The 55646-nt window shown below is 65.3% G+C and carries 62 protein-coding genes and 1 pseudogene (2 of these 63 only partly in view); 40 read left to right on the forward strand and 23 right to left on the reverse strand.

Annotation, left to right across the window (positions count from 1 at the left end):
- The 4 genes in view from GGC64_RS10970 to GGC64_RS10985 are tightly spaced (at most 8 nt apart) and all read left to right on the forward strand, a layout consistent with a single transcriptional unit that may run on beyond the window.
- On the forward strand, positions 1–870 hold the 3' portion of the coding sequence (locus GGC64_RS10970; RefSeq protein WP_192722554.1) for an alpha-ketoacid dehydrogenase subunit beta. 129 nt of this gene lie to the left of the window's left edge; 870 of the gene's 999 nt are visible here — the last part of the coding sequence; its start codon lies off the left edge, out of view; its stop codon occupies positions 868–870.
- Complete coding sequence (locus tag GGC64_RS10975; RefSeq protein WP_192722555.1) at positions 863–1099, forward strand: biotin/lipoyl-containing protein; 237 nt, start codon at positions 863–865, stop codon at positions 1097–1099. Before GGC64_RS10970 ends, GGC64_RS10975 begins: the two co-directional genes overlap by 8 nt.
- Before the next feature lie 8 nt (positions 1100–1107).
- Positions 1108–1971, forward strand: a complete 864-nt coding sequence (locus tag GGC64_RS10980) for an enoyl-CoA hydratase/isomerase family protein (protein ID WP_192722556.1) — start codon at positions 1108–1110, stop codon at positions 1969–1971.
- Between the two features lie 7 nt (positions 1972–1978).
- Entirely contained in the window at positions 1979–3463 is a 1485-nt protein-coding gene (locus tag GGC64_RS10985) for an acyl-CoA synthetase (RefSeq protein WP_192722557.1), read from the forward strand.
- On the opposite strand, the gene fadD1 is transcribed toward GGC64_RS10985, so the two are convergent.
- Positions 3430–5028 (reverse strand): fatty-acid--CoA ligase FadD1, encoded by a 1599-nt coding sequence (fadD1, locus tag GGC64_RS10990; protein ID WP_192722558.1) that lies wholly within the window; start codon positions 5026–5028, stop codon positions 3430–3432. The genes GGC64_RS10985 and fadD1 overlap by 34 nt on opposite strands.
- Before the next feature lie 35 nt (positions 5029–5063).
- Between fadD1 and GGC64_RS10995 the strand changes: the two genes are divergently transcribed.
- Complete coding sequence (locus GGC64_RS10995; RefSeq protein WP_192722559.1) at positions 5064–6128, forward strand: amidohydrolase family protein; 1065 nt, start codon at positions 5064–5066, stop codon at positions 6126–6128.
- 138 nt (positions 6129–6266) lie between these two features.
- Here GGC64_RS10995 and GGC64_RS11000 read toward each other — a convergent pair whose 3' ends face one another.
- Positions 6267–7424, reverse strand: a complete 1158-nt coding sequence (locus GGC64_RS11000) for a Zn-dependent alcohol dehydrogenase (protein ID WP_192722560.1) — start codon at positions 7422–7424, stop codon at positions 6267–6269.
- Complete coding sequence (locus GGC64_RS11005) at positions 7421–8620, reverse strand: cytochrome P450 (RefSeq protein ID WP_192723835.1); 1200 nt, start codon at positions 8618–8620, stop codon at positions 7421–7423. The genes GGC64_RS11000 and GGC64_RS11005 overlap by 4 nt, the downstream gene beginning before the upstream one ends.
- 88 nt (positions 8621–8708) lie before the next feature.
- Between GGC64_RS11005 and GGC64_RS11010 the strand changes: the two genes are divergently transcribed.
- Genes GGC64_RS11010 through GGC64_RS11025 form a run of 4 tightly spaced genes read left to right on the forward strand, consistent with a single transcriptional unit; the run spans position 8709 to position 11685 of the window.
- Entirely contained in the window at positions 8709–9068 is a 360-nt protein-coding gene (locus tag GGC64_RS11010) for a Rieske (2Fe-2S) protein (protein ID WP_370582068.1), read from the forward strand.
- 16 nt (positions 9069–9084) lie between these two features.
- Complete coding sequence (locus GGC64_RS11015; RefSeq protein WP_192722561.1) at positions 9085–10128, forward strand: amidohydrolase family protein; 1044 nt, start codon at positions 9085–9087, stop codon at positions 10126–10128.
- On the forward strand, positions 10125–11282 hold the full coding sequence (locus GGC64_RS11020) for an amidohydrolase family protein (RefSeq protein ID WP_192722562.1): 1158 nt from the start codon (positions 10125–10127) through the stop codon (positions 11280–11282). The genes GGC64_RS11015 and GGC64_RS11020 overlap by 4 nt, the downstream gene beginning before the upstream one ends.
- Complete coding sequence (locus GGC64_RS11025; protein ID WP_192722563.1) at positions 11260–11685, forward strand: hypothetical protein; 426 nt, start codon at positions 11260–11262, stop codon at positions 11683–11685. Before GGC64_RS11020 ends, GGC64_RS11025 begins: the two co-directional genes overlap by 23 nt.
- Here the strand turns inward: GGC64_RS11025 and GGC64_RS11030 are convergent.
- Both GGC64_RS11030 and GGC64_RS11035 read right to left on the reverse strand, forming a co-directional pair.
- The gene (locus tag GGC64_RS11030) at positions 11663–12391 is read right to left on the reverse strand and encodes an SDR family oxidoreductase (RefSeq protein WP_192722564.1); all 729 of its coding nucleotides are present in this window, start codon (positions 12389–12391) and stop codon (positions 11663–11665) included. The genes GGC64_RS11025 and GGC64_RS11030 overlap by 23 nt on opposite strands.
- A gap of 10 nt (positions 12392–12401) precedes the next feature.
- The gene (locus GGC64_RS11035; RefSeq protein ID WP_192722565.1) at positions 12402–13211 is read right to left on the reverse strand and encodes a FadR/GntR family transcriptional regulator; all 810 of its coding nucleotides are present in this window, start codon (positions 13209–13211) and stop codon (positions 12402–12404) included.
- Between the two features lie 65 nt (positions 13212–13276).
- Between GGC64_RS11035 and GGC64_RS11040 the strand changes: the two genes are divergently transcribed.
- Positions 13277–15565 (forward strand): CoA transferase, encoded by a 2289-nt coding sequence (locus tag GGC64_RS11040; protein WP_192722566.1) that lies wholly within the window; start codon positions 13277–13279, stop codon positions 15563–15565.
- The gene (locus GGC64_RS11045; protein ID WP_192722567.1) at positions 15565–16044 is read left to right on the forward strand and encodes a DinB family protein; all 480 of its coding nucleotides are present in this window, start codon (positions 15565–15567) and stop codon (positions 16042–16044) included. Before GGC64_RS11040 ends, GGC64_RS11045 begins: the two co-directional genes overlap by 1 nt.
- 17 nt (positions 16045–16061) lie before the next feature.
- Here GGC64_RS11045 and GGC64_RS11050 read toward each other — a convergent pair whose 3' ends face one another.
- Complete coding sequence (locus GGC64_RS11050; RefSeq protein ID WP_192722568.1) at positions 16062–17303, reverse strand: cytochrome P450; 1242 nt, start codon at positions 17301–17303, stop codon at positions 16062–16064.
- 104 nt (positions 17304–17407) lie between these two features.
- Here GGC64_RS11050 and GGC64_RS11055 point away from each other — a divergent pair, with 104 nt between their 5' ends.
- From GGC64_RS11055 to GGC64_RS11075, 5 genes are read left to right on the forward strand one after another with little or no spacing between them, the layout of a single operon-like run.
- Entirely contained in the window at positions 17408–18520 is a 1113-nt protein-coding gene (locus GGC64_RS11055) for an aromatic ring-hydroxylating dioxygenase subunit alpha (RefSeq protein WP_370582069.1), read from the forward strand.
- A complete protein-coding gene (locus GGC64_RS11060; RefSeq protein ID WP_192722570.1) occupies positions 18520–20079 on the forward strand; it encodes an AMP-binding protein in 1560 nt (519 codons plus the stop codon). Before GGC64_RS11055 ends, GGC64_RS11060 begins: the two co-directional genes overlap by 1 nt.
- A gap of 13 nt (positions 20080–20092) precedes the next feature.
- Entirely contained in the window at positions 20093–20506 is a 414-nt protein-coding gene (locus tag GGC64_RS11065; protein ID WP_192722571.1) for a nuclear transport factor 2 family protein, read from the forward strand.
- 53 nt (positions 20507–20559) lie between these two features.
- The gene (locus GGC64_RS11070) at positions 20560–21033 is read left to right on the forward strand and encodes a MaoC family dehydratase N-terminal domain-containing protein (protein ID WP_192723837.1); all 474 of its coding nucleotides are present in this window, start codon (positions 20560–20562) and stop codon (positions 21031–21033) included.
- Complete coding sequence (locus GGC64_RS11075) at positions 21030–21455, forward strand: MaoC/PaaZ C-terminal domain-containing protein (protein ID WP_192722572.1); 426 nt, start codon at positions 21030–21032, stop codon at positions 21453–21455. The genes GGC64_RS11070 and GGC64_RS11075 overlap by 4 nt, the downstream gene beginning before the upstream one ends.
- Positions 21456–21539: 84 nt before the next feature.
- Here the strand turns inward: GGC64_RS11075 and GGC64_RS11080 are convergent, their stop codons facing one another.
- Positions 21540–22997 (reverse strand): aldehyde dehydrogenase, encoded by a 1458-nt coding sequence (locus GGC64_RS11080; protein ID WP_192722573.1) that lies wholly within the window; start codon positions 22995–22997, stop codon positions 21540–21542.
- On the reverse strand, positions 22994–23956 hold the full coding sequence (locus GGC64_RS11085) for a Rieske 2Fe-2S domain-containing protein (protein WP_192723838.1): 963 nt from the start codon (positions 23954–23956) through the stop codon (positions 22994–22996). The genes GGC64_RS11080 and GGC64_RS11085 overlap by 4 nt, the downstream gene beginning before the upstream one ends.
- A gap of 70 nt (positions 23957–24026) precedes the next feature.
- Here GGC64_RS11085 and GGC64_RS11090 point away from each other — a divergent pair, with 70 nt between their 5' ends.
- A complete protein-coding gene (locus tag GGC64_RS11090; protein ID WP_370582070.1) occupies positions 24027–25190 on the forward strand; it encodes a lipocalin-like domain-containing protein in 1164 nt (387 codons plus the stop codon).
- On the opposite strand, the gene GGC64_RS11095 is transcribed toward GGC64_RS11090, so the two are convergent.
- Positions 25145–26296 (reverse strand): aromatic ring-hydroxylating dioxygenase subunit alpha, encoded by a 1152-nt coding sequence (locus GGC64_RS11095; RefSeq protein ID WP_192722575.1) that lies wholly within the window; start codon positions 26294–26296, stop codon positions 25145–25147. The genes GGC64_RS11090 and GGC64_RS11095 overlap by 46 nt on opposite strands.
- 118 nt (positions 26297–26414) lie before the next feature.
- Between GGC64_RS11095 and GGC64_RS11100 the strand changes: the two genes are divergently transcribed.
- Positions 26415–27398: an esterase family protein gene (locus tag GGC64_RS11100; protein ID WP_192722576.1), complete on the forward strand. Its 984-nt coding sequence runs from the start codon at positions 26415–26417 to the stop codon at positions 27396–27398.
- Positions 27395–27850: an SRPBCC family protein gene (locus GGC64_RS11105; protein ID WP_370582071.1), complete on the forward strand. Its 456-nt coding sequence runs from the start codon at positions 27395–27397 to the stop codon at positions 27848–27850. Before GGC64_RS11100 ends, GGC64_RS11105 begins: the two co-directional genes overlap by 4 nt.
- Here GGC64_RS11105 and GGC64_RS11110 read toward each other — a convergent pair whose 3' ends face one another.
- Positions 27851–28261, reverse strand: coding sequence for a hypothetical protein (locus GGC64_RS11110; RefSeq protein WP_192722578.1), 411 nt, complete (start codon positions 28259–28261; stop codon positions 27851–27853).
- A 107-nt stretch (positions 28262–28368) separates the two neighbouring features.
- Here GGC64_RS11110 and GGC64_RS11115 point away from each other — a divergent pair, with 107 nt between their 5' ends.
- Genes GGC64_RS11115 through GGC64_RS11125 form a run of 3 tightly spaced genes read left to right on the forward strand, consistent with a single transcriptional unit; the run spans position 28369 to position 30137 of the window.
- Positions 28369–29169 (forward strand): ketosteroid isomerase family protein, encoded by an 801-nt coding sequence (locus GGC64_RS11115; protein WP_192722579.1) that lies wholly within the window; start codon positions 28369–28371, stop codon positions 29167–29169.
- A 26-nt stretch (positions 29170–29195) separates the two neighbouring features.
- Complete coding sequence (locus GGC64_RS11120) at positions 29196–29759, forward strand: hypothetical protein (protein ID WP_192722580.1); 564 nt, start codon at positions 29196–29198, stop codon at positions 29757–29759.
- A 15-nt stretch (positions 29760–29774) separates the two neighbouring features.
- Positions 29775–30137, forward strand: a complete 363-nt coding sequence (locus tag GGC64_RS11125) for a DUF732 domain-containing protein (RefSeq protein WP_192722581.1) — start codon at positions 29775–29777, stop codon at positions 30135–30137.
- Between the two features lie 4 nt (positions 30138–30141).
- Here the strand turns inward: GGC64_RS11125 and GGC64_RS11130 are convergent, their stop codons facing one another.
- The 8 genes from GGC64_RS11130 to GGC64_RS11165 form a co-directional block, all read right to left on the reverse strand.
- Positions 30142–30912: an SGNH/GDSL hydrolase family protein gene (locus GGC64_RS11130; RefSeq protein ID WP_192722582.1), complete on the reverse strand. Its 771-nt coding sequence runs from the start codon at positions 30910–30912 to the stop codon at positions 30142–30144.
- 9 nt (positions 30913–30921) lie between these two features.
- Positions 30922–31872 carry an ankyrin repeat domain-containing protein gene (locus tag GGC64_RS11135; RefSeq protein WP_192722583.1) on the reverse strand — a complete coding sequence of 317 codons (951 nt, stop codon included), beginning with the start codon at positions 31870–31872 and terminating at the stop codon, positions 30922–30924.
- 66 nt (positions 31873–31938) lie between these two features.
- On the reverse strand, positions 31939–32244 hold the full coding sequence (locus GGC64_RS11140) for a hypothetical protein (protein WP_192722584.1): 306 nt from the start codon (positions 32242–32244) through the stop codon (positions 31939–31941).
- A gap of 220 nt (positions 32245–32464) precedes the next feature.
- Positions 32465–32920 (reverse strand): hypothetical protein, encoded by a 456-nt coding sequence (locus tag GGC64_RS11145; RefSeq protein ID WP_225951701.1) that lies wholly within the window; start codon positions 32918–32920, stop codon positions 32465–32467.
- 61 nt (positions 32921–32981) lie between these two features.
- Positions 32982–34286, reverse strand: coding sequence for an adenylate/guanylate cyclase domain-containing protein (locus GGC64_RS11150; RefSeq protein WP_192722585.1), 1305 nt, complete (start codon positions 34284–34286; stop codon positions 32982–32984).
- Between the two features lie 98 nt (positions 34287–34384).
- Positions 34385–34639 (reverse strand): hypothetical protein, encoded by a 255-nt coding sequence (locus tag GGC64_RS11155; RefSeq protein ID WP_192722586.1) that lies wholly within the window; start codon positions 34637–34639, stop codon positions 34385–34387.
- Positions 34640–34767: 128 nt separating this feature from the next.
- Positions 34768–35574, reverse strand: coding sequence for a hypothetical protein (locus GGC64_RS11160; RefSeq protein ID WP_192722587.1), 807 nt, complete (start codon positions 35572–35574; stop codon positions 34768–34770).
- Between the two features lie 14 nt (positions 35575–35588).
- Positions 35589–36197, reverse strand: a complete 609-nt coding sequence (locus GGC64_RS11165; RefSeq protein ID WP_192722588.1) for a TetR/AcrR family transcriptional regulator — start codon at positions 36195–36197, stop codon at positions 35589–35591.
- 68 nt (positions 36198–36265) lie between these two features.
- Here GGC64_RS11165 and GGC64_RS11170 point away from each other — a divergent pair, with 68 nt between their 5' ends.
- Genes GGC64_RS11170 through GGC64_RS11180 form a run of 3 tightly spaced genes read left to right on the forward strand, consistent with a single transcriptional unit; the run spans position 36266 to position 38678 of the window.
- The gene (locus GGC64_RS11170; RefSeq protein ID WP_192722589.1) at positions 36266–37123 is read left to right on the forward strand and encodes a maleylpyruvate isomerase N-terminal domain-containing protein; all 858 of its coding nucleotides are present in this window, start codon (positions 36266–36268) and stop codon (positions 37121–37123) included.
- A 20-nt stretch (positions 37124–37143) separates the two neighbouring features.
- Positions 37144–38454, forward strand: coding sequence for an NAD(P)/FAD-dependent oxidoreductase (locus tag GGC64_RS11175; RefSeq protein ID WP_192722590.1), 1311 nt, complete (start codon positions 37144–37146; stop codon positions 38452–38454).
- Positions 38455–38486: 32 nt separating this feature from the next.
- Positions 38487–38678 (forward strand): hypothetical protein, encoded by a 192-nt coding sequence (locus GGC64_RS11180; RefSeq protein ID WP_192722591.1) that lies wholly within the window; start codon positions 38487–38489, stop codon positions 38676–38678.
- On the opposite strand, the gene GGC64_RS11185 is transcribed toward GGC64_RS11180, so the two are convergent.
- Complete coding sequence (locus GGC64_RS11185) at positions 38675–39349, reverse strand: TetR/AcrR family transcriptional regulator (RefSeq protein WP_192722592.1); 675 nt, start codon at positions 39347–39349, stop codon at positions 38675–38677. The genes GGC64_RS11180 and GGC64_RS11185 overlap by 4 nt on opposite strands.
- Positions 39350–39518: 169 nt before the next feature.
- Between GGC64_RS11185 and GGC64_RS11190 the strand changes: the two genes are divergently transcribed.
- The 13 genes from GGC64_RS11190 to GGC64_RS11250 are packed head-to-tail and all read left to right on the forward strand — an operon-like array spanning position 39519 to position 52445.
- On the forward strand, positions 39519–41468 hold the full coding sequence (locus GGC64_RS11190; protein WP_192722593.1) for an ABC transporter ATP-binding protein: 1950 nt from the start codon (positions 39519–39521) through the stop codon (positions 41466–41468).
- Between the two features lies 1 nt (position 41469).
- Complete coding sequence (locus GGC64_RS11195; RefSeq protein WP_192722594.1) at positions 41470–42336, forward strand: ABC transporter permease; 867 nt, start codon at positions 41470–41472, stop codon at positions 42334–42336.
- Between the two features lie 9 nt (positions 42337–42345).
- Positions 42346–43350 carry an ABC transporter permease gene (locus GGC64_RS11200; protein WP_192722595.1) on the forward strand — a complete coding sequence of 335 codons (1005 nt, stop codon included), beginning with the start codon at positions 42346–42348 and terminating at the stop codon, positions 43348–43350.
- On the forward strand, positions 43351–43980 hold the full coding sequence (locus tag GGC64_RS11205; RefSeq protein ID WP_192722596.1) for a cysteine hydrolase: 630 nt from the start codon (positions 43351–43353) through the stop codon (positions 43978–43980). It begins immediately after the preceding gene.
- Positions 43977–45548 carry an ABC transporter substrate-binding protein gene (locus GGC64_RS11210; RefSeq protein WP_192722597.1) on the forward strand — a complete coding sequence of 524 codons (1572 nt, stop codon included), beginning with the start codon at positions 43977–43979 and terminating at the stop codon, positions 45546–45548. The genes GGC64_RS11205 and GGC64_RS11210 overlap by 4 nt, the downstream gene beginning before the upstream one ends.
- A 4-nt stretch (positions 45549–45552) precedes the next feature.
- A complete protein-coding gene (locus GGC64_RS11215) occupies positions 45553–46359 on the forward strand; it encodes an N-acyl homoserine lactonase family protein (protein ID WP_192722598.1) in 807 nt (268 codons plus the stop codon).
- A complete protein-coding gene (gene allB, locus GGC64_RS11220; protein ID WP_192722599.1) occupies positions 46359–47648 on the forward strand; it encodes an allantoinase AllB in 1290 nt (429 codons plus the stop codon). The genes GGC64_RS11215 and allB overlap by 1 nt, the downstream gene beginning before the upstream one ends.
- Positions 47645–48391, forward strand: a complete 747-nt coding sequence (locus GGC64_RS11225; RefSeq protein ID WP_192722600.1) for an aspartate/glutamate racemase family protein — start codon at positions 47645–47647, stop codon at positions 48389–48391. The genes allB and GGC64_RS11225 overlap by 4 nt, the downstream gene beginning before the upstream one ends.
- Positions 48392–48394: 3 nt before the next feature.
- Positions 48395–49375, forward strand: coding sequence for an allantoicase (locus GGC64_RS11230; protein WP_192722601.1), 981 nt, complete (start codon positions 48395–48397; stop codon positions 49373–49375).
- Positions 49372–49887, forward strand: coding sequence for a hypothetical protein (locus tag GGC64_RS11235; protein WP_192722602.1), 516 nt, complete (start codon positions 49372–49374; stop codon positions 49885–49887). The genes GGC64_RS11230 and GGC64_RS11235 overlap by 4 nt, the downstream gene beginning before the upstream one ends.
- A complete protein-coding gene (locus GGC64_RS11240) occupies positions 49884–50921 on the forward strand; it encodes an isopenicillin N synthase family oxygenase (RefSeq protein ID WP_192722603.1) in 1038 nt (345 codons plus the stop codon). The genes GGC64_RS11235 and GGC64_RS11240 overlap by 4 nt, the downstream gene beginning before the upstream one ends.
- A gap of 19 nt (positions 50922–50940) precedes the next feature.
- The gene (locus tag GGC64_RS11245) at positions 50941–51960 is read left to right on the forward strand and encodes an NADP-dependent oxidoreductase (protein ID WP_192722604.1); all 1020 of its coding nucleotides are present in this window, start codon (positions 50941–50943) and stop codon (positions 51958–51960) included.
- Positions 51960–52445, forward strand: a complete 486-nt coding sequence (locus GGC64_RS11250; protein ID WP_192722605.1) for an NUDIX domain-containing protein — start codon at positions 51960–51962, stop codon at positions 52443–52445. The genes GGC64_RS11245 and GGC64_RS11250 overlap by 1 nt, the downstream gene beginning before the upstream one ends.
- On the opposite strand, the gene GGC64_RS11255 is transcribed toward GGC64_RS11250, so the two are convergent.
- A complete protein-coding gene (locus GGC64_RS11255; RefSeq protein WP_192722606.1) occupies positions 52402–52869 on the reverse strand; it encodes a nuclear transport factor 2 family protein in 468 nt (155 codons plus the stop codon). The genes GGC64_RS11250 and GGC64_RS11255 overlap by 44 nt on opposite strands.
- A gap of 14 nt (positions 52870–52883) precedes the next feature.
- A pseudogene (locus GGC64_RS11260) lies at positions 52884–53021 on the reverse strand (LLM class F420-dependent oxidoreductase); the annotation flags it as partial.
- A gap of 124 nt (positions 53022–53145) precedes the next feature.
- On the opposite strand from GGC64_RS11260, the gene GGC64_RS11265 reads away from it, so the two are divergent.
- Both GGC64_RS11265 and GGC64_RS11270 read left to right on the forward strand, forming a co-directional pair.
- Positions 53146–53979, forward strand: a complete 834-nt coding sequence (locus tag GGC64_RS11265; protein ID WP_192722607.1) for a lysophospholipid acyltransferase family protein — start codon at positions 53146–53148, stop codon at positions 53977–53979.
- Positions 53979–54413, forward strand: a complete 435-nt coding sequence (locus GGC64_RS11270) for an SRPBCC family protein (protein WP_192722608.1) — start codon at positions 53979–53981, stop codon at positions 54411–54413. The genes GGC64_RS11265 and GGC64_RS11270 overlap by 1 nt, the downstream gene beginning before the upstream one ends.
- Here the strand turns inward: GGC64_RS11270 and GGC64_RS11275 are convergent.
- Both GGC64_RS11275 and malQ read right to left on the reverse strand, forming a co-directional pair.
- Positions 54410–54826, reverse strand: a complete 417-nt coding sequence (locus tag GGC64_RS11275) for a hypothetical protein (protein WP_192722609.1) — start codon at positions 54824–54826, stop codon at positions 54410–54412. The two genes, GGC64_RS11270 and GGC64_RS11275, sit on opposite strands and share 4 nt — an antisense overlap.
- Positions 54827–54905: 79 nt before the next feature.
- Positions 54906–55646 carry the end of a 4-alpha-glucanotransferase gene (gene malQ, locus GGC64_RS11280; RefSeq protein WP_192722610.1) on the reverse strand. Its footprint extends 1407 nt past the window's final position, so 741 of the gene's 2148 nt are visible here — the last part of the coding sequence; its start codon lies off the right edge, out of view; its stop codon occupies positions 54906–54908.

A 55646-nucleotide genomic window follows, 5' to 3' on the forward strand; every position in this document is an offset into this window, starting at 1 on the left:
GGTCTTTCGACGAAATACGGGCACGACCGGGTCCTGGACACCCCGATTTCCGAGGCCGCGATTCTCGGTGCGGCGGTCGGCGCCGCGATCGACGGCCTGCGTCCCGTCGCCGAGATCATGATCATGGACTTCATCGGCATCGCCGCGGATCAACTGATCAACAACGCCGCCAAGCTGCGGTTCATGACCGCGGGCAGGACGACGGCGCCGCTCACCGTCCGGACCCAGGTGTACGGCGGGTTGGCCACCGGTGCGACGCACTCGCAGAGCCTCGAGGCGTGGTTCATGCACATTCCCGGGATGAAGGTGATCGTGCCGTCGACGCCGCGCGACGGTAAGGGGCTGCTGACGTCGGCGATCTTCGACGAAGACCCCTGCCTGTTCGTCGAGACCATCCGCTTGCAGGGCCAAAAGGGCATGGTGCCAACCGATCCCGGGTTCTCGATTCCGCTCGGGCAGGCCGACGTCAAGCGGCGCGGTTCCGACGTCACGATCATCAGCTACGGGCGCAGCGTGCTCGATTCGCTGGCGGCCGCGAAGGTGTTGGAAGAAGAAGGGGTCAGCGCCGAAGTAGTGGACCTGCGCACGCTGGTGCCGCTCGATGTCGAGACGATGGTCGAGTCGGTGCGCCGCACGCGGCGCGCGGTCGTCGCACATGACGCCGTCCAATTCGCAGGCCCAGGAGCCGAAATCGTAGCGACCCTGCAGTCGGAGTGCTTCAGTGAGCTCGCCGCGCCGATCGAAAGAGTGGCGGCGCGATTCGTTCCGACGCCTGCCGCCGCCGCGCTCGAGGCGCAGCTCTACCCGTCGCCTGCCCGCATCGTCGCGGCCGCGCAGCGCACCCTCCAAGAGGCGAGAGTTCGTGGCTGACTTCATCATTCGCATTCCGCGCGTCTCGGTCGCTGTGTCGGAAGCGGAACTCATCGAATTCCTCGTCGCCGACGGCCAGCACGTCGAAGAAGGCGCACCGATCTACGTGATCGCAACGGAGAAGGTGGAGCAGGAAATCGAGGCCGGTGCATCGGGCACCGTCCAATGGACCGGCGAAGTCGGCAACGTGTACGACATCGGCGTCGAAATCGGCGTCATCAAGTCATAGGAGAGGGAATGGATCTCAACGAGACCCGCGAACGGATCATCTTCGAAAAGAACGGTCCGATAGCGACGATCACACTGAACTGGCCGGAGAAGGCCAACGCTCAGGACCAGAAACAGGTCGAGGAGATCGACGACGCTTTGCGGGACGCCGACCGCGACTACGACATCAAGGTTCTCGTGATGAAGGCCAACGGGCCAGGGTTCTGCTCGGGACACGCGATCGGCAACAACGCCGTGGACTACCCAGAGTTCGTCGAGGGCTTCAAGGCGACGGGTATGCCGTGGAAGCCGCAGACCGACTTGTTCGTCAAACCGATCCTCAACCTGTGGGAGTTCTCGAAGCCGACCATCTCACAAATCCACGGCTACTGCGTGGGCGGTGGCACTCACTACGGTCTGGTCACCGACATCGTGATCGCTTCAGAGGATGCCTACTTCTCGTATCCGCCCCTTCAGGGCTTCGGCATGCCGTCGGGCGAATGTTCGATCGAGCCATGGGTTTTCATGAACTGGCGGCGCGCATCCTATTACCTCTATACCGCCGAAACCGTCGACGCGAAAAAGGCACTCGAGTACGGCCTCATCAACGAGGTGGTCAAGCGTGAAGATCTGGACGCGCGGGTGGAGTCGATCGCCCGTCACATCGCGCAGGCGCCACTGACCACACTGCTGGCCACCAAGGCAAACATCAAGCGGGCGTGGGAGATGATGGGCATGCGGGTGCACTGGCAGAGTTCCAACGACCTCGTTGCGCTCGCCTCAGTCAGCAGGGACGTCCAGGAGTTGATCCAGCGGGTGTTCGCCGACAAGATCCTGCCGTCCGAAATGGCCAAGCGCCAGGCGGCGGCATCCACCGACGGCAAGGCGACCTAGGCGCGTCGTGCACATTGCCGACCACGCGATCAGCGCCCCGCAGTCGGTGGCGCTGATCGTCGCGGATGGTCCGACAGTTTCATACGGCGACCTGTACGCGAGGAGTCAGCGGGTCGCGGCCATGCTCCACGACGCGGGGCTGCGGCGCGGCGACGGGGTCGCGCTGGTGCTGCCGAACCGGCCGGAGTTCCTCGAAATCACCTGGGCGTGCCAGCTTTCCGGGCTGTACTACAGCGCGATCAACACCCACTTCACGCCCGACGAGGTGGCGTATGTGATCGAGGACTCCGAGGCCAAGGCGGTGTTCACCGAGGCAGACGGGGAGATACGCGTCAGCGTCGGCGGCAGGGTCAGCTCATACGAGGATGCCCTCGCCACCGCGGGCGACCCGCCGCCCATATCGGACGGTTCGGAGATGCTGTATTCGTCGGGCACCACCGGCCGGCCGAAGGCCGTGCGAAGGCCACTGCCGGAGGACGGCAACGGGTCATGGGCGCAAAAGGTGCTGGAGTACACGCTGATTCACCGTTACGGCATGAGCCCGTCCAGTGTGTACCTGTCGCCTGCGCCGCTGTATCACGCCGCTGGGGTCAACTACACGATGGCGGTGCACCGCGTCGGCGCGGGGGCGCTCATCATGCCGCGGTTCGACGCCGAGGCGGTGCTGCGGCTGATCGAAACCCACCGGGTCACCCATGCCCAGTTCGTACCCACCATGTTCGTGCGGATGCTGAAGCTCCCCGACAAGGTCCGTGAGTCCTATGACGTGTCGAGCCTGCAGTGCGTGATCCATGCGGCGGCGCCGTGCCCAGTGGACGTCAAACACCGGATGATGAAGTGGTTCGGCCCCATCATCCACGAGTACTACGGCGGCACAGAGGGATTCGCCGGCACCACGATCGATCCGCAGGAGTGGCTGGCGCACCCGGGTTCGGTCGGCAAACCCTTCACCGCGGTGCACGTCGTCGGCGAGGACGGATCGGAATGCGCCGTCGGCGAATCGGGGGAGTTGTACTTCGAGGGCGGACCGGCGTTCGAGTACTTCAAGGATCCGGAGAAGACGGCGTCGGTGTCCAATGAACAGGGTTGGCGGTCGCTCGGGGACATGGGATATGTCGACGAGGACGGCTACCTGTATCTGACCGACCGGTCGACGTTCATGATCGTCTCGGGCGGGGTCAACATCTACCCGCAGGAGGCGGAGAACCTTCTGGTGATGCATCCGAAGCTGGTCGACGCGGCGGTGTTCGGGGTGCCCAACGAGGAGTTCGGCGAAGAGGTCAAGGCCGTCGTGCAACCGGCCGCAGGTGTGGTGGCCGGTCCCGAACTGGAGGCCGAACTGATCGCGTACTGCAAGGCACACCTCGCGTCGTACAAATGCCCTCGCACAGTCGAATTCGACCCCGATCTGCCGCGTGACCCGAACGGCAAACTCTACAAGCGGCGAATCAGGGAGCGCTATTGGGTAGGGCGATCGTCACGGATTCTCTGATACCGCGTGCCTCGTGGTTCGCGCACCCACAGTTCGCCATCACCGGCGGTCGGGCCTTGCGCGGCAAGCTCACGCTTGAGCACCTTGTGCGTCGCGGTGGTCGGCAGATCGGCGGTGATGCGCACGTACCGCGGCCACCCCTTCGGAGACAGGTCCGGCTGCTCGGCCAGGAACGCTTCGAAACCCTCAGGCGTCAAGGAAGATCCGTCGTGCAGCACCAGCGCGGCCATGATCTGGTCGCCGACGTTCTCATCGGGCACCGCATACACGGCCACTCGGCTGATGTCGGCCAGCCGTATCAGGATCCGTTCGATCGGGGCGGCCGCGAGGTTTTCGCCGTCGACGCGCATCCAGTCAGCGGTGCGGCCGGCCAGGTAAATCCAGCCGTCGGCGTCGCGATACGCCAGATCGCCCGACCAGTACATGCCGCCGCGCATGCGTTCGGCCGTCGCGTCCTCGCTGTTGTAATAGCCGGTGAAGAACCCGGCGCCCGACGTGTTGACCAGTTCACCGACCGCCTCGTCGGCGTTGATCAACGCACCATCCGCATCGAAGCGGGCGACCGGGCATTCGGTGAGGGTGTCCGGGTTGTAGATCGCGACGCCCGGAAAGCCTTTGCCGAGCGAGCCTTTCGGGGTGCCTTCCTCACGGGTGATGATCACGGCGTTCTCGCTGGAGCCGAAGCCGTCCCACACCAGCGTGCCGAACCGGCGGCCGAACTCTTCGATGTCGCGGTCGCTCGCCTCGTTTCCGAACGCGACGCGCAGCGGATTGTCGGCGTCGTCGGGCTGCTCGGGCGTGGCCAGAATGTAGGCCAGCGGCTTGCCGACGTAGTTCATGTAGGTGGCGCCGTAGCGTCTGATGTCGGACAGGAACTGCGACGCGCTGAACTTCGCGGGCGCCATCGCAGCACCGGTCGCGATCGCCACCCCCCAACCCGCAACCAGCGCGTTGGAATGAAACAGCGGCATCGACAGGTAGCACGTGTCGTGGGCGGTGACGTCGAACCTCTGCACCAGGTTCGCCCCGGACATCAGCACCATGAAGTGCGACACCTTCACCGCCTTCGGATCACCGCTGGTGCCGGAGGTGAAGATCAGCATGTAGGGGTCGAGCGCGTCGACCTCGCGGTACGGAGACAACTCGCCTGCGGCGTCGAGCAAGCGCGCCCACTCGTCGCTGGAGGAGTCCAACACCGTGACGTCGTCGAGGTCGACACCGTCCAGCAGCGCCCGATGCTCCGCATCCGTCACGACTATCTGGCAGTCGGAGCGGCGAATGTCGGCGGCCAGCGCGGCTCCGCGTCTGGTGGTGTTGAGCCCGCACAGCACGTACCCACCGAGGCCAGCGGCCGCCATCTGATGGAGGAACTCGGGCGTATTGCCGAGCAGCACGCCGATGTGGACCGGCCTGTCACGGTCGACGAGCGCCAGCAGCGCAGCGGCCCGTGCGGACGCCTCGCTCAGGTGCTCCCGCCACGTCCACTGCCGGTCGCTGTACTTCACCGCAATCGCGTCGGACGCAGCACGTTCTCGAAGCAATTGCTGGATGGTGTCGCTCGGCACCAGTTAGTTTTAGCAAACAGTCAGTGAGGTGGGATATGCGGATCATCGATGCCGACGGGCATGTCGCGGAGGGGCCATCGCTGGCCATCGAGGCGATGAAGCGCTGGCCCGAACACATCACGCCACGCCAAGACGGCAAGGCCTTGATGATCGAGGGCCGCAACTACCCTGAAGCCGACGGCCCCGGCGCCGGCTGTCCGCGCGAGCACGGCTTGTCCACCGCAGACGGCATCGACTACTCGTCGGCGCAGGGCGTGCTCGGCGATGCCGACCGCGATCACATCGACACCATGGTGTTGTATCCCAGCCTGGGTCTGTGCGCACCGAGTCTCGAAGACCCCGAATTCGCAGCAGGATTCGCGCGGCTCTACAACCAGTGGATCGCCGACTACTGTGCCGAGTCCAACGGACGGTTGCGCGGCATCGCGGTCACCCCGATCGAGCACGGTGAGGTGGCTGTCGAGATCATGCGCGAGGCCAAGGACCTCGGCCTGGTTGCCACCCACATCCCGCCCGCACTGAAGACCCGCAACCTCGATCACCCCGATCTCGACCGGTTCTACGCGGCCGCCGAGGAAATGGACATGCCGCTGGGCGTTCACGGCGCACCGGGCATGCACCTACCGAAGGTCGGGGTCGACCGCTTCACCAATTACATTCAGGTGCACTGCGTCAGCTTCCCGTTCGACCAGATGACCGCGATGACCGCGATGATCTCCGGCGGGGTTTTCGACCGGCATCCGAGGCTGCGCGTCGCGTTCCTGGAGGCCGGTGTCGGCTGGGTGCCGTTCTTCATCGACCGCCTCCACGAGCACTTCGAAAAACGCGGCGACTGGATCGAGAACGGGTGGAAGCGCGATCCGCAGGAATACCTTCAGGCGGGCAACATCTGGACCACCTGCGAGCCGGAGGAGCCGATCCTGCCGGGCGTCATCGACGTTCTCGGTGACGACTTCATCATGTTCGCCAGCGACTACCCGCACTGGGACGGCGAATGGCCGGAGAGCACCAAGCATCTGCGGTCGCGACCTGACATCAGCGAGCAGACGCGGGAAAAGATCGGCGGCACCAACGCCAAACGCTTCTACAGCTTGAACTGATGTCGCCGAGCGGCCCACTCGGCCTCAATAGGCCCCTCAGTGGGCTGCCGTTCGCCGAAACTGCAGTTATCGTGCATCGTAGTCGCACTATTTCGCGATAACTGCAATCTCGCGACACGGTGGACGGGTGATGGTCAACTAGTCCAGGCTGAAATCGATGACGCCGCGGATGATTTCGCCGTTCAGCAGATCGCGGTAACCGTCGTTGATGTCGTCGAGTCGATAGCGTCTGGTGATCATCTCGTCGAGCTGCAACTGGCCTGCTTCGTAGAGCCGGGCGAACCGTGCGACGTCGACCCGCGGATTGCACGAGCCGTACACGGTGCCCTTGAGGCTCTTGTTCCACAGGATGAACTCCTGCAGGTTGATCGCGATGGAACTGGTCGTCTGCTTGGTCATCCCGGTCAGCACGCACGTGCCGCCCTTGCGCGTAAGGCTCAGCGCCGCTTGCACGTCCTGCTCTGAAATCAGCGAGGGCGAGACGATGACGGCATCGGCCATCACGCCATGGCTCAGCTCCCGAACCACCGCTGCCGCTTCATCGGTGCTGCCTGCGCTATGAGTAGCGCCGAACCGCAATGCGGACTTCTGTTTGAACTCAACAGGATCGACCGCGACGATGTGCGCGGCGCCGTTGATGCGTGCTCCCTGGATGGCTCCAGTGCCGATGCCACCCACGCCCACGACGACGACGGTGTCGCCGGACCGGACCTCGGCGCGGTTCTCTGCCGAACCGTATCCCGTCGGAACCCCGCACGACAGCAGGGCCATCGGGAGCAACGGCAGGTGCGGATCGATCTTGACGATCGAATCCGTCGACACCACAGTGTGTTTGGAGAACGCGCCGACCTTCGATAGATGGCCGAGCTGACGGCCGTCCGCGGTGTGATGGCGGAACGTGCCGTCGGTCGGCATGCCTGGAATCATCACCTGCGCGCCCATGTCGCAGATGTATTCCATGCCCGAGTTGCACCACCTGCACCGGCCGCACACCGCGACGAACGACGTCACCACGTGATCACCCGGCGCGAACTCCGTCACCCTCTCGCCGATGTCGACAACGACAGCCGAACCTTCGTGACCGCCGATCATCGGGAACATCGAGGGCAGGCCGAACGACTGCATCACCTCGTTGCTCGCGGACATGTCGCCGTTGAGGATGTGCTCATCGGAGTGGCACAAACCGGCGGCCACCATCTCGATCAGCACTTCGCCGGCGCGTGGGGGATCCAGCTCGAATTCCTCGACCGACCACGGGCCGCCCACATCGTGCAGGATCGCGGCGCGACTCTTCATGCGATACGACGGAATGTCACCGGCAGATGCTTCGGCGAGCGGAACGGCATACCGGTGATGTTGGTGTCGTCGTCCTCCAAGAGCTGCAGGTCGGTCACCCGGTCGAACAGGCTCGTCAGCATCGCCTTCGTTTCCACCCGGGCCAAATGCATGCCGAGGCAGCTGTGAATGCCGCCCGCGAACGAAATGTGTGCCCGCCGCGGCCGGTGAATGTCGAACACGTCGGGGTTTTCCCATCGCTTGTCGTCGCGGTTGGCCGCACCCATGCACAGATTGACCTGGGCACCTTCCGGGATCGTGATGCCGTGCATCTCGACATCGCGGGTGGTGTTGCGGGTCACCAGAACAAGCGGCGTCTCATACCGGATGCCCTCTTCGATCGCAGCCGGAATCAGGTCGCGGTCCTGCTGTACCGCCGCGAGTTGGCCGGGGTGGGTCAGTAGCAGCTGCAGCAGGTTTCCCGACGACCGATAGGTGGTTTCAAGCCCTGCGGGCAACAGCAACCGCAGGAACGAGATGATGGCTTCGTCGGTAAGCTTTTCGCCGTCGATCTCCGCGCCGACGAGGTCGCCGATGACGTCGTCGGTGAGTTTTCGGCGCCTCTGGTCTACCTGTTCCTGGAAGTAGGTACCGAGTTCGACCGACGCGTTGAGGCCAGCCTCGATGTCCTCAGTGATCGAGATCAGTTGCAGCGACAGCCGCCGGAACATCTCCAAGTCCTGCTGCGGCAGGCCCAGCAGCGCCGCGGTCACCCGGGTCGGGAACTCGAATGTGACGGCCTTGACCAAATCGACTTCGCCTTGGTCGAGGAACTCATCGACCAGTTGATCGCAGATCGGGTCGATCACCTCGGGTTCCCACTGCGTCAGTGCGCTCTGCTTGAACGCCTTGCTGACCAGGCTGCGATGGTCGTGGTGCTGCTTGCCCGCCATGCCGAGAATCGTCGGGCCGAAGACGAGCCCGATGGTCTGGTTGTACATCTCCGAGGCGAACACCGTGTCCTCACGGAACGCGGTGAATACGCTCTCGAAGTCAAACAGGGTCCAGTTCTCGGGGTTCTTGAGCTCTTCGGGCATCAGGTCGCTCTCCATGAGCGTGCCTCGCCACACCGGCGCCGTATTGCGCATGTGGTTGAAGAATCCGTAGGGATCGGTCGCAAGATCTGGCGCGCTCTGCGAATCGGTGCTGATCGTCACCAGTGCCTCCCGGGGCAGCAGCATCTAGCGGCTGTGTCGCCCTATCTTTACTATTTTAGGTATTCTAGGTCAAGGAAACCGAAGGGACATGATGCAGCGGCGACCGGTGTGTGCCATCGAGGATCTGCCTCCGGGGAGCATGAAGCTGGTGCAGGCTGGCAAGTTCGGGGTGGGCGTATACAACATCGAAGGCGCGGTGTACGCGATCGCCAACTACTGCTCGCATGAGGGTGCACCGCTGTGCGCGGGATACGTCGTCGGCACCAATGAGTACGCGCCGGAGATGCCCGACCAGCTGCGCCGCGTCCGCGAAGGCCGCATCGCGCGCTGCCCATGGCACAACTGGGAGTTCGACATCACGACGGGTGTGAACCTCGCCGATCCGCAGAAGCGCGTTCGCACCTATGAAGTCGACGTGAGCGACGGGCAGGTGTATCTCACCGCATGAGCGAAGCTGTCGGCCCATGATCATCGATGCCAATGTGCAACCGCATTTCCGCTACAACGCGGAGATCCGGAAGTTCCTTGGGCCCGCGCACAAGTTGCGCTCGATCCCCGACGTCGAGCAGCAGTGGTACCAGGCGCCAGGCGGCGATTACCGCCAGGACCTGTACGGCAATGGCTACCCGGGATCCGACCCAGACATCGTGGCAAGCCACCTGTTCACCGACGGGGGCGCAAGCCACGCGATCCTGAATCCACTCACCCGCGGCAACATCGCCGACTATCTGCTCAACAGCCGGATCTGTGCGGCCGTGAACGACTGGCTGCTGACGCGCTGGCTCGACTCCGATGACAGCGGCCGGTTCCTCGGCACCATTCGGGTCAACCCCGAGGACGTCAAGGGCGCGGTCGCGGAGATCGAGCGACTGGCCGGTCATCCGAAGATGGTGCAGGTCGGCGTTCCTCTGCAGTCGCGCGAACCGTACGGCAAGCCGATGTTCGAGCCGATATGGGAGGCCGCGGCCGCCCACAATCTGCCGGTGGCCGTGCACATCAACGGCGGCAACGGCGTCGACCATGCGCCGACGTTCGCCGGACACGCCTACACCTATCCCGGATACGCCGCCTTCATGCCGCTGAACTCGTTCGTGCACCTGGCCACGCTGATCATCGAGGGCACGTTCGGGCGAATCCCCGGTCTGCGGTTCGTCTTCGCCGACGGCGGCTACGACATCCTCACGCCGTTGATCTGGCGCTTGGACACGTTCTGGATGTCGATGCGCGACCAAACCCCTTGGGTGGACCGGTATCCCAGTGAATACTTGCGTGATCACGTGCGGTTCTGCTCGTCAGCGTTCGACGGACCGACGGATGCCGGGCTGGCCGAGCGATGGCTCGATTTCAGCGACAAGGCAGACCTGCTGATGTACGGGTCGGGCTACCCGCACTGGTCGACCTCGCAGCCCGACGACGTGGTAGCCGGGCTCAACGCTGAGCAACGGGAAAAAGTGTTGTGGCGCAACGCAAGTGACCTATACGGCGTCACAGAGGGGAGTCTCACATGACGACCGTGGAACAACGCGCAGACGACTTCGTAACCCAGGACATCGCCGTGACCATCGTCGACACCGACGTGCACCCGCTGCCGGTGTCGGGTGAAGTGCTCAAGTCGTACGCGCCGGCGGAGTGGAAAGACAAGCTGTGGCCGACGGGTAACGCCGTCTCGCCGGTGCCGCATTTCTACGACACCCCGGACTCGTACAAGACGATGTCGCTTCGGGTCGATGCCGCACCCCCGCGTGGCGGAGTCGCGGGCAGCGACCCCGAGTTCGCCGCCAAGCAGCTGCTGGTCGACGCCGGAGTCAGCATCGCGATGCTGGAGCCGATGTGCGATGCCCAGTTGCCGCACGCCGAGCACGTCCTCAAGGCCACTCACAACGACTGGCTGGCCGACGTGTGGCTCGGCGACAACAACTGGCACGGCCGCTGGCGTGGCGCGATCAGCGTCACCGCACAGGACCCGCACGCAGCCGCTCGCGAGATCGAGCGGTGGGCCGGGCACCCGTACATGGCCGAGGTGTTGATGACGCCGCAGACCCGCGGAATCCCGTTCGGCAGCCCGCATTTCGACCCGTTGTACGAAGCGGCCGCTCGCAACAACCTTCCGGTCGCGACGCACCTGATGGGTCAGACGCCGTTCGAGTTGATCCCGATCTACCCGGTGGGCAACCCCGCGCATTGGCACGACTTTTTCGCTTCGTGGCCGCTGCTGTATGTGTCGCATCTGATGAGCCTGGTGTTCGACGGCGCCTTCGACCGGCATCCCGACCTGCGGATCGTGTTCGTCGAGGGCGGCTTCACCTGGGCGATGCCGGTGATGTGGCGGATGGACCGGATCTGGCAACAGCGCAAGGGCGACCTGCCACACGTGCGCCGCAAGCCGTCGGACTATGTGCGCGAACACGTCCGGTTCACCACGCAGCCGCTGGAGGACGTCAACGTCGCGACGTACCGCGAGTACCTCGAGATGATGGATCTCGGTGACTGTTTGATGTTCTCGACGGACTACCCGCACTGGAGTTATGACTCGCCCGAGTGGGCCGTGCGGCGGTTCCCCGCCGATCAGCGTGAGCGGATCATGCGCGGCAACGCCACCGCGCTCTACGGCCTGCCCTCCACGGTCAAGGCGCTGCCGGGTGAACAGCCGCCCGCTACCTGACGTCCCTGACTTGGTCCGGGAGTACGACAAGTGTTGGTCGAGCCTGGATTTCGTCGGTCTTGCCGACCTTTGGGAGCGAGTCGATCCGCAGCCGATCTACGTCGGTGACGAGTACGCCGCCCCATTGATCGGGGCCGACGAGCTGGACCGGCATTGGGCTCGCGTCGCCAGCAGGCTCAAGGCGGCAATCGTGTCGTCGACGCTGCACGAGTGTGACGTGGTCGACGACACAGTGGTGCGGGCCTTGCTGCTCAGCCGTTGGACATTGACGGGCAGGGAGTCCGACGTCGCGCGGACCGGTGCCAGCTGGGTCACGTGGTTGCTGGTCCGGCGCGGCGAGCGGCTGCGCATCTTTCACCAGATGGAGTCCGAGGTGTTTCTCAGTGACGGCGCAGGGGAGTAGGCCCGCGGCGCTCAACTTCCAACGGCACCACGGGTTCCCGGGCCGACGGGCCGCGGGTGATAGCGTGCAACCGGATCTCGGGCACGTCCACCGATGGGTCGACGGTGTCCAGCCACGCGACGGCCTCGGCGACGTCCGCAGCCCGGATCGCGTACATCTCGAACGGAACGTCCTGCAGCATCTCGGTTTCCACCGGCCCCGGTGTGACGATGTGGACGTTGATACCGTCGCGGTCGACCTCCTGCGCCAACGCCAGCGCGAACGCGTTCATGCCCGCCTTCGACGCCGAGTACGCGGTGCGTGCAGGCATCGGCTCGTGCGCGGCCGATGACGAGACGAACACGAACCGCGAACCTGCCTTCATATGGGGCAGGGCAGCCGACGTGACGACGAAACACGAGTCGAGGTTCGCCGACATCGTCGCGCGCCACTGCTCGAAAGTCTGCTTGCGCGCGTACGTTCCGCCGAGAATGCCCGCCGCGTGTACGACGAGGTCGATGTCACCTGCCGCCTGAACCGCAGGCTGGAATTTGTCCGGATCCGTGGCATCGGCGACGACGTAGCGCGCACCCATCTCCTCCGCCGCGGCCCGCAGCGGCTCCTCGCGGCGTGCGGTCAGCACGACGTCGTAGCCGAGCTCCGCCAGCCTACGGCCGCAGGCTTTGCCGATGCCGCCGCTGCCTCCGGTGATCAAGGCCGTTCGCACGCAACACCTTTCAGCGTTGACGCCGCGCAAGCGCCTGCGGGGAGAGTGCGACGATGCGCCGTTCGGGATCTTCTGCCATGAAATAGGCCTGGGTGTCCGCCAGATGGCGCGCGGATAGCTTGCGTGCGCGTTCGGCGTCGCCTGCCTCGATCGCCTCGGCGATCTTCGTGTGAATGCTCAACGCGATGCGGCGCTTGCTCAGCGCCGGGTACTCGCCTTTGGCAGCGGTCTCCTCGGCCCACCACTGCAGGTGACTGCTCCACAGCGTCTCCAGACTGCCGACCACGGCGATCATCGTGTGATTGCCGCAGCCCCGGACGATCTCGTCGTGGAACTTCCCGCCGATCTCGGTGAAGCGGGCACCGTCCTCGATGTGCTCGGCCATCGCGTCGTTGAGTTCCTTGAGCTTCGGAATCAACGTCTCGCCGCGGTCCGGACGCTTGGCCGCCAGGGCCGCACACATCGGATCGAGTTCCTGTAATGCGGTGCCGAGATCGGCCAACGGCACAGTGTCGCTTTGCAGCAACAGCCCGATCATGTAGGCCGCGCTGGCCTTGGCGGGGGCATGTACGACGGCGCCACCTCGATTGCCGCGACGCACGGACACCAGCCCCTCGGTCTCGAGGATTCGCAAGGCTTCGCGCAACGAGACAAGGCTGACGTTGAACTGTTCGACAAGCACCTCCTGGCGCGGCAGCAGGTCACCGTCGGAAAGCTCGCCGTCGATGATTTGCCGCCGAAGCTCGTCGGCCACGATCTCGGCTGTACGGCGCGCCGACAGCCTGCGGCGTGCCTCGGGGCCGATTCCCAGTGTTGTCATGTCTTGGCAATATTAACAGCGATTCGCCTGCTCGCAGGCACCGCTATCCGACAAAAGTTACTAAGATGATAAAGAAACCACGGGAGGATGTGCGGTTGACCGGCGATTCGCCAACCCCGCTGCATGATCTTCGCGTCGTCGAGATCAGCGACCGGATCGCCGGCGCTTACTGCGGCAAGTTGCTCGTCGACGCGGGGGCCGATGTGGTGAAGGTCGAGCCTGTCGCCGGAGATGCGTTGCGCCGCTTCACCACAACCGGCGCCGTGCCTGCTGAGGGCATCGATTCGCCACTGTTCAGTTATCTCAATGCTGGGAAGCGAAGCGTAACAGCCGCATCCGAGGAACTGCTGGGCAGCGCGGACGTGTTGATCACCACCCAGAGGAGCGAGCTCGGCTCCACGTCCCCGCAGTGCGTAGTGGTGTCAATCTCCGACTTCGGCTTGACGGGACCATGGTCGGACCGCCCGGCCACTGAGTTCACGCTGCAGGCCGTCTCGGGGCTGACCGGATTCCGCGGTGATCCTGCTGGCCCACCGATCTCGATCGGCGGGGACCTGGGGGAATACATGGGCGGAGCCTGTGCCGCCTATGGGGCGTTGGCTCTGCGGCGCCGGGTCCGTCGCGGCGGGCGGGGCGGGCACCTGGACATGTCGATGCTCGAGGCGATCACGCTGATGCAGAGCAGCGAGTGGTTGCATTCGCAGCTACTGCAGGTACCGCCGATCAAGCGTTCGATCGAAGTCCCGTCGATCGAGGAAGCCGCCGATGGCTACGTCGGCATCAGCATGGTCACCGGCCAGCAGTGGCTCGATTTCGCCGCGATGGTGGATTGTCAGGAGCTGACTGAGATCCCGGAGCTTCGCTTCCAGATCGGTCGCTGGGATTACCGGGACTGGATTCGCGAACGCATCGGACCATGGATGCGCGAGCGCACTGTCGACGAGATCGTCGAACTCGGCCAGTTGTTCCGGCTGCCCATCGCCCCGCTCGGCAACGGCGCGACCATTCCCCAGATGGACCACCTGCGCGAGCGCGGTGTCTATCTCGACAACCCGACGGGCTTCCGCCAGCCGCGCGCCCCCTGGCTGATGTCGGCCGCAGCACCCGCCCCCGTGCGGCCGGCGCCGACCGTAGGCGAAGCGGATGGCGAAACACTTTGGCAGCCAAGAGAATCCGTTGACGTGACCGCCTCCGACCTGCCGCTGGCCGGAGTTCGCATCGTCGATCTGACCGCGTTCTGGGCCGGTCCGGCCGCAACTCATGCACTGGCCGCGCTGGGCGCTGACGTCATCAAGATCGAGTCGATCCAGCGGCCCGACGGCATCCGCTATTCGGGTGGCATGCGCACTGACGTCGACGACTGGTGGGAGTACGGCTGGCTCTTTCAGGCGATGAACACCAACAAGCGGTCCGTGACACTGGATCTGGAGTCACAGGACGGCATCCGACTCCTCAAGCAGTTGGTCAGTCAATCCCACGCCGTGATCGAGAACTTCTCGCCCCGGGTGATGGACCAATTCGGCCTTGGCGCTGACGCGTTGCTTGCCATCAAGGCGGACCTGGTCGTGGTGCGGATGCCAGCCTTCGGCCTGTCTGGACCGTGGCGTGACCGCGTCGGTTTCGCGCCGACGATGGAGCAGATAGCGGGGTTGGCGTGGGTCACCGGCCTGCCCGAAGGGCCGCCGGTGCCACCGCGGGGCGCCTGCGACCCGTTGGCTGGTGTGCATGCGGCGTTCGCATTGCTGTGCGCACTGGAGTTCGCCGAGCGGACCGGCCGCGGCCAGTTGGTCGAGGTGCCGATGATCGAGACCGTACTGAACGTGACCGCCGCGCAGACAATCGAATACGAGATGTTCGGCGAGATATTGGAGCGGCGGGGCAACCGAGGCCATGCCGGCGCGATTCAGGATCTCTACCGGTGCACGGGCGACGACAATTGGATCGCGATCTGCGCGCAAACCGATGCGCACAAGACGGCGTTGTCGGAATTGACGGGCGGCATCGAGCTGAGTGACTGGTTGGCCGATCAGGACCTCGACGCGGCCGTTGATGCGCTTGCCCACAAGGGGATTCCGGCGGCCGCCGTCGTCTCCCCGTCGCTGGTGACGGAGAACCCGCAACTTCGGCATCGCGGATTCTTCGAGCGGCTCGACCATTCACGGACAGGCGAGGGTTGGTATCCGACACCACCGTTCACACTGCTCGACGGCAACGAAAGGTGGCTGCATCGCCCACCGCCGACGCTCGGGCAGCACAATGGTGAGGTGTTGACCGAACTATGCGGGCTGACCGGCGAGGATCTCGAGCGGCTGGCCGCCCAGGGTGTGATCGGCACCCGCCCGAAGGGCCTGTGATGGGAGCGTACGACGTGCTTCTGAATGACGAACGCACCCAACTCGAATCGTTTGTTGAGGAGTACCGCGGCGCCATCGAGAACACACTTGATGGCCTCACCGAGGAGCAGGCTCGTCGCCGGCTCGTGCCCTCAGCGACGACGCTGCTCGGCCTGCTCAAACACGTCACATGGATGCAGCGAGTGTGGTTCGAGGAGTGCATCGGGGGGAGGTCTCGTCGGGAACTCGGCCTGGTGAACACTCCAGAAGAGTCATTCCAACTCGCCGACCACGACACCATTGCCGCAGTCAAGGCGGCCCACATGCAGGCCTGCGCGACGGCCAGGGCTGCGGTGGCCAACCTCTCGCTGGACGCCGTCGTGACGGGTCATCGTGCGGGGCCCCGCACAGTGCACTGGGTGTACCTGCAGGTGCTGCGCGAGCTGGCGCACCACTGCGGCCACGCCGACATTCTGCGCGAACAGATTCTCGCCGGCTGACTTCTCCAGATCTGGTTCTACCGCGCTCGCAACGAGATCGGCATCGCGTCGAAGATCGACATGTTGTTGGTCAGGTTCGGGTAGGACACGGTCGGCTGGCCGAGTTCGATATCGTCTGCGCGACAGAGCAACTCGTCGAGCACAGCGCGAATCTCGGCTCGCGCGAGCATCGCGCCGAGGCAGTGGTGCGGTCCGCCACCGCCGAACGTCACGTGCTGGTTTTCCGTACGGCTGATGTCGAATGTGAACGGGTCGTTGAAGACTTCCTCGTCGCGGTTGGCCGAGCGCAGCATCGAGACCACTCGCTCGCCCTTCGGGATGGTGATGCCATCCATCTCGACGTCGATCTTGGTGCTGCGTGTCCAGAACGCGACCGGCGTCGCCCACCGCAGCACCTCTTCGACCGCACTGGACCGGATCGCCTCGTCGGCGCGGTACCGTTCAATCTCACCTGGATTGGCCACAAATGCCTGCAGTCCGAAGGCCAAGGCATTCTTCGTGGTGTCGCTGCCGGCGAAAGTGAGTACGTAGAAGAAGATCTCGAGCTCGTTGGCCGGAATGGACAGCTGCTCGCCGTTCTCGTCGGTGACGACTGCGGTGGCCAGGGTGCTCCAGATGTCATCGGTCGGGTTGCGCCGCTTTTCCGCGGTGAGTTCGAGCGCGTAGGTGAAGACCTTGCCGAACAGCTCGAGCTGCTCCTGTTCGGTCGCCGTCGCGTTTTGACCATTGGCCGACTTCAGGATCCGGTCCAACGTCTCGAAGATCTCCGGCCGGTCGCTGTCGGGGATTCCGATGATGTCGCCGATGACCGACATCGGCAGCACATCGGCGACGTCCTCGATCCAGTCACCACTGCCCGCCGCAAGCAACCGGTCGACCAACGACTTGGCCCGCGTCCGGATACCTTCCTCGAGCCTGGCGATGGCCTTCGGAGTGAACGCATGCGACATCACCCTGCGCCGCTTCGTCAGCTCGGGTGGATCCATGTGAATGATCGTTGGAATGTCGGCCATCACGCCGATGGTCTGGATGAGCGGGCCGTCCGCCGCGGTGAACGAGTCGGTATCGCGATGAATCCGCTGGGCGTGCCGGTGCTTGGTCGTCATCCAGAAGTCGCGGTGGACGGATTTGGCGACGCCATCGGTGCGCTCGTGGTGGAAGATCGGGCGTTCGCGACGCAACTCTGCGAACAGATCATCGGGAAAACCGTTCTGCCACAACGCAGCATCGGAAAGATCGACCGGAGTCGTCGTTGGCATGGGAGCTCCTCGTTGGGTGACCTTGACCTAGAATGCCTAAAATAGTAAAAATAGGCAATGGACAGGCCCTGACCTGCCCGGTTGGCGTGCGGACGGAGAGAGCAGTGGCGGACACGGTTGCGGACACCACAGACCCGTCGGAACGCGAGTTCGGGCCCAGTGGCATCAGCCTCTCGAAGTACCGGTTCCCAACGGGATGGTTCATCGTCGGGTTCGCGTCCGAGCTGGCCGCCGGCCAGGTCAAGCGGGCGCACTACTTCGGTGAAGAGTTGGTCATCTTCCGCACCGAAGCCGGCCAGATCAACGTCCTCGACGCCTATTGCCAACATCTCGGCGCGAACATGGGCGTCGGCGGCACCGTGGAGGGTGAGCGGATTGTCTGCCCATGGCACGGCTGGCGCTGGAACGGCGACGGCACGAACGCGCTGATCCCGTACAGCAAGATCGGCTGCAAGCAGAACGTTCGGATCAAGGCCTATCCGGTGGCCGAGTGGTACGGCTTCATTCTCGTCTGGCACGAGCGCCATGGCCGCGCCCCGTATTGGCAGCCGCCGGTGCTGCCCGAGTTGGAGACCGACGAGTATTACCCGCTGCACCCGCACACCCGGATGGTCAACCGGGTCAAGGTGCATGCACAGATGATCATCGAGAACGCCGCCGATCCATACCACGTGCAATATGTGCACAAGGCGGCCAACCCGGCCAACACCGCCTCGTTCGAAGTCAGCGGTTACCACCTGCACGCCACGGTCAACGCCGATTTCGGTGGCGGACGGGCCAAGACCTGGCTGACACCTAACGGGCCCGTCGAAGCCAAGATCATCTACGACAACTACTCGTTGGGGCTGGGTGTCGTGCGCTTCCCGTCGGATCTGGTGGCGACCGTTCAGGTGACCGGCCAGACGCCGGTCGACGAGGACTACACCGACTACTTCTACACCCAGGCCTCGATCCGCGAACCCGGCGACACCGGGGACAAGCCCACCGGTCGCGCGGCAAGGTTCCTGCAACTGCAGCAGGAAGTCATCAAGCAGGACTTCTTCACGTGGGAGAACATGAAATACCTGGAGAAGCCCAACCTCGCTCCGGAGGAGGCGCACGACTACGCCGCGTTGCGGCGCTGGGCACACCGGTTCTATCCCGGTGAACAGCCGGCGGCGGGAGATTTCGGTTATACCGCTGAGGGCGAGCCCGACCCGGCTGCAGCGAGGGTGTAATGCCCGACGCGGGCTTCACCGTCCCCGCAGTGCTGGATCTGCGTGCACAGCAATTCGGCGACCGCGTGATGATGTCGATCGCCGGAACACCGATCACCTTCGCGCAGATGCGGGACAGGTCCTGCTCCGCTGCCAATGTGCTCATGGATCTCGGCGTCAAGCGGGGTGAGACCGTGGCGCTCTTCACCGGAACGTGCCCGGAATGGGTGTACTTCTGGCTCGGGGCTGCCCGCATCGGCGCGGTCCCCGCGGCGGTCAACGCGGCGAGCAAAGGCGAGTTCCTGTCCCACACGCTGCGGCTGTCGCGCGCAGCGGTGGCCGTCACGGATGCTGATCGACAGGGTCGGCTTGCCGAGGTGGCCGGTGACGTGGACACCTTGAGATCGGTACTGGTGCAAGGTGATTCGCTCGCTGATGCGCTGAGCGCCGCGTCGACCGAGCCGCCGTCGGGAGCTACCGCCGAACCCGACGACATCGCGCTGTTCTTCACGTCCGGCACCACCGGGCCGTCGAAGGCGGTGGTCACCACATGGCAATACCTGTTCACCGCGGCGGCCACCGTCGCGTCGACGTGGGAATTCGAGGCGGGTGACGTGCTGTGGACCGCCATGCCGCTCTTCCATCTCAGCGCGGCGCCGACTGTGCTGGCCCCGATGCTGGTCGGCGGGACGAGCGTGCTGGCAAGCGCCTTTCATCCGCGTGAGGTGTGGGACGAGATACGGGCGTGCGGCGCCGTGGGCTTCGCCGGTGCGGGCGCGATGGTGTCGATGCTGTGGAACCTGCCGCCCGATCCGCGAGACGCCGAGATCGGGCTTCGGTTCATCTCGGCGGCTCCCATTGCCGCCGACATGTATCGCGCCATCGAGGAGCGGTATCGCTGCCGCATCGTGACGATGTACGGCATGACCGAGGCGTTTCCGATCGCCTACAAGGCAGTGTCCGACGAAGGAAAGCCAGGCACCTCCGGTCAGATCAATCCGGATTTCGACGTACGGATCGTCGATTTGCTCGGCGAACCCGTACCCGAGGGTATGGTAGGGGAGATTGCCTGCCGGGCGCGGAAGCCACATGCGATCAGCGAGGGGTATGTGGCGTCGGCGTCCGGCGGGCCCCCACTGCAGGTCGAATCCCATCCCGAGTGGTTCCGGACGGGTGATCTCGGGTATCTGGACAGCGACAACAATCTGACATACGTCGACCGGGTGAAGGACTCTTTGCGGCGGCGCGGCGAGAACATCTCCTCGGTCGAAGTCGAACAGGCAGTGATGCGTCATCCGGCCGTGTTGGAGGCCGCAGCGGTTGGCATCCCGAGTGATCTCGGCGAGGACGACATTCTCGTCGTGGTGACGCTGCGGCCCGGCGCGGTCCTGGAGTACGCCGAGTTGCTCGACTTCTGCTCGGCGCGGATGCCGTACTTCTGCGTGCCGCGGTATCTGGAAGTGCTCGACGAGATTCCGAAGAACGTGATCGGGCGCGTGCGCAAAGACGTGCTCCGGGACAGGGGACTGGGCCAAGGCGCCTGGGACCGTGAGGCACACGGCTACGTGTTGAGCCGGTAGGACGGGAGACGACATGACGTTGACGTACCAACAGCAATTCGTGCTGGACGGGCTGGCGGGCCGGGCGGCAATCCTCAATCTGAATGCCCGCTATAACCGCGCGTATTCGGCGGGCGACCTGGAAAGTTGGATCACGACGTTCCGCCACGCGGGTGCCACGGTCGTGCGCGGCGGGGAGAGGTTCACCGACCTGCGCGCGGCCTTCAATGGCGGCGAAGGTAAGCGCCTCGTCACCGTCGACCACGAAATAACGGTCGACGGGGTGGAAGCGACGCAGCGGTGCGTCGGCTTGGTGTTCGTCGGCGCCGAACTTCGAGCCACCGGCACATATACCGATCAGCTCATCTACGAGCGCGGTGGTTGGTACTTCACGTCGCGCGAACTCGAGTGGGATCTCGCGCCGCGGGAGAGCGCGCTGCCGGTGTGACCGCAGACCTGTCCTACGAATTCGCGTTCGGCACATACGAGGACGCACTTCGGATGGTCGGCACGCGAACGCAGCCGAGATTCGCAGGCACCGCCGTGAGTGGCGCGCGCATACAGCATTTCGCGTCGATGGTGCGCGACCCCAACCCGTCGTATTGGGATGTCGACTTTGCGAAATCGGCGTGGGGTGGGCTCGTCGCGCCACCCGCGTTGCTCATCGGTCTGCTGATGCCGCCGCCGTGGGTGCCCACCGGCCAGGCGCCGACGGCGTCGATTGCCGTCCGGGTCCCGTTGCCAGGCACGGCGATCATCAATGCGTCCAACGATGCCGAGTTTTTGTTGCCGGTGGTGGAAGGCGACATGCTCAGCGTGGTCGAGGAGGTCGTGTCGGTGTCGCCGGAGAAGAAGACCCGTGTCGGCACAGGGCATTTCATCGAGACGTTGGAGACCTACTACCGGGGCGACGGTGCGGTCGTCGCCAGGTGCACGAACTCGTTGTTTCGTTTCAGCCCCGCAGGTGACCGATGACGTGGGACGAGGTCACCGTGCAGGCGCAGCTGCCAGAGGTGGCCGACGCGATCAGCTACGAACGCGTGGTGATGAACGCGGGTACGACGTGGGACTACGTGCCGTGGCACTTCGACCCGGAGTACGCCAAAGAGCATGGGCACCCAACGATTTTCGTCAACACGATGCACCTCGCGGGGTTCATCGACCGGATCGCCACCGACTTCGGTGGGCCGTACAGCAGGGTGGTCAGGCGCAAGGTGTCACTGCTCGGTTCGATCTATGCGGGCGATTCGATGGTGGCGCGTGGCCGAGTGACCGGCAAGCGCATCGATACGTCCGGCGACGCGCCGCGGCACCTGGTCGACCTCGAGATCGGCATCTTCAATCAGCGCGACGAATTGTGCTGTCCCGCAGAGGTTACGCTCGAACTCCGGGATTAGCTGCGTCTCGAGCGGCCACTTATGACACGTTTTTCGTCGCGGAGCGTGACATAACTGGCCACTCGGCGAGATTGAGCATCGCGCTCAGCGCAACTCTGGCAGCTTGTCCGCACTGACCGTCGATTGCAGTTCGACGTATTCGGACAGACCCTCAGAACCGAATTCACGTCCGATGCCGGACTGTTTGAACCCGCCGAACGGAGCGCTGGTGTCGAGTGTGTACATGTTGATGCCGTACGTGCCCGCCCGAATCTTGGCAGCGATCTCCAGTCCGTGGGCGGTGTCGGCGGTCCACACCGATCCGGCCAGCCCGTAGTCGCTGTCGTTGGCGATGCGGACCGCGTCGCGCTCGTCAGTGTACTTCAGCACCGTCAGCACCGGGCCGAATATCTCCTCACGAGCGATCCGCATTTCGTTATTCGCATCCGCGAACAGCGTCGGCTGGACATACCAGCCACGATCGCGCGGTTTACCGCTGCCGCCCAACACGATTCGTGCACCTTCATCGACGCCGGTCTTGATGTAGCCCTGCACGCGCTCCTGCTGCCGCTGCGCGACGAGCGGACCGATGTCGGTGTCGTCGTCGGCGGGATCGCCGACCTGCAGCCCCGTCATCATCGCCGCGAGAGCGTCGACAACGTCATCATGGCGGCGCTCGCTGACCAGAATCCGAGTCTGCGCAACACACGCCTGCCCGTTGTTCATCAGGCTGGCCATCTTCAGATGCTTGACGGTGCGGTCGATGTCGGCGTCGTCGAGGATGATCGCCGCGGATTTGCCCCCAAGCTCAAGGCTCACCCGCTTGAGCTGTTCACCGCACAGCGCGGCGATCCGCCTGCCGGTGGCCGAGGAGCCCGTGAACGAGATCTTGTCCACCCCGGGATGGCGGACCAGGGCTTCACCGGTTTCGCGTCCGCCGGGAACGATCGAAACCACGCCCTGCGGCAGGTCGATCTCATCGAGCATCTCGGCCAACCACATTGCGTCCAGCGGTGTTTCGGGCGCCGGTTTGACGACAACCGTGCAGCCGGCGATCAGTGCAGGGATGAGCTTGGGCATGATCAGGAACTGTGGCACGTTCCACGGCACGATCGCGCCGACGACACCGACGGGCGCCCGACGCACATGCACCTCGCCGAACAAGCCCTGCCGCCGCTCGGCCCAAGGGAATTCGCGTGCCGTTGCGAGGTTGAGATGTATCTGGGCCACCGCGCCTGCGGCCTGCCCCAGCCTGCTGAAGCTGCGCGGGGATCCCATCTCGGCGGTGATCAGGTCGGCCATTGCGTCGGTATGGGCGCTGTACACCGCCGCCAGCTTCTCGATCTTCTCCATCCGCTCGGCCGGCGTCATCCGCGGCCACGGTCCCTCGTCGAACGCGGTCCTGGCGGCGGTCACCGCCTTGTCGACGTCTTCGGGAGACGCTTCGGGCGTCTCACCGATCGGCTCTTCACTGTGTGGCGAGATCACCGAGAGTCGCTGTCCGGTGGCCGGTAGCTGCCAACTGCCACCGATGTAGAGCTTGTCGTAGACAAGGGATCTCACGGATACGCCTCCTCGTAGGATTGCCGCACCCACGCGCGGAATTCGGTGATCGCGCCTTCGCCGCGGGCCAGCTGCGGACGGTCTCGATAGATCTTGTTCTCCCAGATCGGGATGTCCTGTTCGATCTGCCTGCAAAAGTCTCTGGCGAAGCCGAGGCCCATCCGCGTCATCTCACCCGTCTCCGGTTCGGTCTGCACGAAGAACGTGTAGCGGGCATCGACGAACTCACCGTCGATCGGGGTGACGGTCAGTAGCGTGCATGATCGCCCGAGGCCGCGGTGTCGGACCACGTCGAGCCCCATGCCGAACAGTTCGGAGTCCACCGCACCCGAAACCGGACCGCGCGGCGTCTGAAACGTCACCTCGGCGACTGCCCGCAGCCGGTGCGCGTCCGTCTCCAGATCGAGGTTGCCGAACCCGGAAACGCCATGCACGGTCGCGAAATGCGCTATGTCAACGGTGTTTTCGAACACCTCTTGCGGATGGGACCGGAAGCGCCAGCGCGCTTCCTCAGGTGCGTGGAACGTGAACGCCGCATCTTCGCTCTCGGGGATCTTCGGCAGTTCCCAATCCGGTTGGGTCGATGCTTCGGAGTGCCAAACGAAGATCGCACCTGCCCGCTCGACGGTCGGCCATGCCCGCAACCGGGCGGTGCGATTGACCGTCTTCGCGTACGGAATCTCGACATTCGATCCGGCGCCGTCGAATCGCCAACCGTGAAACGGACACGTGATGCAGTCGTCTGTCACTGTGCCGCCGACGGCGATGTCTGCGCCGAGGTGCGGGCAGTACGCATCGAGCACGTACGGACTTCCGGATTCGCCGCGGTAGCAGATCAATCGTCGACCGAAATAATGCAGGCCGACGACCTGTCCGGCATCGACGTCCCTGCTGTAGGCGACTTGAAACCAACCCTTGGGGTAGGCGTCGAACGGAAAGCGCTTGCCGATGTCACTCATCACGGCGTCACCGCCCGTCTGGACCGCTAAAGTTGCTATTGCTGTAAACATAGCAAAAAAGGCAGGTGCAGTGGACAACCGTGATTGGCGTGCGTATCCGTTCGAGCTGGTGCCGACGGACCCACAGCTCAACTTCCCAGCCGCCGAAGGCAATCACCCCGATTTCGAGTCGGACACCTGGTTCATCGCGGGCGAACTGACCGCTGACACTGGCCGTCGGTTCGCCTTCCTGACGATCTTCAACAAGAACCGGCCAGGCCAGTCGATCGTCGCCGACTTTCACACCTTCGCGCTGTTCGACCTCGACAACGGCGAGTACGGCACCTACACCGATTACGACATGCCACCCGCCAACATGGCGCCGGGAGCGAGACCCAAGATGACGCTCGAGGATGGCCACCTCGGGTTGACGTATGACAGCGATGCGGGCCAGGCCGTGTGGCGAACGTGTCGTGACCCGCATGGTGACTTGGTGCCGTACACCTACGACGTCACCTTGGTCGGCACGGATGCACGGGGCGACGCGATGCGACTGGACCTACATGTCACGCCGACGCGCGCCCCCGTCCCGCTGGGCGGCGCGGCGTACAACGGCAAGGTCGAGTGTTTCGGCCAGGCCGAGACGTATTCCTACTTCCAGACGCGGATGGCCATGACCGGCGCACTGCGCTGGGGAGCGGTGCAGGAACAGGTTTCCGGAAGCACGGGTCACGTCGACCGGCAGTGGTTTCCGCTGGTCGCCAACAGCGGCGGACCGACTGGCGATATCCGCTCACGGGCGCACGAGTGGCGCACGATCAACCTCGACAACGGCCTCGACCTATCCATCTGGCGTCAGTTCGACCGCACCGATCACAATGCGCTGCAACCATTCTCGGGCGCGACCACATGTGCACCCGACAGTGACCCCGAATATGCCGACGACATCGAGGTCACCATCGACAGCTACGTGCGGTGGCCCGATGAGGTCAAGACGTTGGTCCCCCCACCATCGGCGGTGCGGTACATGCCCGACCGACACCGGCTGACGTCACGGCAACTCGACCTCGAGCTCACGGGTGAGCCGTTGGTGCCTGCGCCCGCACATGGGCTTCCGCTGGAGTACATGGAAGGCCCCTATCGATACCGCGGCACGTTCCGCGGAAAGCCGGTGAGCGGCTTCGCTTTCTACGAGCGGTCGCTGGCGCTCTACCGGGACTGGGAACTGGCCGAGATCGCCTCTTCCCACGTCTGATGGCGGTGTTGTAGCCCGGGTTCGTTACGCCCGAACACCAGGTGCTCGCGGGCGCCGGACTCGAGGTTGGCCTGAAGACCTGCCACAAGCGCGTAGTCCTCGTCGCGGACCGTGGCGTGCGCGTAATCGAAAACCGCTGCGGCACCGGCGGCCGTCGACTCGTCGGACAAGTCCAACGGCGTTGAGTTCTGGTGCACGGTGATCGACCGGCCCGGCACGTCGGTTGGGTAGACGCGGAACAGCTCGCCGTTGGCGATCGTGCAACTGAGGACCACATTGGGAAACAGCGCGTAGATGACGACCATGGCATGCAGCGGATCCCACTGCTCCTCGGGAACGTTCTCGAGATCGAGAATTCCGTTGAGAGGAAAGACAAGTCGGTGGTGCGGGCCGAACGAATCGAACACCGTGCAGTTGCTGCGCGCGATCGTCGCGAACGTGTTCTTGTGCACGGTCGCGAAGTGGTAGTTCTCGGCGAAAGTGTCAATCGCGAGCTTCCAGTTGATCGGGCAGTCGAGCACCTTCTCGCCCAACGGCGCCCATCGCCCGATACCCCAGGATTCCAGTTCGTCAGCCAGCGGCCCGAGGAATGCCGGGATGTCCAGCGTCGCGTCGCGATCCAGTGAGATCCACAGGAAGCCCGCACATTCGGCGGCCGGCAACTCCGTGAGTTTTCCAGGGCCCGAACCTGTTTCGGGGAATCCTTCTTTTCCCGGGATGCCGACGAGGTTGCCGTCGAGGTCGTAGGTCCATGAGTGGTAGGGACAGGCAAGCCGTCGCGCGGCCCCGCAACCCTCGGCGATGCGCGACTGGCGGTGTAGGCAGACGTTGTCGAACGCGCGCACGGTGCCGTCGGCGCCGCGAGTGAGCAGAACCGACCGCCCCATCACGGTCTTGGTGCAATAGGTGCCTGGCCGAGGGAGTTCGGAGACATAGCCGACGAGTTGGGGGCTGGCCAGCAGCATCGCGATGTCCCGCGCGTGGCGCTGCGGCGAGGTGTAGGTATCCGCGGCGACGATGTGCTCCGTCGGCGTGAGGTCAGTGGTCTTGTCGCGTGCGAGCTTGACCGCGCGACGCGTGAGATCGATGAGCTGGTCGCGATCCATACCGCCATTGTTGTTGTTTTTATAACAATTGCCAACCGTCGCCGAAAAGTGACTGGTGATGCTCCTGTTGCGCGTATCGTCCGCTCATCGGGGTCGGGGCCTGAACGAAGGGGCAGCCATGGCGTTCACGGGGTGGGTGCATCGATTCACGATCGCGGCGTTCGCGACTGCGCTGGTGCCGGGGTTGGTCAACGTCGCGGGGGACACCGCTTCGGCGCACGCGTTCTCGAACCCAGCGCTGCCGATCGAGTACCTCGAGGTCCCGTCGCAGGGCATGGGCCGCAACGTCAAGGTCGAATTCCTGAGCGGCGGTGCAACCGCCCACGCGGTGTACCTGCTGGACAGCATGGAGGCCGGCGATGACCTCAACGGCTGGGACATCAACACCCAGGCCTTCGACTGGTTCAACGGATCGGGCCTGTCGCTTGTGATGCCCGTCGGCGGCAAGTCGAGTTTCTACAGCGACTGGTACGGGCCCGCGGTCGGTAACAACGGCACCTACACCTACAAGTGGGAAACCTTTCTGACCCAGGAACTGCCGGCCTGGCTTGCCGCGAACAAGGGCACGCCGCAGACCGGCAACGCGATCGTGGGGTTCTCGATGGGCGGCTCCTCGGCACTGGTGCTCGCCGCCTATCACCCCCAGCAGTTCAGCTACGCCGGATCGTTGTCGGGCTTCCTGAACCTCTCGGCAGATCCCGGCCAGGTCGGCATCGCGATGACGTGGAACGGCGGCTTCGGCCGCGACGCGATGTGGGGTCCACCCGGTGATCCGGCCTGGGCCCGCAACGACCCCACGCTCCAGGCGGGCAGGCTGGCCGCCAACGGCACCAGGTTGTGGATCTACTGCGGCAACGGCACCCCGACAGACCCCGCGTTGGCCAGTCCGGACGCACCCATCGGTGGCCTCGGCTTCCTCGAGGGCATGGCCACCGACTCCAACCATGCCTTCGCCGACGCCTACGTCGCCGCGGGCGGGAACAACGCCGTGTTCAACTTCCCCGAAGGCATCCACGCATGGGGTTACGCCGGCCAGCAGTTGCAGCAGATGAAGCCCGACATCCAGCGAGTGCTGGGCGCAACACCGGCCGCGCAGGCGTGAGTTGGTGGGTTGCGCACGCGGAGCGCACAGTGTCCGAGGAGATCCCGGCACCTCCCGATGCGGTCCGTGAGTTCTACGTCGACCTGGAGAACATCAGACGGGTGCACCCCCTTGTGGTGGCGGTGCGCGTGACCGGTCAGCACCAAACCGCGAACGGATACCTCACGAGCTACCGCGTGCAGGACCGGATTCCGTTGGGGCCGTTGATTTTACGGATAAACTACGTGGCACGGCTGCACGTTTCCGACGCCGGCGAAGTACTGGCCGAGGCGGATCAGTTTCCGCGGGTTCGGTTGCGTACGAAGGTGACATTCGAACCGATCGACGTGGGAACGCGAATCACCGAATGCATGCACATCGAGGCGCCGCGCGTGTTGGCGGCGATGACGGTGCGTGAGGCCGTCAAGGCGCACTCCACCATGCTGGCGGGGATGCGCCACTGTTTCGAATGACTACTCGGTGGCCTCAGGTGACGCGCTTTGGTTATCGCCTGCGTCGAGCACACTGACCGCTATGCCGTACGGCAGGAAGCGCACCTTACGGGACGGGTCGGTGTTGTTCTTGTTCGCTCTGAGCGCATCCAGCTCTGTCGGATACACCTCTTCGATGTGGGCGCTGCCTTCGTCGTCGACGGAGTAAATCGCCCAGACGCCGTCGCCGGTCTCGCCCGTGGTTTCGGGCTCGCTTCTGGGCCGCGTGTGCCGCGAGAACTCGTCGAAGATGGTCGCCCACCCGGCCCGCTCACCGGACGTGGTGAAGAACCTGCTGACTCCGTCGAGCGCGTCGCGCAGGCCCTCACCGGCCTCGCGGACCACCCGATCAAATTCATCGGGGTCGAACCCGAACGGCCCGTTGCTGCTCATTGCGGTTCCTCCTGCTAGCCATGCCCCGCGACATTGCGGTAATCACAGTGTGCCTGCGCATCGTCAAGTAGTCGACTGAGGCCGGTGGCGAGTGGTAGGCAACCCATATGACCTTCACGCGTGCCGACATGCTGGCGACTGCCGAGCGTTCGCCGGCGGCCGCGGGCGCGCGCGATCGCATGGCTTGGGTGGGACTGTTCACCTCCGATGGCCGCGTCGAGGACCCGGTCGGGTCCACGCCGCACAGGGGAGTGGGAGCGATCGGCGCCTTCTACGACACATTCATCGGCCCACGGGTGATCCGGTATCACCCTGATGTCGACATCGTCGTCGGCCCGACCGTCATCCGCGACGGCGAGCTCGAGGTGACGATGGCCTCGACGCTGACGATGCGGGTGCCGGTATACATCCGCTACGACCTAGCCGACGAAGCGGGTCAGCTGAAAATTGCTGCGCTGTCGGCATTTTGGGAATTGCCGGCAATGGTCGGCCAATTCCTGCGCGCCGGAATCCGGGCAGTGCCGGCCGGCCTTCAGCTGTCAAACCTGCTGCTGCGCAACCAGGGTCTGGTCGGCACGCTCGGATTCCTCGGCGGGTTGCGCGGAATCGGCGGCGGGGCCAAAGGGTGCGTCGCGCGTTTCCTCGACGCGGCATGCGCGGGCGACGAGGTCGGCATTCGAAGGCGGCTCGCAGCCCAGGTGCACATCTCCAGCGGTGACGATGTCGTGCTGAGCGCAGGCGACCTTTTGAAACACCTCTCAGGGGCGCGCTGGCGCAAGCTCATCGGATCGGGCCACGCCGTCGTCGCGGCCACCGAGCGCGCCGGGCAGCGCAGCGTGATCTTTGCGGAAGTGGGTACTGAACCCGTAGCGATCACACGGATTCGCGTGTTCAGCGAGGCGGCTTGAGTAGGACGTGAGACGGTTAGGTCAACATGGACGCCGAAAACTACATGACCTATGAGCAGTTCGGGCGAAGGTTCTTCGAGGTCGCCGTCAGCGAGGAGCGGGTCTGCAACGCGATCGCCGCGATCGCCGGGGACGCCTTCGAGATGGGCCCCATGGGTCAAGGGCCGGGCAAAATCGCCAAAGTGACCGCCAAGGTCAGGATCATGGACCCCAGGGTGACCCGCACAGTGGCCGAAGAGATCACCTTCGACATCCGAATCCCGCTCGAGATCGACATGGTCGTCGACCTGCGCATCGACAAGCCGAAGTTCATGGTGTTCGGCGAGATCACACTGAGCGCTACGGCACGGGCAGCCGAACCGCTTCTGCTGATCCTCGATGTTGAGAAACCGCGGCCGTCCGACATCTCCATCCACGTGACGTCCAAGTCGTTGCGCGCGGAGGTGGTGCGAGTGCTCGGCAACATCGACGCCGAGGTCAGGCGGTTCATCTCGGCGCATGTCTCGGGCGAAATTGACAGCCCAGCTTCGCAAAAAGCCAAGGTCATCGATGTGGCGACCAGTATCGATGCGGCCTGGAGCGGGGTCTGACGCTAGGCTTGCGCTGTGTCGCGCAAACGAATCGCCCTCGTCCTGTCCGCCGGTGTGCTGGCTTCCGGCCTGGTGTGGGCCGCTCCCGCGCAGGCCGACACCACCGATGACGCGTTCCTCTCTGCCCTGACCGACGCGGGGATCGGCGCCGTGGACCCGACGAACGCGGCCGCGCTGGGTCAGCAGGTGTGCCCGATGCTGGCCGAGCCCGGTCAGAATGCCGCCGACGTCGCGGCCAAGGTCGCGGACGCGGGCGGGATGTCACTGGGCCCGGCGACCATGTTCACCGGCATCGCGATTTCTCTGTTCTGCCCGACCGCCGTGTCGTCGATCGCCAACGGCGAGTCGCCGATTCCGTTGGGGCTTCTCGGCTTCTAGTTGCTCAGGCGCCGACGGACTGCAGCTGCGGCCGCCTGGGACCGCGACCGTCACCGGCCGACCGTCCGCGAACGTGCCGCCACAACCACGGCATCAACATGTTCTGGGTCCACAGGGCCTGGGAGTACGCCTTCGAGCGCAGCGTCTGTCTGGACTGTGCGGAGCCAAGCTCAGCCCAATCATGGTTGCTCCCAGGCAGATTCAACGCCTCGGCGGCCGCCGCGGCGAACAACGTATGGCCACGGGGTGAGCCGTGCACACGATCGGCGCTCCAGGTGGCCGGGTCTGTCATCGACGGGGCGCTGTAGAGGTCGACAAGCCGGAAGTCGTACCAGTCCGCCGCGCGTCTGATCTCGGCGTTGATCCGCAACACCCGGGCCTCGAGGACGCGCCCGATCGGGACGATCGCAGCGATGTCGGGGAAGGTGGTGGTGACCACGGTTGCCCCGGACACGGCGAGTTGAGCGTAGAGGTCCGCGAGTTCGGCGAGTGCGTCGTCGAAGTAGAGCCCCGGCCGCGTCACGTCGTTCATGCCGATGCAGACGGTGACGAGGTCAGGCCGCATCTCGAGCGCCTTGGGCAACTGATCGTCGAGGAGATCGCATATCCGCTTGCCGCGCACGGCGAGGTTGGCATACCTAAGCCCGGGGTGGTGCGTGTCGACCATCTCTGCCAGCCGGTCGGCGAATCCGCGTAGCCCGACGGAGTCGTCGCCGTCCCAGAGTCCCTCGGTCTGGCTATCACCTATCGCGACGTATCGGGTGTACCCGGTCACACCGTGACTCTAGCGGCGAAGCGCGGCTTCTACCTGCGCCGCTCCTGCGGTGGCGGCGAATTCGCGGTGCCGGTCCGTGACGGTGGCGCCACCCGCACGCAGGATGTCGATGACGTCTGCGACCTCTTTCGCCCGGTAGCCGGAATAGCGCACGCCGACCGTGGCCCACCACGGCAACAGTGCATCGAGTCCCCGAGCGGCGTCGGCGCCCAGTTCGACCATCGCCGCGACCGTCGCGGGCAGAATTTGGCGGACCGCCTGCTCGATGGGCTGGGTGCCGCCAGGCGATGCGGCGTCGATCGCCGCGCCGGCTCGTACGAGCGCGCGGACGATTTCGGGGTTCACGTTGTCGTTGGTGCCGTCGACGACGTGTAGCGGCGTGGCGCCGTCGGAGTCGGTCGCGTCTGGCCGCGTTCCCTTGGCGAGTGCGTGGGCGAGGGCGACAGGGCGGCCGAGTCGGACGATCTCGTGCACGATCGTCGTGTATTTCTCGCCTTGTGCGGACAGCTCGATGCGACGGCCTGCGTCGGCGCCTGCGTCGATCAGCGCGACGACGATGTCCGCCGACAGCGAGCGCACCCCGTACCAAAGCGGTGTCGCTCCACAGGGATCCACGGGATCGGGTTCGGCGCCCCACGCGAGCAGTTCGATGACTTCGGTGCTTCCGGCGCGGGCGCGATCGAAAAGGTCGAGGACTTCGTCGGGCAACGGGTTCGTCCAGTCCGGCCAGGCGACGCCGAGCGCATCGAGAACCATGAGGGCGCCCTCGCGCTTGTCGCCGAGGTCATACCACGGCCACGGGCCTTCGCCCTTGGCGACGAAGTCGGCCACCGCCATGCGGGATTCCTCGGTGATCGTTCTGCCGTAGTCGTCGTATGACGACGAGAACCGGAGTTCGTCGCCATCGCGGGACACGACGACACTCGACGGGCCCTCCTGATAGCGCGCCAGTTCGATCACGGCTACAGCATCACCCAAACACGAAGGCGGGACACCCAATTGGATGCCCCGCCTTGGCGGTGAGACTTACTTCACGTCTACGAAGACCGTCTTGCCGGTGACGGTGGTGTAGATGTCGTTGCCGGCACCGGGAACGCCGGTGTCCGTGCGCGAATATGTCTGGCCCGGCCGAACGGCGACGACAGCCGCCTGGTCGAGCGGTGCCGCGCCGAGTCGGTTGACGATCACGGTGTAACCCTGGGCCTGCAGCTCGTTGATCGTCTGTTGAGCGTTGCCGGGACCGCTCGGCGCAGCGGCTGCCGGAGCCGCCAGCCCGATGATCGCCGCCCCCGCGCCAGCGATCAGTGCTGTTGCGAGTCCGAACTTCTTCATGCGATTTCCTCTCGTAATGTCTAGACCTTTAAACGGGCTGGTCAGCCAATAAATTCCGGCTGCGCACACGTCGGTGACGACCATCACGTCCCGGGGTGGCGCGGCGCGGTTCGGCGGCCGGCTGTTTCCAGGCGCTACTTGATCCACACACTGAGATAGGAGCCGAGGTTTCGTCGGGCCGGCGTCGGTGGGGGATTCGCGGTCGCAGCCGCCACTGCGGTCAGTCTTGCTTTCGGGCGAGTTCCTTTTGCGGCGTCCCTGCAACGGCCGCTTCAGCGATCTCGTGGATGCGCCGCTGAGACTTACGCCAGCCGCGCACCCGCACCTCGCCCACTTCTCTTCCGTTGCGCTCGACCAGGATGATCCACCGCACTCCGAACCACTTGGCAATGAACCAGGGGGGCCATACCACCGCCAGGAAGAACGTGTCGAGGTCACCGCCGCGGTCGGTATCGGGGAGGAAGGAGAGGTTCCAGTTGGGGAACCACCGGCGATACACCGTCCACTGCACCCCATTCGGTCCGGTTACCTTCACCATGCCGCGCGCGAGTCGCCAGCGCTGGCGTAAGCCGGCTTCGGGGGCGCCCACTACTTGGGCCTGCTGACCTCGCGGCTCCTGCTCGGCGAACTGGCGGCCCAGCCCGGCGATGCGCTTCTCGGGGTCATCGTCGCCCACCAGCAAATGATCCCACGCCGCGGGCTTCGGGTGCAGCAAACAGCGCAGGTCCGCCAGTGGGCTATCGAGAGGCGACGGCAAAGAGGCGCCACTCGCCGGGCACGCCCTTGAGCTCATGAATGCCACGGTCTTCGAACTCGAGCCCAGACCCGATCACCAGGTCGCGCAGCGTGCTGGACACCAGCACGTCATTTGGCCCGGATAGTGCCGACACTCGCGCGCCGATGTGCACGGCGATCCCGCCGATATCGTCGCCGCGGATCTCGCACTCACCGGTGTGCAGCCCCGCACGCACCTGGATGCCGAGCGCCTGCACCGAATCGCGAATTGCCATGGCGCAGCGGATCGCTCGCTGCGGGCCGTCGAACATCGCGAGGAACCCGTCACCCGCCGTGCTGACTTCGCGGCCTCGAAACCGGGCGAGCTGCGACCGTACGACGGCGTCGTGCGCATCGAGCAGGGCGTGCCAGTCACGGTCGCCCATCTTGGCGGCACGCTGCGTCGAGCCGACAATGTCAGTGAACAACACCGTGGCGAGCACCCGATCCTCGGCTACGTCGGCCTGCTCGCCGGTGACGAACTTGGCGATCTCCTGGAAAGACTCGCGCCACGGTTCCACGAAGTGATACAGGTTGCGTCCAGGCAGCTCAACGTATTTCGCGCCTGAAATCTGGTCGGCGACGTACTTGCCGTGCGCGGGCAGGATAAATGGGTCGTCTCTGTGATGGAGCGCGAGGGTCGGCACGCGGACTGCCGGAAGCACGGCCCGCACGTCGACTTCGGTCACCAGCGGTAGTACCAGCGCGAAAGCCGCTGGACTTGCTGCCAGGCGTTCCTCTCGCGCCCAGGCGGCCCGAATCTCCTCGTTCCATGGCATGTCGGGATTGATCACGTGCTGGAATTCGCCTGTGCCCCACATGGCGGTCATGGCCGCAGCGGCCTCGTGCGTGCTTTGACTCACCGGATCCGCATACCCCTCCAACACAACGAGCGCGGTAGTGCGAGATGGGTGGGTGGCGGCGAAGAGCGCCGCTGGGGGCAACGCGCCCACCGACGCGAGCAGAACCGCCTCGGGACTTCCTAGGTCGTCGAGCACCGCGGTGATGCTGTCAGCCCATTGCTCCAACGTCGGCAGCGCGCCCGGGGCGACGGAATCAGACGCTCCCGTTCCCGGCTGATCAAAGAAGATGAGCCGCCCAAGAGAAGCCATCGCCTCAACCCACTCCCGGAACGAGGCTAGCTCTGGCAAGAGTTCGCAACAGGTGAACCAGTTCGGGACGAACACAATGTCCCTCGCACCCTCGGGCGAGGCGCGATAGGCGACGCGCAAGTCCCCGTTCAACGCGTAGCGCGTCTCCGAGAACATTGCGGAAGTCTAAGCCGCGCACCGAGGCATCGCCGCCAAAAAAGGGCCGCAGAGATGCGGCCCTTTTGCGTTTTTGCGGTCGACGCTTCGTTCGGACTTCAGGGGTGCTTGGCGTAGCGCTGCAGGAAGGCGACGGCAAGGAAGGCCCCGAAGGCAATGCCCGCAACCCATTTCACAAAGCTGACAATGAGCGTGCCCGTGGGCACCTCGACGATGGAGAACGGCGAAGCCGCGTACAGCACCACGCTGAGCATGACAACGGACCACAGCGCGATGACGATGCCTGCGATTCCCTGCCAGAGGGCAATGTTGCGGGGGATGCGTTTGGTGTAGTTCTCGATGGGTGCGGGCACGATGTTCATTGTTGGGTTTCCTTTCAGATGCGCTGGCGGGCGCCTCTTGTAGTCGACGATCATGAATTGGTGAGGAAAGGATGAACCTGCCCGCTTGGGAAATTCTTGGAAGGACAAAGAGCCCGTACCTAGAAGAACCGGCCCACCCTGGCAAGATTCAGCGGAACGCCGACGACACTGAGCTGATTGATGATGTCCTCCAAGCGTTTTCGCGGGAGATCCATCCGCCACTCCGGCAGGGTGCCTTCCAGGCGCACCACCCCTGGCGCGAAGCTGATACCGGTCATGGTCAGGCCGTGCGGAAGCTCCGGCAACCGCACCGGATATGCGGGCGTCCGCCCAGGCAGCTTCCACTGCGACTGCCGAACCGCGACCCCGCGCGGCTTGAGCCACAGCGTCGACCCGTCGAGATGCGCCTCGACCTCCACGTGCCCCAGCAGCGGCCTGCGCGCCAGCCGCAGTCGCGCGATCCCGTCGGCACCCACCTCACCGGACAACCGTGGCACCGCCCACCGGAACAGGTCGTCGAGCACCGGCGCAGGGATTTCCAGCGTCAGCTCGACCGGAGCGGCCACCAGCACCGGCGGTGCCGTCGGCTTCATGTGGACGTTGTGCAGCACCGCAGTCGCCCGGTCGAATCGATGCCCGTTCCAATAGATGTCACGTGCCGCGAGCCGGACATCGTTGAGCTGGCCCACTGACAACCCACGTACGTCGAGCCGCGAGTCGAACTCGGTGACCGTCAGCATCAGGTCGCCGTCGTCCAACCGAACCGTCAGCCGACGCCCCACGACCAGCCGGCGCAGCGTCATGAACAACGTCCGATAAGCCGCCGCCGCCCCGGTACTGACCGGCGCGACCGCCGCCGTCGACCACAGCGACGTCAGCATGTCGAGCGGCCGGAAAGGGTCGAACCGGCGCAGCGGACGCGTCATGCGTCCACCATCCCTCATCCGCGGGGCGGAGTGAAGCTCGATAACAGTGTCCGCATCGACTTGGCGACTGCATGTCGGGTCTCCACCGGATCGGCCGAGTTGGCAATCAGCATGGCGCCGCGGGTAAGCGCGCCGAGCAGCAACCGAGTCACGGTTTCGGGGTCCTCGATCGTGATGGTGCCCGCGGCGGCGGCGGCCGTCAGCGAATGCACGATCGCCGCGTGCGCGTACCGCTCGTCGAGTTCGGTGTAGCGGGCGAGACCGAGCACGGCGGGCCCGTCGACGATCAGGATGCGTTGCATGTCCGGCTGCAGCACGCCGTCGAGGAACGCCTCGAAGGCACGGGCCAGCTCATCGACGCCGTCCGTCGCTCCATGCGCCGCCTTCGCGGAAACCTTCATCAAGTCGGTGTGAGCCTGCACGAATACGGACTCGAAAAGCGCTGTCTTGGTGGGGAAGTGGTGATAGAGCGCTCCGGTTGTGACGCGGGCCTCGCGCGCAAGGTCGTCGACCGATGTCGCCCGGAAGCCGTGCTCACCGAACAGCCTGCGGCCCGCCGCGATCAGTGCCGCTCGCGTCTGCGCGACCTGTTCGGCGCGCAGCGTAGCGGGCTGATCCGACATCTGGTTTTCCTCCTCGTAGACCGAGAATACCCTATTGACATAGTGACGTTATGTGAAATAGTTGCCCTATGACATCAGCCCCCGTGCATCTCAGCGCCCCGGGCGAGGACACCCGGCGCGCCTACAGCCCGACCCTGGCGGCGCTGCGCGGCGCCGTCGCACGCAGCGCCGACCTCTGGCGCAGCATCGACAAACCGGACGCGCCCGCGCCCGGCCTGATCTGGACCGCCGCGGAAACCGCCGCACACGTCGTCGGTGATCTTCGTGACTACACCCAGGCACTGACACGTCACGCAGGTGGCTATATGACTCACCTCAACCGGCCGACGGAATCGCCTTCTGCGCTCAGCGCGAAGGTCAACGCCCGTCACCTCGAGGAGGTGCGCGAGCGCAACCTGCACACGCTGGCCGACATGCTCGAGGTCGCCGCCGACGCCTACCTGACCGTGGCCGCCAACGCCGATCCGAGCGTCGAGATCCAGACTCCCAACGGGTTGGTGATCGGGCCCGCGACGATGGCCTCACTGCTGCTCGGCGAGCAGCTGATCCACGGGCTCGACATCTCGCGCACGGCCAAGCTCGAATGGCCGATCGACAAGGCCGACGCGTTTCTGGTGATTCCCGGCGTGTTGGCCGTTGCGCCGCAATACCTGCGGCCGCAGCGCGCAGCAGGCGCACAAATCAGCTTCGAGTTGCGAATGCGCGGTGGCCCCAGCTACCGGCTGGCCGTCGCCGACGGCACGGCGGTCGTCACTGCGGCCGGCGAGAGGGCCGACTGTGTGATCACCGCGGACCCCGTCGCTTTCCTGTTGCTCGGCTACGGCAGGATCCGGCAACTGTCACCCGTGCTGCGCGGCCAGCTACGCCCCGGCGGCCGCAAGCCCTGGCTGGCAATGAGGTTCGGCACGCTGCTCTACAGCCCGTAGCGCGTATACAGTTGTAGGCGATGGCCTCTGTGGTAATCGTCGGCAGCGGATTCACTGGCTTCGAGTGCGCTCGGCACCTGGCGAGGAAGCTGCGCAGACATGATGCGTCGGTCGACATCTCGATCATTTCCCCTGTCGATTACATGTTGTATACGCCGCTGCTGCCCGATGTGGCCGGCGGCGTGGTCGACGCCCGCTTCGTCGCGATACCACTGGCCAATGCGTTGCGCGGAGTGCAGCACCTCCGCGGCAGGGTCGACGGCGTTGACTTCGACGGGCATACCGTCACCTACACCGACCCCGAAGAGCGGGCACGCGTCCTGCCATGGGATCGGCTCGTGCTCACACCGGGTTCGGTGACCAAGCTCTTCGATGTGCCCGGTCTCGCCGAACATGCGCGCGGTCTGAAGTCGACGGCTGAGGCGTTGTACCTGCGCGACCACGTGCTCGAGCAACTCGAACTCGCCGATGTCGACGATGACGCCGGTCGGGCCGCCGCGCGCAGGACGATCGTCGTCGTCGGCGCGTCCTATTCGGGCACCGAACTCGTCCTGCAACTGCGCGCCCTCGCCGACTCTGCGGCCCGACAGATGGACTTCGATCGGGCCGAGGTCAGATTCGTGTTGCTCGACATGGCCGAACAAGTGATGCCAGAGGTGGGGGAGAAGCTGGGCGCCGCGGCGATGCGAGTGCTGAAATCGCGTGGCGTCGACGTCCGGCTCGGCGTCACGCTGAAGGAAGTGCACGCGGAACACGTTGTGCTCATCGATGATTCACTGATCCGCACCCACACCGTCGCATGGGTGACCGGCGTGACCGGCGCTCCGCTGATCGAGAAACTGGGCCTGCCGACAGAGAAGGGCAGGCTGACGGTCGGGACGAATCTCCAAGTCCCCGACCATCCCGACGTGTTCTCCGCGGGCGACGCGGCAGCCGTACCCGACGTCACGCAGCCGGGCAAGATCACCCCGCCGACCGCGCAACACGCCATCCGGCAGGGAAAGGTGTTGGCGCGCAACGTCGCCGCGAGCCTCGGCTACGGAAAGCCGAAGAACTACAAGCACCGCAACATGGGTTTGGTAGTCGACCTCGGACCGCGCTATGCCGTGGCCAACCCGCTCAACATTCAGTTGTCCGGGCTGCCGGCCAAAGCCGTCACCCGCGCCTACCACCTCTATGCAATGCCGCGCTTCGTCAACCGCTGGGCGGTGGCCCTGGCCTACCTCACCGACGTGTTCTTCGACCGATCGGTGGTGTCGATGGGGTTGGCGTCGGAGGAGGACGCGCAATTCCAGGCGAGCGAGGGCATCCCTATGCCGAAAGCAGACTGATTCAAGTCCGTCGAAGCGGGAACGCTACGGGCATGGCTACGTATCGAGTGTTGAACCCCAAGGGTGAGGTTGTCGACACCAAGGACATCGAAAGCGCCGACGACGCGCATGCCTGGTTCGTCGACCAGAAGGCCGACCCAGAACTCGGGTGGCGCATGGAGGTCAAGGCCGACGACGGCGACTGGGCGTTCTTCGACAGCAGCGAGGGCGACCGCAAGTACTAGGCAGCAGCGTATCGGCTCAGTTCGAGGTGGCTGCGGGCCCGCAATGGCTGGGTCGCGCTCTGCGGCAGACCCAGCACCCGAACGCAGGCATCCGCAACGTGTTCCGGTAGACCGGCCCGCTCCGGACCCGGCTGTTTGGTCCACATGTTGACCAATGACTCCACCAACCGGAACGGCAGATCGGCAGCGGCTTCATCCACGCCGGTGTCCGCGACGATCGCCTTGCTCACCGCCAGGTAGTGCAGGCGCAGCCGCTCGCGGTCCGACCAGAACGGCTCGAGGCGCGCCCACCGCAATTCAGGCTGCAGATACAGCGCTCCGAGATTCCAGCGACCCTCCAACAACTGACGACCGTCGAACAGTGCCAACGCGTGCAAGTGCTCCGCCGCGCTCAGGGCAGGCTCCGCCGCCGAGAGGCTGTCGATGATCGTCAGCGTCGGCGTGACGGTCTGGCTGAGCAGGGCGCACAGAATGTCGTCCTTGGTCTTGAAGTAGTGATAAAGCGACGCCTGCCGGATACCGACGGCCTCGGCGATGGTGCGGGTCGACGTACCCGTATAGCCCAGCGTGGTGAAGAGTTCGCCTGCGGCATCGAGGATCTCGTCACGGGCCGTGCTGCCAGGCCTTCGCTGCGTCGTCAGCCGTGGGCGGCCCGCACGAGTGATCGACATGGCCCCATCGTGGCCTACTGAACAGCAGATATGCGTTTCTGTCACACGACAGAAACGCGGGACACGAATCGGTTACGCAGCACCGTCGATTGGTTACGCCAGCGACACCCACCGCCTTCGCCCGCGCTGAAAACTGTCAAGTGACAGGCGGGGGTGGCAGGAGCGGTGCATGAGTAGTGCAGTGTCCGAGGTCGACGCGGATGCGTCGGCAGACCTTGCGCGGGTGGCGGCGATCACCGATCTGCACGTCACGTTCCGCCGCAACGGCAAGGACGTACATGCCTTGCGCGGCGTGTCCCTGGACATCGCTCCCGGTGAGATTCTCGGCCTGGTCGGTGAATCGGGATCGGGCAAGAGCGTCCTCGGCTTCACGCTGCTCGGCTTGTTGCCGAAGGCCAAGGTGCAGGGCTCGGTGACGGTGACTGGCACCGACATGGTCACCGGTGATGCGAAAACGCTGCGCAAGGTCCGCCGCCTCGACCTCGGCGCCATCTTTCAGGACCCGATGACGTCGCTGAACCCGACGATGAGAATCGGCAAGCAGGTTGCCGAGGCGGCGGGCAGCGACGAGGAAGCGCTCAAGCTGCTCACCGCGGTCGGGATCCCGGAGCCCAAGCGGCGATTCAGGGCCTACCCGCACGAGCTCTCCGGAGGGCTGCGGCAGCGCGTGATGATCGCGATCGCGATCTCAGGCAACCCTGAGCTGATCATCGCCGACGAACCGACCACGGCGCTCGACGTCACTGTGCAGGCGCAGGTACTGCGGCTGTTGCTGCAACTACGCGAAGAAATCGGCTGCAGCATTGTTTTCATCACCCACGACCTCGGTGTAGCCGCGCAGATCTCGGACCGTATCGCGGTGCTGTATGCCGGCCGGATCGCCGAAATCGGCCCCACCGCAGACGTTCTCGATAACCCTGCGCACCCCTATACGCACGGCCTGCTGCGCTCGCGGCTTACGCTGGACACCGCAAGGCACCGCAAGCTGGCAGCGCTGGCCGGGTCGGTGCCCAGTCCGGTGGCGCCACTGCCGGGATGCGCGTTTGCGCCACGTTGTGTGCTCGCCACCCCGTCGTGTGAGGCGGCGCCGCCCGACCCGATCACGATAGCCCCAGGCAGGGTCAGCGCCTGCATCCTGCCGTTCGATGCGGTGTCGACGGAACTCGGCTCGCGCCTGACGACCACCACCGAGGACATCGAGCCGGAAACGGCGGCCGCAGAATCCTCCGAGCCGCCGGCAGTGGTGCTGCGCGAGGTGGTCAAGTCGTTCGGCAAATTGCAAGCGCTGCGGGGCATTTCGCTGACCGTCGGGCACGGCGAATCCGTCGCGTTGGTCGGTGAGAGCGGATCGGGCAAGTCCACGCTGCTGCGGGTCGTCGCAGGCTTGGAGAAAGCCACGTCGGGAACCGTCGATCTGCAAGGCGACCAGGGGCCGCAGATGGTTTTCCAGGATGCAGGCGCATCACTGACGCCGTGGCTGTCGGTAGGCGAGCTGATCACCGAACGCCTGCGGGGAAACGGCTTGTCCCGCAGCCAAAGACAAGACGCGGTCGCCGAGGTGCTGCAGCGTGTCGGACTGCCCCTGGACATCGCGAAGTCACGGGCGGGCCAGCTGTCCGGCGGTCAGCGCCAGCGGGTGTCGCTTGCGCGCGCGACGGTCGTGCCGCCCGCGGTCTTGTTGTGCGACGAGCCGACCAGCGCCCTCGACGTTTCGCTGGCGGCCTCGGTTCTCAATCTCATCGGCGACCTTCGCCGCACGCTGGACATGTCGGTGGTGTTCGTGACGCACGACCTGTCGGTCGCGCGTGTGGTCGCCGACCGGATTGCGGTGATGTACCTCGGGCGCATCGTCGAGATCGGTCCAGCCGATGACGTCATCAACAATCCCGTCCACCCCTACACCCAAGCGCTCGTGGACTCCATCCCCGACCTCGGCCGCGAATCACGCGTGCTCCCAGGTGAACCCGCGAGTCCGCTGTCGCCGCCGTCGGGCTGCGCCTTCCATCCACGCTGTCCGATCGCCATCGACACCTGCTCAGAGAGTGAACTCGACGTCCGGCTCGAAGGGGCGCCGGGAAGCCCGCACCAAATCGCCTGTATCGAGCGGAAGGCGAGCTGAGATGGCCATCGCAATACCCGCGGGCACGTTGACACGAGGCCGGCTACGCGGCCTCTCACTGCCCAAATCCTCACCGATGCTGATGAATTGGGCGGCCGTGAGCCTGGTCCTGATCGTGACCATCGTCGCGGTCGCGGTGCCGATCATCTCGCCGCACGATCCGCTTGTGCCCGCGGGCATGCCGCTGCAGGCGCCCGGTAAGCCCGGCTTCTTACTTGGCAGCGACTCGATCGGCCGCGACATCTTGAGCCGCGTGTTGTACGGCGTGCGCGCCAGTTGGTTCGCGGCATTGGTGGTCGTCGCCGTCGGGCTCCTGATCGGAGGCCTGGTAGGACTGATCGCTGGGGCAGCGGGCGGATGGCTCGACAGTCTGTTGATGCGCATCACCGACGCGTTTCTCTCCCTGCCCGCCCCCGTGCTGGCGATCGCCGTCGTGGCCGCGCTCGGTCCCGGCTTCATCCACACGCTGATCGCAGTGTCGATCGTGTGGTGGCCGTTCTACGCGAGACTGGTGCGCGGCGAGGTGGCACGCCTCGCCGCCCGCCCGCATATCGAGGCGGCCCGGCTCGCCGGTGTCGGACCAATTCGACTGGCCAGCAGACATCTTCTTCCCGGCGCGGTGCCCAACGCATTGGTGGCGGCCAGTCTCGACATCGGCAACCTGATCCTCACCCTGGCCGCGCTGTCGTTCCTCGGCCTCGGCCAGGCCGCGCCGGCGCCAGAACTCGGTGCGGACACCGCGCGCAACCTGACGTACTTCCTTCAGCAGTGGTGGGTTCCGGTGATGCCGGGTATCGCGGTACTCGTCCTCGCCCTCGCCGCCAACATCGCAGGCGACGGCCTACGCAACCTGATGAAGACAAGCTAGGTATCGGACATGCAGAAGTTCATCCTCTACCGGGTGGCGGCGATGGTGGCCATCCTCGTCGCGCTGATCGCGGTGATGTTTGTGCTGCAGCATATTTCGCCGATGGATCCGGTGAAGGCGCAACTCGGTGCGAACGCCTCTGCCGAAGCGGTTGCCGCCCGCAGACACACTCTCGGCCTGGATCAGCCGATTATCAACCAGTTCTGGCACTACCTCACCGGAGCGGTTCAGGGCGACCTCGGCCAGTCGTTTCGCACCAGACACGCCGTCAGCAGCGACCTGGGCGACTTCTTTCCCGCGACACTGGAGCTGGCGCTGTACGGGTTGGGGCTGGCACTGATCCTGGCTGGCCTGTTGGCCTTCGGCACGACGCTGAAATGGCCAGGAGCGAGCATATTGCGTGCGGTGCTGTTCACCGGCGCGTCCGCACCGATGTTCCTGCTCGGCATCCTCGGGCTGATCGTGTTCTACCAGAAACTGGGGTGGGTGCCCGCCAACGGACGGATCAGTGTGCCGAATCCGCCGGCCGGACCGACCGGACTGCTGACTGTCGACGGACTACTCGCCGGGCGGTTCGACGTCGTGACGAACGCGCTGCACCACCTGATCCTTCCTGCCGTGGTGATCGCGCTTGGCCCCGCGGTGGCGATCGGCCGCGTGCTGCGATCCAGCCTGTTGACCGAAGCCGACAGCGACTACGCGAGAACTGCTCGGGCCAAAGGCCTTTCGGAGGGCCGGATCATGGCCGGGCACGTACTGCGCAACTCCGTCGGCGGAGCGCTGTCGATGACCGGGCTCCAGGTCGGCCTGATGTTCTCCGGCGTGCTGGTGATCGAGCAGGTGTTCGGCTGGCCGGGCATCGGCCAATACATCGCACAAAGTATTCCGGTCGCGGACTTTCCCGCGATCGCAGGCGTGACATTGATGCTCGGCGTGCTGTACGTCGCCATCAACACCGCGGTCGACTTCTTGCAGGCGGCGGCCGATCCACGAATAGCGGTAGGAGGAGGTTAAGTGCCAACACAGCCACTGATCGTGGGCAACCCCGTGCTGGTTGTCGTCGACATTCAACAGGGCGGCGCAATGCCCGTGGCGGACGTGGGAATTCCGCACATGCCCGGGCATGCCGAGCGCGTCGAGCGAGCCGAGAAGCTGGTGGCCGCGGCGCGCGCTGCCGGCGTCCCGGTGGTGTTCTTTCAGGAGGTGCACCGGCCCAGCGGTGTGGACTTCGGCCGCGAACTCGACGGCACCGAGGGTGTGCACTGCGTCGAAGGACAGCCGGGCACCGACCTCGAACCGTCGCTGCGGCCCCTACCGGATGAGTTTCACATCGTGAAGCGGCGCTATTCGGGCTTCATAGGAACGGATTTCGAGATCGTGCTGCGCGGACTGCGTGCGTCGACGCTGATTCTGATCGGCGGTCTGACCGACGTGTGCGTGCACTACACCTTCGCCGACGCGCATCAGCGCGACTATTACGCGCGCGTCGTCACCGACTGCGTCGGCGGGTCGTCTCAGTACCTGCATGACGCGGCGCTGGCCGCCATGGAGTACCTGCAGACCGGTGCCATGCGTACCACCGAGGAGATCCTCGCCGCATTCAAACAGCTCGAACAGCCCGTCCTCGAAGGAGCAGCACCATGAACAAACGACTACTCGCAGTGGCGGCAGCCGCGATGCTGACCCTATCGGCATGCGGCGGTTCGGATTCCGGTTCGAGCACTCCCAACGCGGCGCCAACCGACAAGGTGTTGCACCTGTCGTTCCTCCAGGACCCCGGCCAGCCGCCCGACCCGGACATCTACTACGCCGGACAGGGACTGCTGCTGACCACGAACCTGTATGAGGGTCTGCTGCAGTTCAAGGGCGGTCAGGCCAAGGCCGAACTCGAGCCGCTGCTGGCCTCGGAGTACACCGCGTCACCCGACAACAAGGTCTTCACCCTCAAGCTGCGCGAGGGCGTGAAGTTCCATGACGGGACGCCGTTCAAGTCGGACGCTGTCAAAGCGTCGTTCGACCGCCGGCTTGCCGTCAACGGTGGGCCCGCCTACATGGTCAAGGACATCGAATCGATCACCACACAAGGCGATTACGGCGTCACGATCACCCTGAAGAATCCGAACTCGGAGTTCCTCGATTACCTTGCGTCGCCGTACGGTCCGCGGATGATGAGCCCGACCGGTCTGCAGAAGAACGGCGGCACCGACTTCGCTCAGAACTACCTCACCACACACGATCTCGGCACCGGGCCGTACACACTGACCGACGCGCAGGTCGGTTCGCACTACGCGGTGGCATCGTTCCCGGATTACTGGGGCGCCAAGCCGTATTTCGAGAAGGTCGAGATGCCCGTCATCACCGACACCTCGGCGCAGCAACTGCAGTTCAACAACGGTCAGCTGTCGGCGATCCTGCATGACCTGCCGTCGTCAGCGGTCGAGCAGTACCTGAACAACCCGAAGTACTCGCACTACTCGCTGCCGACCATGATGTCGAACTTCCTCTACGTCAACCCGAACAAGGGCATTACGAAGGACCAGGCCACCCGGACTGCGGTGATCGACACCATCGACGTCGATCAGGTGGTCAAGCAGACCTTCTTCGGTCGCGGCAAAGTCGGCGCGCAGATGTACCCGCCTTACGTGCTGGCCGCCGAATACGGGAAACAGAATCTGACCCATGACCCCGCGGCGCTGACGAAGATCGTCGCCGGTCTGCCCGCCGATCAGAAGACGATCACGATCGGGTACGACACCAGCAACCCCGACATGCAGTTGGTCAGCAACCTGGTTCAGACGCAGCTGGCCGCGGCGGGCGTCACCGCGAAGGTGCAGGGCTATCCCACCTCGGAGATCTACGGCTGGATCGGCACGGACATGCAGGCGGCCCCGGAGATCCTGGCCAACACGGTGTGGCCTGATGCGCCGTCTCCGTACACCTGGGGCCACATCTCCTGGGACAAGGACGGCGGGATCAACTACCTGGGTTGCTCGTCGCCGCGGGTCACCGACGCGTTGGCGAAGGGGCTACCGACCGGTGCGCCGCAACCGTATTCGGACGCAGGCGCCGCTGCCGAGGAGACGGGCTGCTGGTTGAACGTCGCCGACATCGACGACTTCGTGGTCGCCCAGCCGTGGCTGAAGGGGGTCGAGCAGGCGCACGCGGTGTCTAATCCGAACTCGCTTCGAATCGCCGCGCTGTCCGTAGGTTAGGCCGATGGGCAAAGTACATCGAATCGTTCTGCTGACACTGGGCTGGGAAGAGCTGCCGAAGGCGGTGTCGGTCTACGGCACTCCACCCGAAGAGCGGCTGCGTGAACCGGTGCCGGGGGTGCTGCTGCAGACCGACGGTGGCTGGGTGCTGCTGGACACCGGGTTCAACACCGCGCTGATCCGGGATCCCGCGCTGTACCGGCGGTTCTACCCCACGGTGGAATACATCCCGGTGCTGCCCGGACCAGGAGAGCCGATCGAGCAGTCGCTGCACGACATCGGTGTCGACATCGACGATATCCACACGGTCGCGGTCAGCCACCTGCACCACGACCACGCAGGCGGGCTGAAGTTGTTCGCGGGGAAGGTACCGGTTCACGCGCAGCGACGCGAGCTCGAATACGGGCTGTCGAACCATCCCGAACCCGAACACCACGCGATCGCCAGGATCGACTTCGACGACCCCCGCATCGAGTGGCGGCTGGCCGACGGCGAAGCGGAGATCGCCCCGGGAATCACCGCGGTGCCGACGTACGGGCACACGCCCGGGCACCAGAGTTTCGTGGTGGAACTCGACGAATCGGTCGGTGGCGACGGCTTCGTTTTCGCGTTCGACGCCGCCGACCTCACGGAGAACATCGAGCACGAGTTGGCCATCGGCGGCTTCATCGGGGTGGAACCTGAGGAGACCATCGAGCCGATCCGCAAACTGAAGAAGCTGGCCAAAGAGAAGGGCTACCAACTGATTCCAGGGCACGATCCACACGTGTGGCCGGAGCTGACTCGTCACTTTCACGACAGATTCGCGTAGTGGATCTGGTCATCCGCGCCGAGAAGGCGGTGATCGACGGCCAGATCCGGACAGCCACCGTCGCCGTATCCGACGGCATGATCCGCTCGGTCGATGTGGATTCTCCGGGCGCGGAGGATGTGGTCCTCGACGGCTCGACGGTGCTGATGCCGGGATTCGTCGACACCCACGTGCACATCAACGATCCCGGCACCGAGTGGGAGGGCTTCGCAACGGCAACCGCGGCAGCGGCGGCGGCGGGCATCACCACATTGGTCGACATGCCTTTGGACAGCTACCCGGTGACCACCAACGTGGCCGCTCTGCAGCTCAAACAGCAAGCGGCGCAGGGCAACTGCGCGGTCGATGTCGGGTTCTGGGGCGGCGTGATCCCTGGCAATCTCGATGAGCTCGCCGACCTCGCCAACGTGGGCGTGCGCGGCTTCAAGTGCTTTCTGAGCGACTCGGGCAACCCGAGCTTCCCACCCATGGACGGCGATGAGTTCCGTCGCGCCGCCTTGCGGATCGCCGAAATGGATGCGGTGCTGCTGGTGCACGCGGAAAGCGATCACGTGATCGCGGACAGTCCCGCGCCATCCGGCCGAAGCTACGCGTCGTTTCTGCGTTCACGGCCCGACGCATGCGAGGAGGATGCCGTCGCCCTCGTCGTCAACACAGCCAGGGAGACCGGCGCACGGATGCACATTGTGCATGTCTCCAGCGGCCGGGTATTGCCGATGCTGGCCGAGGCCAAGCGTTCCGGTGTACGCGTCACCGCCGAAACATGCCCGCACTACCTGACGTTTGCCGCCGAGGACATCCCCGACGGTGCAACGCAGTTCGCGGCATGCCCGCCGATACGCAGCGACGACAACCGCGGACTGCTGTGGGATGGGCTGGCCGACGGCACGCTGGACATGATCGTCTCGGATCACTCGCCGTGTGCGCCGCCGTTGAAGGCAGGCGGTGACTTCGGCAGTGCGTTCGGCGGCATCAGTTCGCTCGAGGTTGGGCCACGCGCCGTGTGGACGCAGGCCGCCGCGCGTGGTTTCGAGCTCGCGCAACTGTGTGCCTGGATGGCGGAACGCCCTGCCGCGCTTGCCGGTTTCGCCGATCGCGGACGGATCGCGGTCGGTCAACGTGCGGATCTGTGCGCATTCGAGCCCGACGTCGAGCAGACGGTGCACGCGGCCGCGCTTCGGCACCGCCACGCCGTCACACCCTACGAGGGTGCCGTACTGCGCGGCTCTGTCGCGCAGACCTGGCTGGCAGGCAGGCAGATCTACGAACGAGTGAGCCAGCCGGCATGAAAATTCTTGTCCTCAACCCGAATACCTCGGCAACGATGACCGCAGAGATCGCCGCGGCGGCGGCGTCGGCAGCCGGCGCCGGCACCGAAATCGTCGCGCTCAACCCGCGCTTCGGCGCTGCGGCCATCGACTCCGCCGCCGAAAGCTACCTGTCCGCCGTTGGGGTGATGGATCTGGTGGCGACGATGCTAACCGCAGGCGAATTCGAGTATGACGCGGTGGTGCTTGCTGGTTTCGGTGAACACGGCAAGGACGCACTGCAGGAGATGCTGACCGTGCCCGTGCTGGACATCGCAGAAGCTGCCGCACATGTCGCACATCTGATCGGCAGGCGCTTCTCGGTGGTGACCACACTGGGTCGGTCGATACCACCGATCGAGGACAGGCTGGCACTCGCGGGCCTCGATGGCCACTGCGCGTCGGTGCGGGCCTGCGGGCTCAGTACGGCGGAGGTGGACGCCGATCCCGCGGGCGCGATCCAGGCGATCGTCGAGGAAGCGGCGAAGGCGGTCGCCGAGGACGGCGCCGACGTGATCTGCCTCGGCTGCGCCGGAATGGCCGGTGCCACCGCGGCGGTCACGGCCAAGCTCGGCGTGCCCGCCGTCGACGGGGTGGCTGCCGCGGTCGGCTTGGCGCAGGCGCTGGTCGGTTTGCGGCTGAGCACCAGCAAGGCCGGTGCGTATGCGGCGGGCCCAGACAACCCACGCAGTCACTGGCCGCTGTCGACGTCATTGGGCCTGTGACGCATGAGTGTGGATCTGGCTTCGCGTTCCGTCGGCGGCAGTGTGGTGGCCGCCAGCGACGAATCGTTCGGCTTCAAGGAGTATTTGATCGAACCGAGCGAACCGGCCTTCGTGCCGGGCACTTATGACTTGCGCGGTGAGGTGGTCGACGGCTGGGAGACCCGGCGACACACCGGAAGCGACTGGGCAATCGTGCGGCTCGGGGTCGGTGGCAGGCTGCACGCGATCGACGTCGACACGCGCTTCTTCACAGGCAACCACCCGACCGGTTGCCGCATCGACGCATGCGTGCTCGACCCGGTCGCAGACCCCACCGCCGCAACCGTGCCGTGGACGACGGTCGTCGAGTCCGCCGCTCTGAAGTCCGACTCCCACAACGTCTTTGCCGTCGACGATCCCCGCCGCTACACGCACGTCCGGCTGCATCTTGAATCAGACGGGGGAGTCGCGCGCCTGCGGGTGTACGGCGAGGTCATTGCCGACCCCGTGCTGTGGGCGGGCGTCACCGTCGAGGTGTCGGGCGTCGAGCAGGGCGGTCGCGTCGAATGGTCGTCTGACGATTTCTATTCCAATGCATCGGCGCTGATTGCACCGGACCGGCCACGCACCATGGGCGACGGCTGGGAGACCCGCCGCCGCCGTGACATCGGTCCAGACACCCACGACGCGGCCGTCATCTCGTTCGCGGTGCCCGCCGATCTGGCGCGACTCGAGATCGACACGAGCCGTTTCGTGTTCAACGCCTCGCGAGAAGTGGCGGTGCTGGGCAGCCATCGGGTTGATGCGCCGTTCGACGTCGACGTGCTGTCCCGCACCCGTCTCGCGGCCGACGCCCGGCAGGTGTTCGTGGTGAACGCCGACGACATCGCCGCGCTGCGGGTGCAGGCGTATCCGGACGGCGGTCTTGCCAGGGTCCGGGCGTTCGGCACAGCCACCGTCGACGGAATGGCCCAGCTGCAAACCAGATGGGAGGCATCGGCATGACCGTGCTGATGGCCGAATGCACCGGCTTGTGGCGACGCACTCTGCTGATCACGGCCGACGGCGCGCGCGATACCGGCACCGAAGTCGTTTGGTTGCAAGGCATCACCGGCTACGTCGACACCCGCGGTTTCGCAGGCCGACTCGGCCAGGCCGACGACGTGTTCGAATGGCAACGCCTCATCGACGTCGAGCCGCCTGGGCCGTTCCCCGATGCGGGGCGAATGCATTGGGAGGCAGGTGTATTGATCGAAGTCGGCGTGCACGAGGACTACGTCGAACACTGGGTCCGCCAGGACGGTCCGGCAGAGCCGTGCTGGGCACTGTTCGCGACGGAGGCGATCCTGCTGCGCGCGGGCGCGCGGTTCGGCTGGGCGGATCGGCGTGGTGTGGTCGTCGGCACAATCGGCGACTCACAGTGGACGGCGCTCGATCCGCAGTTCGACGGAAGTGATCTGACGGCCAACGGTGTCCGGTGGTGCATTGAGGATAGCGAAGGAGAAGTGGATCTATGAGTGGCGCAACGTCATTCACGTCCGTGCCGATTGTCGACATCAGCGGACTGAGCTCGCCTGAGCAGGGTGAGCGCGAGCGGGTGGCCAGGGAGATCGGCAAGGCGGCGGCCGAAGTCGGATTCCTCTACATCAGCGGCGCCGGCGTCGACGACGCGGTGTTCGAGCGCATGCTCGCAGCGACAAAGCAGTTCTTCGCATTGCCGCTCGAGGAGAAGATGCGGCACTACATCGGGCTGTCGAAATGTCATCGCGGTTATGTGCCCGCCGGCGAAGAGGGCCTCGCGACCGGAATGCCGGAGATGAAAGAGGCATTCGACACCGCGCTGGATCTGCCGGCCGACGACCCCGACTATCTCGCGGGCAACCCGATGCTCGGCCCCAACACCTGGCCGGACCTGCCGGGGTTCGCCGACGCGGTCACCGCGTACTACCAAGCCGTGCTCGATGTCGGGCACCGATTGTTGTGGGCATTCGCGGTGGCGCTCGGTGAGGACCCCGACACGTTCGCCAAGCACGCGACCAAGACGCCGAGCCAACTGCGGCTGATTCACTACCCGTACAACCCCGAGGCCGTGGACGGCGAGGGGATCGGCGCGCACACCGACTACGAATGCTTCACGCTGCTCAAGCCCACCGCGCCGGGCCTGGAGGTGCTCAATGGCGCCGGCGAGTGGATCGACGTGCCACCGGTGCCCGGCACGTTCGTCGTGAACATCGGCGACATGCTCGAATTGTGGACCAACGGTGCGTACGTGGCGACCAGCCACCGCGTCCGCAAGGTGGCCGAGGAGCGCTACTCGTTCCCGCTGTTCTTCAACGTCGACTACCACACCGAAGTGAAACCGTTGCCCCAGTTCGCTTCTCGTGACGGCAAGGCCCGGCCCACCCTGCGCGCCGGTGAGCACCTGTTCGCGCAGACCGCGCAGACGTTCGCTTATCTGCGCAACCGCGTCGAGGCGGGCGAACTGGTGTTGCCCGACGGCTCGCTGACAGTCGGCCAGTTTGGTCAGGAAGCGCTGCAGAAACGGGCCTAGCGTTCGGTAGGTTCGCCATGTGCCTGAGCTGACGAACCGCCAGATTCTGCTGCGCCGCCGCCCGTCCGGTCTGGTACAGCCCGACGACACCGAGTTGGTCGCCACACCCGCACCCGAGCCTGGCGACGGCGAGGCGCTGCTGCGCACCACGTACGTCGGGATCGACGCGGCCGCGCGTACCTGGCTCGACGGGCAGCCGGGCTACCTGCCCGCGCTGCAACTCGGCGACGTGATCCGCGCGGCAGGCATCGGCGAGGTGGTGGCGTCACGCTGCGACGCGTTCGCCGTCGGCGACGTCGTCACCACCCTGACCGGTTTCCAGGAATACGCGATCATCCGCGACGACGTCTTCGCCACCCCTATCCCCGGCGAGACCGACCAACTCGCGATCATGTCTGTCTATGGCCCGACGGGCGCCACGGCCTACTTCGGCATGACCGACATCGGCAGGCCCCAGCCGGGGGAGACCGTGGTGGTGTCGGCGGCCGCGGGGGCCACGGGGTCGGTGGCCGGGCAGATCGCCAAGGTCGCAGGCGCCCGGGTGGTTGGCATCGCTGGCGGACCGCACAAGTGCAAGGCAGTTGTCGAGGACTTCGGGTTCGACGCGTGCATCGACTACAAGGCTGGCGATGTCGCGGCCGCGCTCAAGGAGCACTGCCCTAAAGGCGTCAACGTGTATTTCGACAACGTCGGCGGGCCGATCCTCGACGCAGTGCTTGGCCGGCTGGCGCCCAAGGCGCGGGTCGTGCTGTGCGGCGTCATCTCGAGCTATCTGACCGGAGAACACCCCGGTCCGGCCAACTACGTCAACCTGCTGTCGAGGACCGCGACCATGCAGGGGTTCAACGCGCTCGACGAGTGGGGCCGCTTCGACGAGGCGTTCGCCGCGCTGCGCCAGTGGGAGGCCGACGGCAAGCTCGTGCACCGCCAGACCATCTTCGACGGCATCGAGTCGTGTGTGGACGCGTTGAACGGGTTGTTCACCGGCGCCAACATCGGCAAGACACTGGTCAAGATCAGCGAACCGACGCCTGCCTGATGCCGAAGCTGAGCGCGGGATTGCTGCTGTACCGAATCACCGACGATCAGGTCGAGGTGCTGATCGGCCATCCGGGCGGGCCGTTCTGGGCACGCAAAGACGAAGGGGCATGGTCGATTCCGAAGGGGGAGTACGTCGAAGGCGAGGATCCATGGACCGTCGCGCAACGGGAGTTCGAGGAGGAACTCGGCAAGACCCCGCCCGACGGTGAGCGCATCGAGTTCGCACCGCTGAAGCAGCCGAGCGGCAAGGTGATCACCGCGTTCGCGGTGCGCGGCGACCTCGACCTCGACGGCACCTTCAGCAACACGTTCGAACTCGAGTGGCCGAAGGGGTCGGGCAACCTCCGCGAATTCCCCGAAATCGACCGTGTCGGTTGGTTTTCCATTGCCGAGGCCCACGTGAAGTTGTTGAAGGGTCAGCGGCCGCTGCTCGACCGCCTCACGGCTGCCCTCGAAGGCGGCGCACCGGGCGCGTCTCGATAGCGTTGATGGTCAGCGCGCGGCCGTGGATGCGCCACCCCGCGCGCGTGCGCAGATACTCGTCGTCGTAGCGCAGATGCCAGACCAGGTCGGTGATCTGCTCCCCGCTGACTGACCAATGGTGAGCGATGCACGTGATCCGCCCCAGCGCGTAGTCGCTGTCGTCATCCCTCGCGGCATAGACCTCGCCAACGATGGCATGCTCCGTTCGGTTCACCGCCGCAAGTGCGGCCATCGCTGCGCGCACACCGTCGCGCCCGTGCTGACGGCGCACCGGCTCGAGCGATCGGGGTGGGTCGGGCAGCCGTAGTTCCGCGGTGTCGGTGAACAGTTCGACGACATCGTCGAAGCGCCGGTCGTCGACGGCCGACGCGTACAGGTGCACGAGATCGGCCAGTGCAAGGCGGTCGGAAGCGTTGAGGCTCAAGGGATCAGCCCCAGCCGCTGCGCGCATGCCGTGTGCCCGACCACGACGATCGACTCGAAACCGCACACTTCGACGTGCCGGGCGAAGGCGAACATCCATTCCGGATCGGCGGTGACGCCCGCTGCGACTGGCGCTATCACGGCGAACTTCACGGCACCGGCCAATGACATGGGCGAATAGTACAGAGGCGGCTGGAGATCCAGCGTCGGATGCGACCGGTGAACGAGGTGTCTGGTAGTGGTTGCCCGGCGCGATGGGTGGGTATACGTCAGCTTCATGGCGGGGATCACAGACGTGCTCGGTTGGGCCAAGCAGCAGGTCGCGTCGCGGGTGCCGAGGGCCGACCTGGATCAACGCGACCCGGATTACATTCGCGAGCAGCTACCGGGCCTCTGGCTGCTGGCATCGCTGTATTTCCGCGCCGACGTGCGCGGTCTTGACCGCATTCCACGCGAGGGACCGGTGTTGCTGGTCGGCAATCACAGCGGAGGCAACCTTCCGCCCGATACGTTCGTCTTCACGCTGGCGTTCTGTTCGTACTTCGGTGTCGAGAGGCCCTTCTACCAACTCGCACACAATCTGGTCGTATCGATGCCAGGCCTCGGTTCGCTGCGCAAGTTCGGCACCGTGGCCGCCAATCATGAAAACGCCATGCTGGCATTGGAATCCGGCGCTGCGTTGCTGGTGTACCCGGGCGGTGACTACGAGGTCTTCCGGCCGTCGTGGGAGCGGCACGAGGTCGACTTCGGTGGTCGCAAGGGCTATGTGCGGTTGGCCCGCGACGCCGGCGTCCCGATCGTGCCGATCGCCAGCGTCGGCGGGCAGGAAGCGGCCCTTTTTCTCGACCGAGGGCAGTGGCTGGCCAGGCTGCTGATGGTCGACAAGCTCGCGCGCCTGAAAAGCGTCCCCATTCTGTTGGCGCCGCCGTGGGGACTGGTCGTCAGTGACATGGTGCCGCGACTGCCCCTGCCGACGAAGATCGCGATAGAGGTGCAGGAGCCGATTGAGGTCGATGGTGACGACGACGTCGTCCACAAGCAGGTGATGGAGAGTCTGCAGGCCGGCGTCGACCGGTTGGCGGCCGAACGTCGATTCCCGGTGATCGGCTGATGCGCGTCCAACGGCACTGCGTCATCGACGCCGACCGCGACACCGTGTGGAAGGCGGTCAGCGACCCGGACTGCTATCCGGAGTTCATGGCCAGCCTCGAGCGCTGGGAGCACGTCACCGAAGGTGCGGCCGACAAGGGCGCGCGGTACACCGTGCACTGGAAGATCGGCTCGGTCCCGATTGGCGGCGTGGTCGAAGTCTCGGAGTTCGACCCCGCCCATGACCTGGCGTGGATCGGGGTCTCAGGTGTCTCGCTGCGCGGCCGGTTCCGGATTCGCGACACCGGCGACGGTCGCACCAAGGTCGTGTTCCGGCTGGCCTACGAATCGGCAGGCAACCTGCTCGGCATCATCGCCGACCGCGTGGCCGCGCGTCAGGTCGGGCGCAACATGAGCCAGACGCTGAGAAACCTGAAACAGCTGGTCGAGTCTTAGCCCGGAGGAGTGCCAGCGCCCGGTGCGCCTTGGATCGGCACCACCGGGGTCGGGGTCACTGTGGTGACGCCGTTGGAGCCGACGGTCGGCCCACCGGACGGGCCCATGGCTGCGAGCTCATCGGCGGCCTTCTGGCTGCAGTCGAGCATCAAGAGCATGCGGCCGCCCGCGGTCACCTTCTGCTGATCCACCAGGCACTGTGCCTGCGGGAGCACGCTGCCGAACGAGCCGCCGAAGTACGCCTTCACGCCCTGGCTCTTCAGGACCTGCAATGCCTTGTTGTAGGGCTCACCGACCACGTTGAGCGAGCTACCGTCGGGTTGCCCCGGCTGTGAGAGGGCCACCCCGGCGCCGATCAGAGCGACCGAGCCTGCGGCCACGAGGCCACCGCTGAGCGCAACGAGCTTCTTCACGTGATCTCTCCCTAAGTCGGTGCGGTGCGAACATATCGCAGCCGTGACAATTGTGAAACCGGTGACGGACCGCGCAGCGTTACACCGGCGGGTGCACGATGTGGTTCATCACCCCGGCGAGCGCCGCCGCCCGGGTATCGGTGAAAACGTCTTCCAGCTGCAGTTTCCGGCCGTTGGGCCCCCGCAGCGGCACCCGCCAATTCGGATATTCGTCGGTGGTGCCCGGCTGGTTCTGGGTGCGCAGATCGCCGACCGCGTCGGCAAGCGACAGGGCCAACAGCTTGGACGGGGTGCGGCCCAGATACCGGTGCAGCGCGAGCACTACGTCATCGACGCTGGGGTTGACGCCCGGGTCGTCGCCGAGCAGTCCAACCCGGCGCAATTCGGCCAGCCAGGCCGCCTGTTGAGCCTGGTCAGCGGCGAGTTCCTCGGAGGCGGGCCGGGTCAGCAGCCCGAGCTCTTCGCGTAGCCGCACATGCTCGCCCGCCAGATACCCCGGTGTCGGCGGCAGGTCGTGCGTCGTCACCGCCGACAAACAGAACTCGCGCCACTTCTCGGCGGGCAGCGGTCCGCCCGCTCCGTCGCGCTCAGCCTCGAACCACAGGATCGACGTGCCGAACAGCCCGCGTTCGCGCAGATAATCGCGGACCCAGGGTTCGACCGTGCCGAGATCCTCGCCGACGACGACCGCGCCGGCCCTGTGCGCCTCGAGCGCGACGACGCCGATCATCGCCTCGTGGTCGTAGCGGACGTAGGTGCCCTCGGTCGGCGGTGCACCCTTGGGGATCCACCACAGCCGGAACAGCCCGATGATGTGGTC

The sequence above is a fragment of the Mycobacterium sp. OAS707 genome, from assembly GCF_014873705.1.
Classification (GTDB): domain Bacteria; phylum Actinomycetota; class Actinomycetes; order Mycobacteriales; family Mycobacteriaceae; genus Mycobacterium.

What these genes read in the sequence shown, in the direction of transcription:
- GGC64_RS11020 (WP_192722562.1), top strand. Translation starts at nt 10,125, where the DNA reads ATGACGACCGTGGAACAACGCGCAGACGACTTCGTAACCCAGGACATC.
- GGC64_RS11170 (WP_192722589.1), top strand. Translation starts at nt 36,266, where the DNA reads ATGACATCAGCCCCCGTGCATCTCAGCGCCCCGGGCGAGGACACCCGG.
- GGC64_RS11075 (WP_192722572.1), top strand. Translation starts at nt 21,030, where the DNA reads ATGACGTGGGACGAGGTCACCGTGCAGGCGCAGCTGCCAGAGGTGGCC.
- GGC64_RS10980 (WP_192722556.1), top strand. Translation starts at nt 1,108, where the DNA reads ATGGATCTCAACGAGACCCGCGAACGGATCATCTTCGAAAAGAACGGT.
- GGC64_RS11175 (WP_192722590.1), top strand. Translation starts at nt 37,144, where the DNA reads ATGGCCTCTGTGGTAATCGTCGGCAGCGGATTCACTGGCTTCGAGTGC.
- GGC64_RS11165 (WP_192722588.1), bottom strand. Translation starts at nt 36,197, where the DNA reads ATGTCGGATCAGCCCGCTACGCTGCGCGCCGAACAGGTCGCGCAGACG.
- GGC64_RS11240 (WP_192722603.1), top strand. Translation starts at nt 49,884, where the DNA reads ATGAGTGGCGCAACGTCATTCACGTCCGTGCCGATTGTCGACATCAGC.
- GGC64_RS11265 (WP_192722607.1), top strand. Translation starts at nt 53,146, where the DNA reads ATGGCGGGGATCACAGACGTGCTCGGTTGGGCCAAGCAGCAGGTCGCG.
- GGC64_RS11045 (WP_192722567.1), top strand. Translation starts at nt 15,565, where the DNA reads ATGGGAGCGTACGACGTGCTTCTGAATGACGAACGCACCCAACTCGAA.
- GGC64_RS11210 (WP_192722597.1), top strand. Translation starts at nt 43,977, where the DNA reads ATGAACAAACGACTACTCGCAGTGGCGGCAGCCGCGATGCTGACCCTA.
- GGC64_RS11120 (WP_192722580.1), top strand. Translation starts at nt 29,196, where the DNA reads ATGGACGCCGAAAACTACATGACCTATGAGCAGTTCGGGCGAAGGTTC.
- GGC64_RS11050 (WP_192722568.1), bottom strand. Translation starts at nt 17,303, where the DNA reads ATGCCAACGACGACTCCGGTCGATCTTTCCGATGCTGCGTTGTGGCAG.
- GGC64_RS11140 (WP_192722584.1), bottom strand. Translation starts at nt 32,244, where the DNA reads ATGAAGAAGTTCGGACTCGCAACAGCACTGATCGCTGGCGCGGGGGCG.
- GGC64_RS11040 (WP_192722566.1), top strand. Translation starts at nt 13,277, where the DNA reads ATGATAAAGAAACCACGGGAGGATGTGCGGTTGACCGGCGATTCGCCA.
- GGC64_RS11110 (WP_192722578.1), bottom strand. Translation starts at nt 28,261, where the DNA reads ATGAGCAGCAACGGGCCGTTCGGGTTCGACCCCGATGAATTTGATCGG.
- GGC64_RS11230 (WP_192722601.1), top strand. Translation starts at nt 48,395, where the DNA reads ATGAGTGTGGATCTGGCTTCGCGTTCCGTCGGCGGCAGTGTGGTGGCC.
- GGC64_RS11250 (WP_192722605.1), top strand. Translation starts at nt 51,960, where the DNA reads ATGCCGAAGCTGAGCGCGGGATTGCTGCTGTACCGAATCACCGACGAT.
- GGC64_RS11065 (WP_192722571.1), top strand. Translation starts at nt 20,093, where the DNA reads ATGACGTTGACGTACCAACAGCAATTCGTGCTGGACGGGCTGGCGGGC.
- GGC64_RS11150 (WP_192722585.1), bottom strand. Translation starts at nt 34,286, where the DNA reads ATGTTCTCGGAGACGCGCTACGCGTTGAACGGGGACTTGCGCGTCGCC.
- GGC64_RS11010 (WP_370582068.1), top strand. Translation starts at nt 8,709, where the DNA reads ATGATGCAGCGGCGACCGGTGTGTGCCATCGAGGATCTGCCTCCGGGG.
- GGC64_RS11095 (WP_192722575.1), bottom strand. Translation starts at nt 26,296, where the DNA reads ATGGATCGCGACCAGCTCATCGATCTCACGCGTCGCGCGGTCAAGCTC.
- GGC64_RS11115 (WP_192722579.1), top strand. Translation starts at nt 28,369, where the DNA reads ATGACCTTCACGCGTGCCGACATGCTGGCGACTGCCGAGCGTTCGCCG.
- GGC64_RS10995 (WP_192722559.1), top strand. Translation starts at nt 5,064, where the DNA reads ATGCGGATCATCGATGCCGACGGGCATGTCGCGGAGGGGCCATCGCTG.
- GGC64_RS11215 (WP_192722598.1), top strand. Translation starts at nt 45,553, where the DNA reads ATGGGCAAAGTACATCGAATCGTTCTGCTGACACTGGGCTGGGAAGAG.
- GGC64_RS11200 (WP_192722595.1), top strand. Translation starts at nt 42,346, where the DNA reads ATGCAGAAGTTCATCCTCTACCGGGTGGCGGCGATGGTGGCCATCCTC.
- GGC64_RS11235 (WP_192722602.1), top strand. Translation starts at nt 49,372, where the DNA reads ATGACCGTGCTGATGGCCGAATGCACCGGCTTGTGGCGACGCACTCTG.
- GGC64_RS11100 (WP_192722576.1), top strand. Translation starts at nt 26,415, where the DNA reads ATGGCGTTCACGGGGTGGGTGCATCGATTCACGATCGCGGCGTTCGCG.
- GGC64_RS11225 (WP_192722600.1), top strand. Translation starts at nt 47,645, where the DNA reads ATGAAAATTCTTGTCCTCAACCCGAATACCTCGGCAACGATGACCGCA.
- GGC64_RS11070 (WP_192723837.1), top strand. Translation starts at nt 20,560, where the DNA reads ATGGTCGGCACGCGAACGCAGCCGAGATTCGCAGGCACCGCCGTGAGT.
- GGC64_RS11015 (WP_192722561.1), top strand. Translation starts at nt 9,085, where the DNA reads ATGATCATCGATGCCAATGTGCAACCGCATTTCCGCTACAACGCGGAG.
- GGC64_RS11000 (WP_192722560.1), bottom strand. Translation starts at nt 7,424, where the DNA reads ATGAAGAGTCGCGCCGCGATCCTGCACGATGTGGGCGGCCCGTGGTCG.
- GGC64_RS11195 (WP_192722594.1), top strand. Translation starts at nt 41,470, where the DNA reads ATGGCCATCGCAATACCCGCGGGCACGTTGACACGAGGCCGGCTACGC.
- GGC64_RS11085 (WP_192723838.1), bottom strand. Translation starts at nt 23,956, where the DNA reads ATGAGTGACATCGGCAAGCGCTTTCCGTTCGACGCCTACCCCAAGGGT.
- GGC64_RS11270 (WP_192722608.1), top strand. Translation starts at nt 53,979, where the DNA reads ATGCGCGTCCAACGGCACTGCGTCATCGACGCCGACCGCGACACCGTG.
- GGC64_RS11160 (WP_192722587.1), bottom strand. Translation starts at nt 35,574, where the DNA reads ATGACGCGTCCGCTGCGCCGGTTCGACCCTTTCCGGCCGCTCGACATG.
- GGC64_RS11185 (WP_192722592.1), bottom strand. Translation starts at nt 39,349, where the DNA reads ATGTCGATCACTCGTGCGGGCCGCCCACGGCTGACGACGCAGCGAAGG.
- GGC64_RS11180 (WP_192722591.1), top strand. Translation starts at nt 38,487, where the DNA reads ATGGCTACGTATCGAGTGTTGAACCCCAAGGGTGAGGTTGTCGACACC.
- GGC64_RS11035 (WP_192722565.1), bottom strand. Translation starts at nt 13,211, where the DNA reads ATGACAACACTGGGAATCGGCCCCGAGGCACGCCGCAGGCTGTCGGCG.
- GGC64_RS11060 (WP_192722570.1), top strand. Translation starts at nt 18,520, where the DNA reads ATGCCCGACGCGGGCTTCACCGTCCCCGCAGTGCTGGATCTGCGTGCA.
- GGC64_RS11190 (WP_192722593.1), top strand. Translation starts at nt 39,519, where the DNA reads ATGAGTAGTGCAGTGTCCGAGGTCGACGCGGATGCGTCGGCAGACCTT.